Origin of the sequence: Caballeronia mineralivorans PML1(12) (assembly GCF_001028175.1) — a bacterium.
Classification (GTDB): Bacteria; Pseudomonadota; Gammaproteobacteria; order Burkholderiales; family Burkholderiaceae; genus Caballeronia; species Caballeronia mineralivorans.
In genome coordinates this window covers 1-56,707 of sequence record NZ_AEJF01000006.1, presented here as the reverse complement: position 1 = coordinate 56,707, position 56,707 = coordinate 1, and the positions used below count along the sequence as shown (strand labels likewise).

At 60.8% G+C, this 56,707-nt stretch carries 56 protein-coding genes and 1 tRNA gene (1 of these 57 cut by a window edge); 35 read left to right on the top strand and 22 right to left on the bottom strand.

What is annotated here, in order from left to right:
- A protein-coding gene (locus tag EOS_RS01340; protein WP_047844815.1) for an ATP-dependent helicase crosses the window boundary here: on the top strand, positions 1–1,649 show its 3' portion. 448 nt of this gene lie to the left of the window's left edge; only the last 1,649 of its 2,097 coding nucleotides appear in the window; its start codon lies beyond the left edge, outside the window; the stop codon is at positions 1,647–1,649.
- A gap of 32 nt (positions 1,650–1,681) precedes the next feature.
- On the opposite strand, the gene EOS_RS01335 is transcribed toward EOS_RS01340, so the two are convergent.
- The 4 genes from EOS_RS01335 to EOS_RS01320 form a co-directional block, all read right to left on the bottom strand.
- Positions 1,682–2,446, bottom strand: coding sequence for a DUF4088 family protein (locus EOS_RS01335; RefSeq protein WP_047844803.1), 765 nt, complete (start codon positions 2,444–2,446; stop codon positions 1,682–1,684).
- Positions 2,447–2,574: 128 nt separating this feature from the next.
- On the bottom strand, positions 2,575–3,051 hold the full coding sequence (locus tag EOS_RS01330) for a CreA family protein (RefSeq protein ID WP_047844802.1): 477 nt from the start codon (positions 3,049–3,051) through the stop codon (positions 2,575–2,577).
- 282 nt (positions 3,052–3,333) lie between these two features.
- Positions 3,334–4,392 carry an aldose epimerase family protein gene (locus EOS_RS01325; protein WP_047844801.1) on the bottom strand — a complete coding sequence of 353 codons (1,059 nt, stop codon included), beginning with the start codon at positions 4,390–4,392 and terminating at the stop codon, positions 3,334–3,336.
- Positions 4,389–5,168: a FadR/GntR family transcriptional regulator gene (locus EOS_RS01320; protein ID WP_082163178.1), complete on the bottom strand. Its 780-nt coding sequence runs from the start codon at positions 5,166–5,168 to the stop codon at positions 4,389–4,391. Before EOS_RS01320 ends, EOS_RS01325 begins: the two co-directional genes overlap by 4 nt.
- 134 nt (positions 5,169–5,302) lie before the next feature.
- On the opposite strand from EOS_RS01320, the gene EOS_RS01315 reads away from it, so the two are divergent.
- Genes EOS_RS01315 through EOS_RS01305 form a run of 3 tightly spaced genes read left to right on the top strand, consistent with a single transcriptional unit; the run spans position 5,303 to position 8,036 of the window.
- Positions 5,303–6,046 (top strand): (Fe-S)-binding protein, encoded by a 744-nt coding sequence (locus EOS_RS01315; protein ID WP_047844800.1) that lies wholly within the window; start codon positions 5,303–5,305, stop codon positions 6,044–6,046.
- Complete coding sequence (locus EOS_RS01310) at positions 6,043–7,452, top strand: lactate utilization protein B (RefSeq protein ID WP_047844799.1); 1,410 nt, start codon at positions 6,043–6,045, stop codon at positions 7,450–7,452. The genes EOS_RS01315 and EOS_RS01310 overlap by 4 nt, the downstream gene beginning before the upstream one ends.
- A complete protein-coding gene (locus EOS_RS01305; protein WP_047844798.1) occupies positions 7,449–8,036 on the top strand; it encodes a LutC/YkgG family protein in 588 nt (195 codons plus the stop codon). The genes EOS_RS01310 and EOS_RS01305 overlap by 4 nt, the downstream gene beginning before the upstream one ends.
- 105 nt (positions 8,037–8,141) lie before the next feature.
- On the opposite strand, the gene kdgD is transcribed toward EOS_RS01305, so the two are convergent.
- From kdgD to fdxA, 8 genes are all read right to left on the bottom strand, one after another.
- Positions 8,142–9,059: a 5-dehydro-4-deoxyglucarate dehydratase gene (gene kdgD, locus EOS_RS01300; RefSeq protein ID WP_047844797.1), complete on the bottom strand. Its 918-nt coding sequence runs from the start codon at positions 9,057–9,059 to the stop codon at positions 8,142–8,144.
- Positions 9,060–9,124: 65 nt separating this feature from the next.
- On the bottom strand, positions 9,125–10,474 hold the full coding sequence (gudD, locus tag EOS_RS01295) for a glucarate dehydratase (RefSeq protein WP_047844796.1): 1,350 nt from the start codon (positions 10,472–10,474) through the stop codon (positions 9,125–9,127).
- Between the two features lie 56 nt (positions 10,475–10,530).
- Entirely contained in the window at positions 10,531–11,778 is a 1,248-nt protein-coding gene (locus EOS_RS01290; protein WP_082163182.1) for an MFS transporter, read from the bottom strand.
- A gap of 530 nt (positions 11,779–12,308) precedes the next feature.
- Entirely contained in the window at positions 12,309–13,052 is a 744-nt protein-coding gene (locus EOS_RS01285) for a FadR/GntR family transcriptional regulator (protein WP_047844794.1), read from the bottom strand.
- Between the two features lie 195 nt (positions 13,053–13,247).
- Complete coding sequence (locus tag EOS_RS01280) at positions 13,248–13,640, bottom strand: type II toxin-antitoxin system VapC family toxin (RefSeq protein WP_047844793.1); 393 nt, start codon at positions 13,638–13,640, stop codon at positions 13,248–13,250.
- Entirely contained in the window at positions 13,637–13,879 is a 243-nt protein-coding gene (locus EOS_RS01275) for an antitoxin (RefSeq protein ID WP_047844792.1), read from the bottom strand. Before EOS_RS01275 ends, EOS_RS01280 begins: the two co-directional genes overlap by 4 nt.
- A gap of 390 nt (positions 13,880–14,269) precedes the next feature.
- Positions 14,270–14,345, bottom strand: a tRNA-Asn gene (locus tag EOS_RS01270).
- 130 nt (positions 14,346–14,475) lie between these two features.
- Positions 14,476–14,799, bottom strand: coding sequence for a ferredoxin FdxA (fdxA, locus tag EOS_RS01265; protein WP_047844791.1), 324 nt, complete (start codon positions 14,797–14,799; stop codon positions 14,476–14,478).
- Between the two features lie 415 nt (positions 14,800–15,214).
- On the opposite strand from fdxA, the gene pncB reads away from it, so the two are divergent.
- The 4 genes from pncB (at position 15,215) to EOS_RS01245 (ending at position 20,495) form a co-directional block, all read left to right on the top strand.
- Positions 15,215–16,405 (top strand): nicotinate phosphoribosyltransferase, encoded by a 1,191-nt coding sequence (pncB, locus tag EOS_RS01260; protein WP_047844790.1) that lies wholly within the window; start codon positions 15,215–15,217, stop codon positions 16,403–16,405.
- A gap of 218 nt (positions 16,406–16,623) precedes the next feature.
- The gene (locus EOS_RS01255) at positions 16,624–18,027 is read left to right on the top strand and encodes a sodium:proton antiporter (protein ID WP_235442664.1); all 1,404 of its coding nucleotides are present in this window, start codon (positions 16,624–16,626) and stop codon (positions 18,025–18,027) included.
- A gap of 9 nt (positions 18,028–18,036) precedes the next feature.
- On the top strand, positions 18,037–19,017 hold the full coding sequence (locus tag EOS_RS01250) for a 2-hydroxyacid dehydrogenase (protein ID WP_047844788.1): 981 nt from the start codon (positions 18,037–18,039) through the stop codon (positions 19,015–19,017).
- A gap of 2 nt (positions 19,018–19,019) precedes the next feature.
- Complete coding sequence (locus tag EOS_RS01245; RefSeq protein ID WP_047844813.1) at positions 19,020–20,495, top strand: DNA recombination protein RmuC; 1,476 nt, start codon at positions 19,020–19,022, stop codon at positions 20,493–20,495.
- On the opposite strand, the gene EOS_RS01240 is transcribed toward EOS_RS01245, so the two are convergent.
- From EOS_RS01240 to EOS_RS01215, 6 genes are all read right to left on the bottom strand, one after another.
- On the bottom strand, positions 20,492–20,983 hold the full coding sequence (locus EOS_RS01240; RefSeq protein ID WP_047844787.1) for a GNAT family N-acetyltransferase: 492 nt from the start codon (positions 20,981–20,983) through the stop codon (positions 20,492–20,494). The two genes, EOS_RS01245 and EOS_RS01240, sit on opposite strands and share 4 nt — an antisense overlap.
- Positions 20,983–21,258: a hypothetical protein gene (locus tag EOS_RS01235; RefSeq protein WP_031363462.1), complete on the bottom strand. Its 276-nt coding sequence runs from the start codon at positions 21,256–21,258 to the stop codon at positions 20,983–20,985. The genes EOS_RS01240 and EOS_RS01235 overlap by 1 nt, the downstream gene beginning before the upstream one ends.
- Before the next feature lie 119 nt (positions 21,259–21,377).
- Positions 21,378–22,688, bottom strand: a complete 1,311-nt coding sequence (gene moeA, locus EOS_RS01230; protein WP_047844786.1) for a molybdopterin molybdotransferase MoeA — start codon at positions 22,686–22,688, stop codon at positions 21,378–21,380.
- A gap of 166 nt (positions 22,689–22,854) precedes the next feature.
- Positions 22,855–23,409: a molybdenum cofactor guanylyltransferase MobA gene (mobA, locus tag EOS_RS01225; RefSeq protein WP_235442666.1), complete on the bottom strand. Its 555-nt coding sequence runs from the start codon at positions 23,407–23,409 to the stop codon at positions 22,855–22,857.
- Positions 23,410–23,488: 79 nt separating this feature from the next.
- On the bottom strand, positions 23,489–24,598 hold the full coding sequence (gene moaA / locus EOS_RS01220) for a GTP 3',8-cyclase MoaA (protein WP_047844785.1): 1,110 nt from the start codon (positions 24,596–24,598) through the stop codon (positions 23,489–23,491).
- A gap of 184 nt (positions 24,599–24,782) precedes the next feature.
- Positions 24,783–28,220, bottom strand: a complete 3,438-nt coding sequence (locus tag EOS_RS01215) for an Rne/Rng family ribonuclease (protein WP_047844784.1) — start codon at positions 28,218–28,220, stop codon at positions 24,783–24,785.
- Between the two features lie 920 nt (positions 28,221–29,140).
- Between EOS_RS01215 and EOS_RS01210 the strand changes: the two genes are divergently transcribed.
- From EOS_RS01210 to EOS_RS01195, 4 genes are read left to right on the top strand one after another with little or no spacing between them, the layout of a single operon-like run.
- Positions 29,141–30,145 (top strand): RluA family pseudouridine synthase, encoded by a 1,005-nt coding sequence (locus EOS_RS01210; protein WP_047844783.1) that lies wholly within the window; start codon positions 29,141–29,143, stop codon positions 30,143–30,145.
- Entirely contained in the window at positions 30,146–30,805 is a 660-nt protein-coding gene (locus EOS_RS01205; RefSeq protein WP_047844782.1) for an HAD-IIIA family hydrolase, read from the top strand.
- On the top strand, positions 30,802–31,188 hold the full coding sequence (locus EOS_RS01200) for a Rieske (2Fe-2S) protein (protein ID WP_047844781.1): 387 nt from the start codon (positions 30,802–30,804) through the stop codon (positions 31,186–31,188). Before EOS_RS01205 ends, EOS_RS01200 begins: the two co-directional genes overlap by 4 nt.
- A 60-nt stretch (positions 31,189–31,248) precedes the next feature.
- Complete coding sequence (locus EOS_RS01195; protein WP_047844780.1) at positions 31,249–32,238, top strand: S49 family peptidase; 990 nt, start codon at positions 31,249–31,251, stop codon at positions 32,236–32,238.
- Positions 32,239–32,326: 88 nt separating this feature from the next.
- Here EOS_RS01195 and EOS_RS01190 read toward each other — a convergent pair whose 3' ends face one another.
- Positions 32,327–33,046, bottom strand: a complete 720-nt coding sequence (locus EOS_RS01190) for an SAM-dependent methyltransferase (protein ID WP_047844779.1) — start codon at positions 33,044–33,046, stop codon at positions 32,327–32,329.
- Positions 33,043–33,657: a Maf-like protein gene (locus EOS_RS01185; protein ID WP_047844778.1), complete on the bottom strand. Its 615-nt coding sequence runs from the start codon at positions 33,655–33,657 to the stop codon at positions 33,043–33,045. The genes EOS_RS01190 and EOS_RS01185 overlap by 4 nt, the downstream gene beginning before the upstream one ends.
- Before the next feature lie 383 nt (positions 33,658–34,040).
- Here EOS_RS01185 and EOS_RS01180 point away from each other — a divergent pair, with 383 nt between their 5' ends.
- From EOS_RS01180 to nagZ, 23 genes are all read left to right on the top strand, one after another.
- Positions 34,041–34,694 carry a DUF177 domain-containing protein gene (locus EOS_RS01180; RefSeq protein ID WP_047844777.1) on the top strand — a complete coding sequence of 218 codons (654 nt, stop codon included), beginning with the start codon at positions 34,041–34,043 and terminating at the stop codon, positions 34,692–34,694.
- 166 nt (positions 34,695–34,860) lie between these two features.
- Positions 34,861–35,040: a 50S ribosomal protein L32 gene (rpmF, locus tag EOS_RS01175; protein WP_047844776.1), complete on the top strand. Its 180-nt coding sequence runs from the start codon at positions 34,861–34,863 to the stop codon at positions 35,038–35,040.
- A 165-nt stretch (positions 35,041–35,205) separates the two neighbouring features.
- Complete coding sequence (plsX, locus tag EOS_RS01170) at positions 35,206–36,378, top strand: phosphate acyltransferase PlsX (protein WP_047844775.1); 1,173 nt, start codon at positions 35,206–35,208, stop codon at positions 36,376–36,378.
- Positions 36,378–37,367 (top strand): beta-ketoacyl-ACP synthase III, encoded by a 990-nt coding sequence (locus EOS_RS01165; RefSeq protein WP_047844774.1) that lies wholly within the window; start codon positions 36,378–36,380, stop codon positions 37,365–37,367. Before plsX ends, EOS_RS01165 begins: the two co-directional genes overlap by 1 nt.
- A gap of 67 nt (positions 37,368–37,434) precedes the next feature.
- Positions 37,435–38,367 carry an ACP S-malonyltransferase gene (gene fabD, locus EOS_RS01160; RefSeq protein WP_047844773.1) on the top strand — a complete coding sequence of 311 codons (933 nt, stop codon included), beginning with the start codon at positions 37,435–37,437 and terminating at the stop codon, positions 38,365–38,367.
- 54 nt (positions 38,368–38,421) lie between these two features.
- The gene (gene fabG / locus EOS_RS01155) at positions 38,422–39,162 is read left to right on the top strand and encodes a 3-oxoacyl-ACP reductase FabG (protein ID WP_047844772.1); all 741 of its coding nucleotides are present in this window, start codon (positions 38,422–38,424) and stop codon (positions 39,160–39,162) included.
- 233 nt (positions 39,163–39,395) lie between these two features.
- Entirely contained in the window at positions 39,396–39,635 is a 240-nt protein-coding gene (gene acpP, locus EOS_RS01150) for an acyl carrier protein (protein ID WP_004197638.1), read from the top strand.
- A gap of 145 nt (positions 39,636–39,780) precedes the next feature.
- Positions 39,781–41,019 carry a beta-ketoacyl-ACP synthase II gene (fabF, locus tag EOS_RS01145; RefSeq protein WP_047844771.1) on the top strand — a complete coding sequence of 413 codons (1,239 nt, stop codon included), beginning with the start codon at positions 39,781–39,783 and terminating at the stop codon, positions 41,017–41,019.
- 35 nt (positions 41,020–41,054) lie between these two features.
- Positions 41,055–41,339 carry a hypothetical protein gene (locus EOS_RS45545; RefSeq protein ID WP_152693060.1) on the top strand — a complete coding sequence of 95 codons (285 nt, stop codon included), beginning with the start codon at positions 41,055–41,057 and terminating at the stop codon, positions 41,337–41,339.
- A 60-nt stretch (positions 41,340–41,399) separates the two neighbouring features.
- On the top strand, positions 41,400–41,534 hold the full coding sequence (locus tag EOS_RS48685; RefSeq protein ID WP_268760285.1) for a hypothetical protein: 135 nt from the start codon (positions 41,400–41,402) through the stop codon (positions 41,532–41,534).
- A gap of 95 nt (positions 41,535–41,629) precedes the next feature.
- Positions 41,630–42,229, top strand: a complete 600-nt coding sequence (gene rpoE, locus EOS_RS01135) for an RNA polymerase sigma factor RpoE (protein WP_047844769.1) — start codon at positions 41,630–41,632, stop codon at positions 42,227–42,229.
- 80 nt (positions 42,230–42,309) lie between these two features.
- Positions 42,310–42,948: a sigma-E factor negative regulatory protein gene (locus EOS_RS01130; RefSeq protein ID WP_047844768.1), complete on the top strand. Its 639-nt coding sequence runs from the start codon at positions 42,310–42,312 to the stop codon at positions 42,946–42,948.
- Between the two features lie 3 nt (positions 42,949–42,951).
- Positions 42,952–43,995, top strand: coding sequence for a MucB/RseB C-terminal domain-containing protein (locus tag EOS_RS01125; RefSeq protein WP_047844767.1), 1,044 nt, complete (start codon positions 42,952–42,954; stop codon positions 43,993–43,995).
- Between the two features lie 19 nt (positions 43,996–44,014).
- The gene (locus tag EOS_RS01120; protein WP_047844766.1) at positions 44,015–45,649 is read left to right on the top strand and encodes a DegQ family serine endoprotease; all 1,635 of its coding nucleotides are present in this window, start codon (positions 44,015–44,017) and stop codon (positions 45,647–45,649) included.
- 5 nt (positions 45,650–45,654) lie between these two features.
- The gene (locus tag EOS_RS01115) at positions 45,655–45,897 is read left to right on the top strand and encodes a glutaredoxin family protein (RefSeq protein WP_047844765.1); all 243 of its coding nucleotides are present in this window, start codon (positions 45,655–45,657) and stop codon (positions 45,895–45,897) included.
- A gap of 139 nt (positions 45,898–46,036) precedes the next feature.
- Positions 46,037–47,827, top strand: coding sequence for a translation elongation factor 4 (lepA, locus tag EOS_RS01110; protein WP_047844764.1), 1,791 nt, complete (start codon positions 46,037–46,039; stop codon positions 47,825–47,827).
- Between the two features lie 21 nt (positions 47,828–47,848).
- Positions 47,849–48,742 (top strand): signal peptidase I, encoded by an 894-nt coding sequence (lepB, locus tag EOS_RS01105; RefSeq protein ID WP_047844763.1) that lies wholly within the window; start codon positions 47,849–47,851, stop codon positions 48,740–48,742.
- Between the two features lie 213 nt (positions 48,743–48,955).
- Complete coding sequence (gene rnc / locus EOS_RS01100) at positions 48,956–50,269, top strand: ribonuclease III (protein WP_047844762.1); 1,314 nt, start codon at positions 48,956–48,958, stop codon at positions 50,267–50,269.
- A gap of 90 nt (positions 50,270–50,359) precedes the next feature.
- Positions 50,360–51,259, top strand: coding sequence for a GTPase Era (gene era / locus EOS_RS01095; RefSeq protein WP_047844761.1), 900 nt, complete (start codon positions 50,360–50,362; stop codon positions 51,257–51,259).
- Positions 51,246–52,151 (top strand): DNA repair protein RecO, encoded by a 906-nt coding sequence (recO, locus tag EOS_RS01090; protein ID WP_047844760.1) that lies wholly within the window; start codon positions 51,246–51,248, stop codon positions 52,149–52,151. The genes era and recO overlap by 14 nt, the downstream gene beginning before the upstream one ends.
- Positions 52,148–52,918, top strand: coding sequence for a pyridoxine 5'-phosphate synthase (gene pdxJ, locus EOS_RS01085; RefSeq protein WP_047844759.1), 771 nt, complete (start codon positions 52,148–52,150; stop codon positions 52,916–52,918). The genes recO and pdxJ overlap by 4 nt, the downstream gene beginning before the upstream one ends.
- Positions 52,919–52,930: 12 nt before the next feature.
- On the top strand, positions 52,931–53,374 hold the full coding sequence (gene acpS, locus EOS_RS01080) for a holo-ACP synthase (protein ID WP_047844758.1): 444 nt from the start codon (positions 52,931–52,933) through the stop codon (positions 53,372–53,374).
- A 49-nt stretch (positions 53,375–53,423) separates the two neighbouring features.
- Positions 53,424–54,428 (top strand): beta-N-acetylhexosaminidase, encoded by a 1,005-nt coding sequence (gene nagZ / locus EOS_RS01075; protein WP_047844757.1) that lies wholly within the window; start codon positions 53,424–53,426, stop codon positions 54,426–54,428.
- Positions 54,429–54,511: 83 nt separating this feature from the next.
- On the opposite strand, the gene EOS_RS01070 is transcribed toward nagZ, so the two are convergent.
- Both EOS_RS01070 and EOS_RS01065 read right to left on the bottom strand, forming a co-directional pair.
- Positions 54,512–55,894 (bottom strand): sigma-54-dependent transcriptional regulator, encoded by a 1,383-nt coding sequence (locus EOS_RS01070; protein WP_047844756.1) that lies wholly within the window; start codon positions 55,892–55,894, stop codon positions 54,512–54,514.
- A gap of 260 nt (positions 55,895–56,154) precedes the next feature.
- Positions 56,155–56,490, bottom strand: a complete 336-nt coding sequence (locus EOS_RS01065) for a BON domain-containing protein (RefSeq protein WP_082163175.1) — start codon at positions 56,488–56,490, stop codon at positions 56,155–56,157.
- Positions 56,491–56,707: the final 217 nt, after the last annotated feature.

Sequence of the window (56,707 nt, the reverse complement as noted above, 5' to 3'; positions counted from 1 at the left end):
TTGGGTTATCGGCGAAAGAGAAGCGCTTTCCGGCCAAGTCCACGTGCTTCGCCATCTACTCGCGCGTGGTCAACACCGGCGTGTCGTTAGCCACCGTGCTCGACCAGGCGTTTCCGTGGTGCCGCGAATGGGAGGGCGAGCTGCGCCGGCTGTTCGCCGCGTACGTTCACGCAAAGCAGCAACAAAGCGTGCTCGACTACGACGACTTGCTGCTCTACTGGTCGCATCTCGCTGCCGAGCCGTCGATCGCCGCGGATTTATCGAGCCGTTTCGACCACGTGCTCGTCGATGAATACCAGGACACGAACAAGTTGCAAGCGTCCATCCTGCTTTCGATGAAACCTGACGGCCGGGGCCTGACGGTAGTCGGCGACGACGCCCAGTCCATCTATTCGTTTCGCGGCGCGACGGTGCGCAATATCCTCGACTTCCCGAACCACTTCAATCCGCCCGCGAAATGCGTGACGCTCGAGCGCAATTATCGCTCGACGCAGCCGATTCTCGCGGCATCGAATGCGGTGATCGGCTTGGCGGCCGAGCGCTATACGAAGAACTTGTGGACCGACAAGGCATCGGCGCAACGGCCGCGCATTGTCTCGGTCGCCGACGAAGCCGATCAGGCGCGCTACATCGTCGAGCAGGTGCTGGAGGCGCGCGAAGGCGGCATGACGCTCAAGCAGCAAGCCGTGCTGTTTCGCGCCGCGCATCATAGCGCCGCGCTGGAAATCGAACTCACTCGGCGCAACATCCCGTTCGTGAAGTTCGGCGGGCTGAAATTTCTCGATTCCGTTCACGTGAAGGACGTGCTGGCGGTATTGCGTTGGGGCGAGAATCCGCGCGACCGGGTGGCCGGGTTTCGCGTCATGCAGTTGCTGCCGGGGGTGGGGCCGGCTATAGCCGGGCGTGTGCTCGATCAGGTGGCGCAGCGCAGCGATACGCCCGCCGCGTTAGCCGCCTTCGCCGCGCCGTTGCGCGCGAGCGAAGACTGGCCGGCGCTCGTCGCGATGATGTCAAAAGTGTGCTCGCGCGAAAGCGGCTGGCCCGCTGAATTCGAGATGATCCGGCGCTGGTACGAACCACATCTGGAGCGTAATCACGAAGACGCGTCGATCCGACATGGCGACGTGCTGCAGATGGAAAGCATTGCGTCCACGTATCCCACGCGCGAGCGTTTTCTCACTGAACTGACACTCGATCCGCCCGATGCCACCAGCGACGAATCGGGTGTGCCGTTGATCGATGAGGATTATCTGATTCTCTCCACCATCCATTCAGCCAAGGGTCAGGAGTGGAAGAACGTGTTCGTGCTGAATGGGGTGGATGGCTGCATTCCATCGGATATGGGCACGGGCAGCGACGAGGAAATCGATGAAGAACGGCGGCTCTTGTATGTCGCCATGACGCGTGCAAAAGAGGATTTGCACCTTGTCACGCCGCAGCGTTTCTACGTGCACAACCAGACGCACATGGGCGACCGGCATGTCTGGGCGGCGCGCACGCGTTTCATTCCGGCGCATCTGATGCCGCAGTTCGAAGCGTGCGCGTGGCCGCCGGTGCCTGAGCCCAGCGCGCCGACGGCAGCAGGGCTGGCCGCGGCGGCAAAGGCGAAAGTCGATATCGCCGCGCGGCTCAAGAAGATGTGGGAGTAAAGCGCGCTTAGGGTTGCTCGGTGACGATGCGCTCAACGCTCCGCACGCGACGGCTTCGGCATTTTGCGCTCTGGCGTAAAGATGGCGCGCAGCCAGTTGCCGAAGCGGGTAAAACCGTCATAGGGCTCTTCAATAAATATCTCCGGCTTGAGCATGCGCAATTGCTCGAGCACTTGCTGCGCTTCCTGCTTCGCAATCGAGCCATGAAACATGCCGAGGCGCAACAGGCAGCGCAGTTCACCGAGCTTCTCGCGCGAGGTCGACCCCACGCTGTGTTCGGTCGCAATCTTCGTTTCGTACACGCGTTGACGCAGTGAATCGGCGAGACGCCATGCGGGCGTCTGCATTTTCATCTCGAGTTCCTGGATGTCTGACGCTGCCGCCTTGATCTGGGACGCGAGCGTATCGATCTGCGCCGGATCGCCGTTGGCTTCGGTCACGATGACGGCTGCCCACGCGCGCGATGCCTTCACGAGATCGTCCGGTTTCCAGTCCGAGCGCACTGCAAAGCCGAAACCATGTTCCGCGGCCTGACGCATCATCATTTCGATGACGTCCGGAAACTCCTTGTCGAGCGCACGTTTTGCCCACGCGTACTGACCGTTTTGCAGCATTCGCTGGACGGCTTGTTCGGTGAGCGGCGTGGGGTTGTCGAGAAGTTTTGCGCGCAGGAAATCCTCGAACGAGGGCGTGACGAATTGCGGATCGAACTTGAGCGATAGACGAAGGAACGTATCGAAGTCGCGGCGCAGCGCCGCTATCGTTTCGTCTTTGAATGAAAGGGTGATCTGACCCATGATGTTTCCCGGTTCCCGATCCCGCGTGTCGGTTTGAGCTGGCGCGGGAAGACAGTCGGCATCGCCCCGAAGGCGACGGCCGTTCGTCTATATATCGGCGTGGGGAAAGGAAACTTTAGGCCAAGTTTCTACTTCACCGGAATCGTCGTACCCGAGGGCATCGGCACGGCCGTCACACTATTCTTCGCGCTGCCGGTGGTGATCCTGTCGCTATACGTCAGATAAACCAGTGTATTACGCTTGGCATCGACGATACGCACCACGTGCAAGGTCTTGAAGATAAACGACATCCGTTCCGAGAACACATCGGATTTCTGCTTGAGCGGCGCGTCGATCTTGATAGGCGCGACCTGGCGGCAAGCGATCGATGCCTCGGTCGGATCTTCGGCAATCCCGAGCGTGCCTTTAACACCGCCCGTGCGCGCACGCGAGACATAACACGTGATGCCCGTGACCCCCGGATCGTCGTACGCCTCGACCGATACACGATCCGAGCCAGTAAAGCGGAAATTCGTGTTGACGCTCGCGATTTCCTCGGCGTGGAGACCGGAAACCGCAAGCAGCAGCGTCGAGAGCGACGCGAAGATGAAGAGGGCGCGTTTCATCGGAATCCTTTGGGGTGTGAGGAATTAAAAAAGGCGTCGTATTGTAACGACGCCTTCGTTCAATTCACGTGAAACCGCGCTGCGAAAGCGTCCCGGTCCGGTGAACGATCAATGAAAGATCAGGTACAGAATCACCAGCACGATCACGGGCACACCGAGCAGCCAACCAAGTAGATAGGGCATTTGTCGTCTCCATTCGATATCTGATTCGATGAATCCAGTATCGATGAGAGCCCAATGCGCCGATAGCCGCGCCCGTCCTATTCGAATGTAGGCGCACTCCTATCGCACGCTCATGGTGTACTGCGTGACTTGCCGGTAGCGCTCGTTCGGCCGCAAGACGACCGCTTCGGCGCTATCCATGTTGATCTGGTTCGGGAACCCGCCTGCTTCAAGACACAGCGCGCCGTGTTTCGCGTAGGTCACGCCTTGCTTGCCCGGCTCGCCTTCCAGGTGGTTGCTGGTATAGAACACGAGCCCTCGTTCAGTCGTGGCGACGCTCAGTTCGCGGCCGCTAGGCGGGTGATAAACGCTCGCCGCGCGCCGTATTTCAGGCAGTTCGGTGACCGGACCCACCGTGCGCAACACATAACAATGATCGATGCCACCATTCGCCAGCGTGACCTGCTCGTTGCCGCGAGTCTCGATACGCGGTCCGATAGCCGCTGGCTTGCGGAAATCGAACGGGGTACTGGCGACGTCTTCGAGCGTGGTCGGGATCGTGTTTTTATCGATGGCAAAAAACTGGTCCGCCGCGATTTCGATCTCGTGATCGCCGATGCTCGATGGCACGCCCGACAAGTTGAAATACGCGTGATTCGTGAGATTGAGCGGCGTCGGCGCGTCGGTGAAGGCGTCGTACGCAATCGTCAATTCGCCCGCGGCGCTGAACGTGTAGGTGACCTGCACGGTGAGCGCGCCGGGGAAACCGCTATCGCCGGCGGGCGATTCGAGCCTGAGCACGAGCGCGTCTTCCGTGTGCCGCGCTTGCCAGAGCTTGAAACTGAAGCCATGCGAACCACCGTGCAGCGAGTTCGGCGGCTGATTGGCTTCGAGCGGGTACTCCACGCCATCGAGTGAAAAGCGCGCGCCTGCGATGCGGTTCGCCCAGCGCCCGACGATCGCGCCCATGTAGGCGGGCCCCGTGGCGTAGGCCGCGGCCGTGTCGTGGCCGAGGAGGATATCGGCGAGGCGGCCATCGCGATCCGGCGCGAACCACGAGACGAGCGCCGCGCCCAGATTCGTCACCGATACCCGCAAGCCGTTGTCATGGCTTAGCGTATGGAGTTCAACAGGCGTGCCGTCCGCAAGATCGCCCCAATGGGCACTGGAAATGTTCACTGTGTGGTCTCCGGGTTTTGGTTTTTCGTGGCATGGCGGTGGCCGGCTTCCGGCAACGGCCACCGCTCGCGATACAGCGTGCGCACATAGTCTAGATGAGCGCCTGCGGCCTCACGCGCACGTTGCGGATCGCGGGCGATGATGGCATCGAAGATGGCTTGGTGTTGTGCCAGCAGATTCGCCTCCACGTCGTCGTCGTAATCGACCAGCCGATGCGAGGTCAGCATGGATTCACGCACGAGTTCGTGCAGACCGTGCATCACGTGGGCGAGCGCAAGATTATGCGTGGCATCGGCGATAGCAAGATGAAACGCCGCATCGCGCTCCGCAATGCGCGTGCGTTTTGGCTCGACGGCCGCAGTTTTCAGCGTCTGAAATGCTTCAGCGATACGCGTCAGGTCAGCGTCGGTAGCGCGTTCGGCGGCATAGGCCGTTGCCAGCGATTCCAGCCCGTGGCGCAGTTCGAGCACATCGGCGCTGGCGGTCGGATGCTGGCTTAGCAACGCGGCGAGCGGCGCGGACACGAGCGGCGCGGTCACATCGGACACTTCGAAACCGCCGCGCGCCGCCGCCCGGATAAATCCATCCGATTCCAGCCGGATCAACGCTTCACGAAGTGACGGCCGCGACACGTTGAGCTGTTCGGCGAGGTCGCGCTCGGCGGGCAGGCGCTGCCCGGGCAGCAACGCGCCGCTCGTGATCAGCGCCCGGATCTGGTCGGACACGACATCGGCGATGCGTACGCGAGTGTAGGAATGAACGGGCTGAAAGGGCATAGGTGGGTAAGAACGGCCGGAGGTTTCTTCTAGTTTGACATGAAAGATCACAAACTTTAAAGTCTTGGTCAGACCAAGCTGACCAAGAGTGGCAGAATCCTTCGTTTTTCAGGCTCCCCACATTCTTCTATCCGATGAAAGTCGCCCTGTTCGTTCCCTGTTTTATCGATGCGTTTTATCCCGAAGTCGGCATCGCGACACTTGAACTGCTCGAACGCCTGGGCGTGGACGTCGATTACCCGCAGGAGCAGACCTGCTGCGGTCAACCGATGGCAAACAGCGGCGCGCAGAAGGAAGCGGCCGGCGCCGAGCGTGTGTTCGCGCGTAACTTCGCCGATTACGACTATGTGGTCGGGCCATCGGCGAGTTGCATCCATCATGTGCGCGAGCATTTAACCGCCATCGAGCAAACGGCGTCTGTGCGCAAGGTCAGGGCGAGCGCGTACGAACTCGTCGAATTTCTCCACGATGTACTGAAAGTGCGCGAATTCCCGTGGGCCGAATTTCCGCATCGTGTGGGTTTGCACAATAGCTGCAGCGCGATCCGGCACTTGCGTGAGGTGTCGGCATCGGAGATTGGCGGAACGCCGTTTTCCAAACCGCGTACGTTGCTCGAAGGCGTGAAGGGCATTGAATTCGTCACGCCCACGCGGCCCGACGAATGCTGCGGTTTCGGCGGCACGTTTTCGGTGACGGAAGAGGCCGTGTCGGTGAGGATGGGTCAGGACAAAGTCCGCGATCATCTGGGCGCGGGCGCGCAATACATCGTCTCCGGCGATATGTCGTGCCTCATGCATCAGCAAGGCTGCGCCGAACGCCTGAAACTCGATGCACGCTTCATCCATATCGCTCAGGTTTTGAACGGAGCGCGCGCATGAGCGACGTCGTGAAGGGGAAAAGCAAACGGCTCGATCACGCGAAGGCGGCGGGCGCGTTTATCGCGAAGGCGGATCACGTCGCTTTCCACGATAAACGCTTGTGGGATCTGCGCAGCAAGCGCGACGCTCAAGCGCATGGCATGCCGGAATGGGAAACGCTGCGTGAGCTGGCATCGGGTATCAAGGAGCACACGCTCTCGCATCTCGCCGATTACCTCGACCAGTTCATCACCCAAGCCGAGTCGCACGGCGTGGTGGTGCATTACGCGTCGACGGCTGAGGAACACAACGAGATCGTCTACAAGCTGATGTCCGAGCGCGGCCTGACCACGCTCGTCAAAAGCAAATCCATGCTCACCGATGAATGCAAGATGCGCGAGTACATCGAGCCGCGCGGCATTACGGTGATGGAAACCGATCTGGGCGAGCGCATCCAGCAGCTGGATAACCAGGACCCGAGTCACATGGTCGTGCCGGCCGTGCACAAACTTCGCGCCGATGTCGCCGAGTTATTCGGCCGTACGATCGGCACGGATCCGAAGAATAGCGACATTCACTATCTCGCCGAAAGCCAGCGCATGAATACGCGGCCGTATTTCGTGCGCGAGAAAACCGCCGGCATGACCGGCTGCAATTTCGCGGTGGCGCAGACCGGCACGGTCGTGGTGTGTACCAACGAGGGCAACGCGGATCTGTCGGCGAATGTGCCGCCGTTGCACATCGCGTCGATAGGGATTGAAAAGCTGATTCCGAAGATCTCCGATCTCGGCGTGTTCATCCGCATGCTCTCGCGTAGCGCGCTCGGCTCGCCGATCACGCAATACACATCGCATTTCCGCGCGCCTCGAGCGGGCTCAGAGATGCATTACATTCTCGTCGATCACGGCCGTTCCGAACGCCTCGCGATGGAGGATTTCTGGTATTCGCTCAAATGCATTCGCTGCGGCGCGTGCATGAATACGTGCCCGGTGTATCGGCGAAGCGGCGGCTTGTCGTATGGCTTCACGTATTCGGGGCCGATCGGCGCAATCATCAACCCTACTTACGATATGAAGCACTTCAGCAGTCTGCCGTTTGCATCGACGCTCAACGGCAGTTGCACGAACGTTTGTCCGACAAAGGTCAACATTCACGAGCAGATCTACAAGTGGCGCGAAGTCATCGCGGCGAATCACGAAGTGCCGTTTGTGAAGCAGGAAGTGTTGAAGATGGCGGGGCGTCTGCTTGCAAGTCCGACCTTGTATCGTGGCACGGTTGCATCGCTGGGCGGCGCGCTCAAGCGACTGCCGAACTTCGTGCTCTACAACCCGCTGAACATCTGGGGCCGCCAGCGCGATCTGCCTGAAACGCCTGCCGAGACTTTCCACGAGTGGTACAAGAAAAATCGCAAGGCGGCCAACAAATGACGACAACGCGTGACGCTTTTCTCGCGAAGATTCGCGCGGCGCAACCGGCTGGAAGGACGCGTCCCGACGTGCCGCTCTTCGATACTCCGCCCGGTGATCGCCTGGAACGCTTTCGCACGGCCTTGGCGGCGATGGGTGGAACGGTGGTTGAAGGTGAATCGCTCGAGTCGGTGCGTGCGCTGCTTCATGAACGCTTCGGCGCTGACGCGATAGTCGCCTCGGCCGTGCCGGGTATCGAGGGGAACCGTGCGCTTACCGCGGATACGTCGCCGGCGTCGCTCCAGGACGTCGATGCAGGTGTGGTCCGTGCGCGTTTTGGCGTGGCGGAAACCGGCTCGGTGTGGTTCAGCGAGGACGAATACATCGTCAACTCGATCGGCTATCTGGTGCAGCATCTCGTCGTGCTGCTCGATCCGGAGCAGATTGTGGATGGGCTGCAGGATGTGTATCGGCGCGATGACTTCAACGCCGCGCGATATGCGGTGCTGGTGACGGGGCCATCGGCGACAGCGGATATCGAAGGCGTACTGATTCGTGGCGCGCAGGGCGTGCGATCGCTGACGGTGGTATTGCTCGCGAGTTGAGTGCCGCCGCCGCGCGCGCGGCGAGATCGTCAGGCGCAAAAAAGCCGTTCCGACCTACGCCGGAACGGCTTTTAGCTGCGCGCGACTTTTTAGCTGCGTGCGACTTTACTGCGCTCCGAGCTTCTTGATCAGCACGTCGAGTTGCGCCATTTCATCTTCGGTCAGATCCGTCAGCGGCGCGCGCACCGGTCCCGCACTACGGCCGATCAGCTTCGCGCCCGCCTTCACGATACTCACCGCATAACCCGCACGGCGGTTGCGAATCGCCAGATACGGCATGAAGAACTCATCGAGCAGACGGCCGGTCGTGACGTGATCTTGCGATGCCACCGCGCGATAAAACTCCATCGCGGTCTTCGGGATGAAGTTGAACACCGCCGATGAATACACCGGTACGCCCAGCGCCTTATACGCTTCCGCATAAACCTCAGCCGTCGGCAAACCGCCAAGGTACGAGAACCGGTCGCCCAGCCGGCGACGGATCGTCACCATGTTTTCAATCTCGCCCACGCCGTCCTTGAAGCCGATCAGATTCGGGCAGGAGTCGGCGAGCCGTTCGAGCATGTCGGCGTTGAGCTTCGAATTGGCGCGGTTATACACGATCACGCCGATATTCTTCACCGCCTTGCACACCTGTTCGACGTGCGCTGCAATCCCTTCCTGACTGGCTTCGGTCAGGTAATGCGGCATCAGTAGAATGCCGTTCGCGCCAAGCCGTTCGGCTTCCTGCGCATAAGCAATCGCAACCCGCGTCGCGCCACCTGCACCGGCGAGAATCGGCACCTTGCCCTTGCAGGTTTCTGTCGCCGTGCGGATGACGTTGGAATATTCGCTATGCGTGAGCGAGAAGAACTCGCCCGTGCCGCCGGCCGCGAACAATGCCGTCGCGCCATAGGGCGCGAGCCACTCCAGACGTTCGGCGTAGGTATCGGCGCGGAAGTCGCCTTGCTCGTCGAAGTCGGTCAGCGGAAAGGACAGCAGCCCTTCGGAAACGATTTGCTTGAGTTCTTGAGGTGTCGTCATGTTCGGTCGTGAATTGGTTTTTGAATAAGCCGTTGATTAAGTCGTTGATTGAGCCGTTGAGAAAATCAGCGCACGAGGCACGGGCGCTTGTTGTCAAAGGTCCAGTTCGCAATCAGGTACTGCATCGCGATGGCGTCGTCGCGGGCACCGAGGCCGTGTTGCTGGTACAGCGCGTGGGCTTTCTCGAGTTCGTCCATATCGATATCCACGCCCAGTCCCGGCCGCGCCGGCACCTTCACCTTGCCGCCAACGATCTGCAGCGGCTCGCGCGTCAGACGCTGGCCGTCCTGCCAGATCCAGTGGGTGTCGATCGCGGTAATCTTGCCGGGCGCCGCCGCCGCGACGTGCGTGAACATGGCGAGCGAAATATCGAAGTGATTGTTCGAGTGCGAACCCCACGTCAGGCCCCACTCGTTGCACATCTGCGCCACGCGCACCGAGCCCTGCATGGTCCAGAAATGTGGATCAGCGAGGGGAATATCCACCGATTGCAACTGGATCGCGTGGCCCATCTGGCGCCAGTCGGTCGCGATCATATTGGTGGCGGTCGGCAGGCCCGTGGCGCGGCGAAATTCAGCCATGACCTCGCGGCCGGAATAGCCGTTTTCAGCGCCGCACGGGTCTTCGGCGTAGGCGAGCACATGGTGCTGGTCGCGACACAGGCGCACGGCTTCGGACAGCGACCACGCGCCGTTCGGGTCGAGTGTCACGCGGGCTTTGGGGAAGCGTTCGGCTAGTGCGGTGACCGCTTCGATTTCTGCGTCGCCCGAGAGCACGCCACCTTTGAGTTTGAAGTCGTTGAAGCCGTAGCGCGCGTGGGCTGCTTCCGCCAACCGGACGACGGCTTCGGGCGTCATCGCTTCTTCGTGGCGCAGGCGGGTCCAGTCATCGGTTGCATCCGTGCCGGAAGAATAGGGCAGGTCGGTTTTGTTTTTATCGCCGATATAAAACAGGTAGCCCAGCATTTCTACTTCGTCACGCTGCTGGCCTTCGCCGAGCAGCGCCGCGACCGGCACGCCCAGATGCTGGCCGAGCAGATCGAGCAACGCGGCTTCGAGCGCCGTCACGGCGTGGATGGTCGTGCGCAGGTCGAAAGTCTGCGTGCCGCGCCCGCCTGCATCGCGATCGGCGAATTGCTTGCGCGTGGCGTTGAGTACGGCGTGCAGATTGCCAATCGACTGGCCGACCACGAGCGCACGTGCATCGTCGATGGTCTTGCGGATGCTCTCGCCGCCCGGCACTTCGCCTACGCCGGTGTGGCCCGCGCTGTCACGCAGGATCACGATGTTGCGCGTGAAGAACGGTCCGTGCGCGCCACTCAGGTTCAGCAACATGCTGTCGCGGCCGGCAACCGGGATCACGCGCAGTTCAGTGACGGTGGGCGTGGCGTTTGAAACGCTTGAGTTCGTGGACATGGACGTGGTCAGTGTGAGTTGATTGGGTCGGTGCGCATGGCGTGAGGCGGCCTCGCTTACACGGCGCGTGTTGGGCTCGGCTCGACGGCGTGTTCGGGTCGGCCGATCAGCCGGTCTTTCGCGAAGAACGCGGCGACGGCCGCTATGATCGACGCGATCCCCAGCCCATAAAGACCGCCCGAGATCGAACCCGTGTGTTGCTGTAGATAACCGAACGCCGCAGGCGCGAAAAAGCCGCCCAGGTTGCCGACAGAGTTGATCAGCGCGATCACGCCGGCCGCGACGCGTACATCGAGGTATCCCTGCGGCAGCGGCCAGAATAGCGAGGCTGCTGCTTTAAAGCCGATCGCCGAAAAGCAGATAGCGACGAACGAAAAGACCGGATTAGCCGATGTCGATGCAAACAGTCCGCAGGCCGCAATGATCAGCGCGAGCGCGAGCCAGGCCTGCTGGAAGCGCCATTTCGCCGACAACACCGCGAAGCAGTACATCGCGAACATGGCGATCAGCCACGGCACGGCGTTATAGAGGCCGACCTGGAAATCGCTCAGGCCGCCCATCTTTCGAATGATCGTCGGCAGCCAGAACGTGGCGGCATATATAGTCAGCTGGATCGCGAAATACAGCAGGCAGAACAGCACGATCTGCGGATCTTTCAACAGTTTGGCGATGGGCAGATGCGCGTTGCCGGCGGCTTCGCGCTCGGCTTGTTCGGTGGCAATGGCGGCGCCAAGCGCGTGTTGTTCCTGTGCCGTGAGCCATTTGGCATCGCGGGGATGCGACTTGAGCATGAACCAGCTCACGCCGCACAGCGCGATCGAAAACAGGCCTTCGATCAAGAACATCCATTGCCAGCCATGCAGGCCGAAGCCGCGTATCGACAGCAGGGCGCCCGACACCGGACCCGACAGTACCGACGCCAGGGCCGATCCGCCCAGGAAGATCGCGACTGCCTTGCCGCGCTCCTTTTGCGGCAGCCATTGCGTGAAGTAATACACCACGCCCGGGAAAAACCCGGCTTCAGCTACGCCCAGCAGGAACCGCATGACGTAGAACGACGTATCGTTCCAGGTGAACGCCATCGCGCCCGCAACCAGGCCCCAGGTGAACATGATGCGCGTGAGCCACGCCCGCGCGCCGAAGCGTGCCATCAGCACATTTGACGGCACTTCGAAAAGCGCGTAGCCGACGAAGAACAAGCCGCTTCCCAGCCCATAAGCCGCCGCGCCGATACCCAGGTCCGTCTGCATATGCGTATTGACGAAGCCGATGTTCACCCGGTCGATGTAGTTCGCGATGAACATGATCAGGAACAGCGGCAGCACGTGGCGCTTCACTTTCGACGCGGCTGATTCCAGCGCGTCATACGTCGATGGAGCGAAATCGGGTGTCAAAAGTCCTCTCCGAATGGTGGCCTGATTGGTGGCCCGGTCCGTCCCCGAACTGTCGATGCGACTGCTGGCGATCACCGTCGCGCGGCTGGACGACGGCGAGCAAGTTTGCAATTTCCAGCGCGTGATACGTTGTCTGATGACATTCTACGATCTGTTCGAAGATCGCTAGAATGGGTGTTAACCCCGAATCAGGTCAGTGCTTGCAAGAAGAAAGGCGGTCATCGATAATGTTTTGCACGAAGAATAATACTTATGAAAGTACGATGTCAGACAATAAAAATCGTAATCGCGGAAAATTAGGGCGAACTCGGGCCTGCCAACGTGGCTGCGGGTGCCCGGCGCGCGATGCCCGTGCATTTGGTATCCCGTGGGGGCACGCCAACGCAGCCAGTGAACCCGTGAGCGGCGGCTATAGAGCAGCCGCGAAGGCGAGGGCGTTTTCAGCCGTTCGCTTCGCTCGACTGGTTCGCGCGGCGCAACCGTTCCCGGCTATTCGATAAATGCATGCGCATGGCGGCGCGTGCACTTTCGGCGTCGCGTCGCGTAATCGCTTCGAGAATGCTTTCGTGTTCCTGGTTGACGAGCGAGACGTACGCTTTCGGGTCGGCTTTTGCGATGCCCGCCGAATCGATGCGGTTGCGCGGAATCAGCGCTGTGCCCATCTGGGTCAGGATATCGACGAAATAGCGGTTTCCGGTCGCCCGTGCGAGCGCGATGTGGAACTGGAGATCGGCCGCGACGCTGTCGCTGCCGTTGCGGCTGGTCGCTTCTATCGCGTCGAGCGCTGCGCGCATGCGCACGAGATCTTCCGGCTGCGCGCGTTGCGCGGCGAGCCCGGCGCATTCCGTTTCGAGGCTGATGCGCAGTTCGAGCACCGACAACACGTCGCGCAGCGTGGTGGCGGGCACCATGTCGATACCCAGCTTTTCGCGGCGCGGCTCCAGCACGAAGCTGCCAATGCCATGACGGGTTTCGATAACCTCGTTGGCCTGCAGCCGCGAGATGCCTTCGCGTACGACGGTGCGGCTCACGCCGAGCGTCAACATGAGCTTCGCTTCGGTCGGCAACTTGTCGCCCGGCTTCAGCGCGGCGGATTCGATCTGCTCGATCACGTAGTCGAACACGCTCTCCGCCAGATTACGGGCGCGTCGGGGTGTCACGACGGATGTGAGGGATTCGCCCATCAGAAACGCTCCTTGGGTCAGCCGTTTGGCGATGTCATGGAGTGGAGATTATACCGTTGTCTGACGACTATCAATTTTAAAGATTTGCCGGATGTTGGCAAGTGGCGGATCTGGCTGGGCTCGGGGTGCGATCTCGCGGCTTTGCTCTGCGCCACGGTCTGGCGACGCTCGCTCATGCAGAAGCGTACGCAGCTATTAGCTTTCCCAGTCCTCGATGCTTAGGCCGACCACGCGTTGAAACTCGCGCATGTTGTGAGTCACGAGCGTGAGCGATCTCGCTAGTGCCTGCCCTGCAATCAAAGCGTCGTACGGGCCGATCGGCGTTCCCGCTAAAGCGAGCTGTGCGCGCACCTCGCCCGCGTGGCGAGCGTCTTCCGGATCGAAGTCGAGAATTTCAAATTGCAGCGCTTCCACACGCCTGAGATTGCCGGCTGCATGCCCGCTCTTGTAAGCGCCAAAATGGAGTTCGTGAGCGACGATCGACGGGATGGCGAAATCCCGCGGCTGGTGCTGGCGCAGCCGCGTCAAAAAACCGGTATGTCCCTTCATCAAGGCAATAACGGCATTCGTGTCGAGCAAATAATTCACTTAAAAACGTCCAGATTCGGACGATCCTGTTGCGCCAACTCCTCGCGTGTAGCTTGGACGAAGTCGTCATCGAGCGGGCCGACAACCGAATCCAGCCATGCCCAGTCGCTCGCGATCGGCTCAAGAATAATGGCGCGGCCATGACGGCGAACGCGCACTTCGTCCGCATCCAGCCGGAATGCCTTCGGCAGGCGCACCGCCTGGGATCGGCCGGACCAAAAAACCTTGGCAGTGTCCATCAGCACCTCACGAATTGATATGTAGCAAAAGTATATATCATCGGGGAATGGCCGGGTGGGACGATAGCTGCTTCGGAGTGGGGTGATTGCAGGCGCTTTTGGCCGCGCATTCGCGGAACGTTTGGGTTGTACAGTATCGTTAGTAGTCCATCAAAAAACGGGTCGAGAGGCGTGAGGGGTAGCTCGTCTCAAATGCCCTCGCTTGATTGGAGGACGATAAAAAGATGGATAGAGTTGCGCGACCCTTCGGCGCGTGTCATCGAAATCTCGCAGAAACACGGCGCCGAAGATCAGCAGGTGTTTGCATGTTTTTGTTTGGTAACCTGATTTGAAGACCCACAATGCAAAAAGCCCAATCTTTCGATTGGGCTTTTTGAGCTGAAATCTTTTTGGCTCCTCGACCTGGGCTCGAACCAGGGACCTACGGATTAACAGTCCGGCGCTCTACCAACTGAGCTATCGAGGAACATCTGCAGCAGAGAAATGAAATTATATGGAGGGTAATCTAGCCTGTCAACACCCTCAGATCATCCCGATTCAAAAAGTCACAAACGAATGATCGGTTTCGAAGGATGCGACGACGTGCGCCATCCAGATCAACGCTCCAGCAGTTCGAGCTTCTCTTTAACGTCCTTGAACTCGTCAGCTTCGGGCAACGGCGCCTTGGTCTTGGTGATGCTCGGCCAGCCGCGTGAAAGTTCGGCGTTCAATTCGATGAAGTGCTGTTGATCGCCGGGTACATCTTCTTCCGCATAGATTGCGTTGACCGGGCATTCAGCCACGCAAACGGCGCAATCGATGCACTCGTCGGGATCGATCGAGAGGAAATTGGGACCTTCGCGGAAGCAATCCACCGGGCACACGTCCACGCAATCGGTATAGCGGCACTTGATGCAGCTTTCGGTCACAACGTGAGTCATTCAGGCTCCTGCATACGGAATTCGTGGGGCGGCGGCGAGGGCGGCGACATGGACCTCAGGTTCAACCAGAGAACCAAGAGTCGCTATCCGGGGCTGGATAGCCCGGCTGTGCACAATCTGCGCGCCAAAAACGATATTGTAGCGTACCGGTATATTCGAGCGCGACCCTCATCCAGAAGGCCTTATATCGTTTAGTGATTTGGTTATGGGCTGCCGCACGACCCCTGTGCGGCTTGCAACGCCCGGGTGGGGCGGCGCTCCGGGCGAACACTTCGGGTAACATGCACTGGAGGCCGCCGGGGGCGAAGTGTTCAGTGCGTCGGGGCGTGCCGGGTCCGTTTGCGTTCCTACCCGTGGTTTTGCCCGCGGTTCTACCCGCGGCTCTGCCCGCTTTCCTAGCCGTTCGTCTGGAACCATGATTATCCATTCGCTGCTCGATACCGATCTCTACAAGTTCACGATGATGCAGGTCGTGCTGCATCACTTCCCGGCGGCACACGCAGAATACAAATTCCGGTGCCGTACGCCGGGGGTCGATCTCGTGCCGTATATAGATGAAATACGCGACGAAGTACGCCAGCTCTGCCACCTGCGCTTCAAAGAAGAAGAGCTTGAATATCTTCGCCGGATGCGCTTCATCAAGAGCGATTTCATTGACTTCCTCGCGCTCTTTCATCTCAACGAGAAGTCCATCACGATCAAGCCGTCGGCAAAGCAGAACGGTGAGATCGACATTGATATTGTCGGGCCCTGGCTGCATACCATCCTGTTCGAAATCCCGGTTCTCGCGATCGTCAACGAGGTCTATTTCCGTAACACGCAGCGCGACCCGACCTTCGATACCGGCCGCGACCGCTTGCGCGACAAGATCCAGTTGCTCGGCGGCCGTCCTGAAGTCTCGGACTGCAAGATCGCCGATTACGGCACCCGCCGGCGTTTCTCCAAGCAATGGCACGAGGAGGTCATCCTCAAGCTGAAGGAAGGCCTGGGCGATCAGTTCACGGGCACGAGCAACGTCTACTACGCAATGAAGCACGGGTTGCGTCCGCTCGGTACCATGGCGCACGAATACCTCCAGGCTTGCCAGGCGCTCGGTCCGCGCCTGCGCGATTCGCAGACCTACGGCTTCGAGATGTGGGCGAAGGAGTATCGCGGCGACCTGGGTATCGCGCTCTCTGACGTCTACGGCATGAAAGCGTTCCTGAACGACTTCGATATGTACTTCTGCAAGCTCTTCGACGGCGCCCGTCACGACTCGGGCGACCCATTCGACTGGGGCGAGCGCCTGATCCGTCATTACGAGCAGAACCGCTGTGATCCGCGCACCAAGGTGCTCGTGTTCTCCGACGCACTCGATATTCCGAAGGTCCTGCGTCTCTACGAACGTTTTCGCGGGCGCTGTCAGCTCGCTTTCGGCGTGGGCACCAACCTCACCAATGACCTTGGCTATCAGCCGCTGCAGATCGTGATCAAGATGGTTCGCTGCAACGGTCAGCCCGTGGCCAAACTCTCCGATTCCCCCGGCAAGAACATGTGCGAAGACCAGGCTTATCTTGCCTATCTTCGCCAGGTGTTCGACATCGCCAAGCCCGTGGAAGAACAATAACCCGCGCAGGGTTTTTTGAGGGCGATGCTGCCCCGCGTTAGCCGTTAGGTCTAGGGTATTGGAGCGGGAGCGCTCGTTATAATCGAGTCCTTGATCGACGCGCAGGCCAACGAGGACAGCATCATGCATACATCGGCCCCACGCCGAAACTCAATAGATCAACGCCTACGGCGGCTCGCTCCGGCTACGACTGCAACCGGCTGTGATCGCGCATGAACATGTCCGTGACGATCCGACGACTATGGCAAGCTCTGTTGCTTGCCGCGTTGCCTTTGAGCGCGTCTGCGGCAACGCTCGATGGCGCCACGCTGTCTCCTTTGTGGGCGCTTCCGTTCGCCGGCATTCTGTTGTCCATCGCGATTGTTCCGCTGATCGCGCCACATGCCTGGCACAGTCATTTCGGCAAGATATCGGCGGGCTGGGCGCTTGTGTTCCTCGTGCCCTTTGCGCTGGGCTTTGGCACGCAGGCCGCGTTCGCGACCTTTGTGCACGCCATGCTGGAAGAGTACGTGCCGTTCATCATCCTGCTCACGGCGTTGTTCACCGTCGCGGGCGGCATCTGCCTGCATGGCGACCTGCATGGATCTCCACGCCTGAATACGGGACTGCTCGCGCTCGGTACGGTGCTCGCCAGCATCATGGGAACGACGGGGGCGGCAATGCTGTTGATTCGCCCGCTGCTGCGCGCCAATGAACATTGCAAGCACGTCGTGCATCGGGTCGTGTTTTTTATTTTTCTTGTGGCCAATGCCGGCGGCGCGCTTTCGCCGCTGGGGGACCCGCCGCTGTTCCTCGGCTTTCTGAACGGCGTGAGTTTCTTCTGGACCACGGTGCATCTCGCCGTGCCCACGCTCTTCATCTGCGTTGTTCTACTGGCGCTTTTCTACGCGCTCGACCGCTATTACTACACGAAGGAAGAGGTGGTGCAACGCAGTGAGGTGAAAACGCCGTTGAGCGTCGACGGCAAGATCAATTTCGTTTTGCTCGCCGCGGTTGTCGCACTGGTGCTGATGAGCGGCTTGTGGAAACCGGGCATCGAGTTCGATGTATTCGGTACGCACGTCGCGTTGCAGAACGTCGTGCGCGATGTATTGCTCGTCGTGGTGACGCTTTTATCGCTGCTGCTGACGCCGAAAAGCGCGCGCGCCGGCAACGCATTCAACTGGGCGCCCATTGAGGAAGTCGCGAAGCTGTTCGCCGCCATCTTCATCACTATCGCGCCGGTGATCGTGATCCTGCGTGCCGGCGCGCACGGTGCGTTCGCCGGCATCGTGCACCTGGTGACCGATTCAAGCGGCAAGCCGATCGACATTGCGTACTTCTGGGCGACCGGCTTGTTGTCGTCGTTTCTCGACAATGCGCCGACCTATCTCGTGTTTTTCAACCTCGCCGGCGGTGATGCCCCGACGCTGATGACGGCTGGCGCCTCCACGCTCGCAGCCATCTCGGCGGGCGCCGTGTTCATGGGCGCGAACAGCTATATCGGCAATGCGCCCAACTTCATGGTCAAGGCGATCGCTGAATCGCGCGGCGTCGTGATGCCGGGATTCTTTGCGTATCTCGGCTGGTCGACGGTCGTCTTGTTGCCCTTGTTCCTGATTACCGGATGGTTGTTCTTTTAGGAGAAGTCGATGAAGAAAGTGCTGGTTGCCCGCCCCATTTTCCCGGACGTGATCGAACGCCTCCGGCAATATTTTGAAGTCGATGCCAACCCGGGCGCACCGCTCCCTGCCGACGAATTCGCGCGCCGCATGGCCGATCGCGATGGTGCGTTGCTAGCAGGCGACCCGGTCACGGCGAAGGTCCTGGAAGGTGCGCCGAATCTGAAGGTTGTGTCGAACATGGCCGTCGGCTACAACAACTTCGACATGCAGGCGTTGAACGCGCACGGCGTGCTTGGCACCAACACGCCGGACGTGTTGAATGAAAGCACGGCTGATTTTGGCTGGGCGCTGATGATGGCGGCGGCGCGGCGTATCGCGGAATCGGAGCACTTCCTGCGCGCGGGCAAGTGGGGCACGTGGTCCTACGACGCGTTTCTCGGTACCGACGTGTGCGGCTCCACCCTCGGCGTGCTCGGCATGGGCCGCATTGGCCAGGCGCTCGCCCGGCGTGCGCGCGGGTTCAACATGCGCGTGATCTATCACAATCGTTCGCGCGTCGCGCCGCAGATCGAGGCGGAACTGAACGCCGAGTATGTATCGAAGGCGGATTTGCTCAAGCGCGCCGATCATGTCGTGCTCGTGCTGCCGTACACCGCCGAGAATCACCACACCATCGGCGCGGCCGAACTGGCGAGCATGAAGCCTGCGGCTACGCTGACCAACATCGCGCGCGGCGGTATTGTTGACGACGCCGCGCTGATCCAGGCCTTACGCAACAAGACCATCGCGGCAGCCGGGCTGGATGTGTTCGAAGGCGAGCCGAATTTCAATCGCGATTTCCTCACGGTATCGAACGTGGTGTTGACGCCGCATATCGCGAGTGCGACCGAATCCACGCGCCGTGCCATGGCCAATCTCGCCGCCGACAACCTGATCGCCGCGCTGGGCGAAGGCCCGCGCGCCGGTAATCCGCCGAACCCGATCAATCCGGAAGTCCTGAAGAAATGACCATGTTGTTGCTGTTGAGCGCGGGCGTCGCCGTCCTCGCGATCGCGCTGGTGATCGCGTTGATCCTGCTGTTGCGGCCGAAGCGCGAGACAGATGTCGAGCAACAGTTCGAGGCGTTGAGCGATCGGATCATCGATATGGGCGAAGCTCACGCGCGTGCGCAGGAGCGGCTCGAACGCAATGTGCGGGGCGAAGTAACGGAGACGTCCCGCGCCTCGCGTACAGAAGCGGGTACCGCGTTCGCTGAATTCCAGCGCACGCTCGCGACGCAACTCGCGAGCATGGCGAGCCTCCAGAACACGCAGCTCGAAGGGTTCTCCCGGCAACTGGTGACGTTGACCGAAACCAACGTGCAGCAAGGCCAGCACGCACGCGACGAACAAAGTCAGGCGCTCAGGCGTTTCGGTGAAACACTCACGCTGCAGCTCGCGCAGATGTCGGAGTCGAATGACCGTCGTTTGAGCGAAGTGCGCGCAACGCTTGAAGCGCGGCTAAAGGACATCGAGGCGAATAACGCGGCGAAGCTCGAAGAAATGCGCCGTACCGTCGACGAAAAACTGCACGCGACGCTCGAGCAGCGGCTGGGCGAATCGTTCAAGCTGGTGTCGGACCGGCTGGAACAGGTGCATCGTGGATTGGGGGAAATGCAGACGCTGGCGGCGGGTGTCGGCGACTTGAAGAAGGTGCTGACCAACGTCAAGACTCGTGGGACCTGGGGCGAAGTGCAACTCGAATCATTGCTTGAACAGGTGTTGACGCCGGACCAGTACGCCAAGAACGTCGCAACCATTCCGAAGAGCAGCGAGCGTGTGGAGTTCGCGATCAAGCTCCCCGGCCGTCACGATGCGCCCGGCCAAAGCGGCGCGAATGCGGTTGCAACGCCGGTGTGGCTGCCTATCGATGCCAAGTTTCCGCGCGAGGACTACGAGCGTCTGATCGACGCACAAGAGCGCGCCGATCCGGTAGCAGTAGAGGAGGCGTCACGCGCGCTCGAAGGCCGGATCCGTGCGGAGGCAAAGACGATCGCGCAGAAGTACGTGGCGCCGCCGCACACCACGGACTTCGCGTTACTGTTCCTGCCGACCGAAGGTTTGTACGCGGAAATCCTGCGCCGTCCGGGGCTGACGGATTTTCTGCAGCGGGAATACCGCGTGAGTGTGACGGGTCCGACCACGCTGACGGCTTTGCTGAACAGCCTGCAAATGGGTTTCAGGACGCTTGCGATCGAGCAGCGTTCCAGCGAAGTCTGGCAAGTGCTGGGCGCGGTGAAAACGGAGTTCAGGAAGTTTGGAGAAGTACTGTCGAAGACGCGCTCGCAGCTTGAGGCGGTGACGCGCTCTATCGAGTCAGCGGAGACCCGTACGCGGCAGATGAGCAAGAAACTGCGCGACGTGGAAGCGTTGCCGGGCGAGCAGGCAGCCAACCTGCTCGGAGATGAACGCGAAGAACGAGATGAACGAGATGAACCTGAAGCCTAATCTGCCGCGGGCGAAGAAGCCAGCGTAGCGAGCGCGTCGCCGGTGATGCGCACGATGCGCCAGTCGGGCAAGACAGTCGCGCCCATCTTCTCGTAGAAGCCGATGGCGTTTTGATTCCAGTCGAGCACGGTCCATTCGAAGCGGCCGCACTGGCGTTTCACCGCAAGCGCCGCGAGCGCACGCAGCATCTTCGTGCCGAGCCCGCTGCCGCGAATGGCCGGTTTTACATACAGGTCTTCCAGAAACAATCCTCGCTTGCCGAGGAAGGTCGAATAGTTGTGGAAGAACAGCGCGTAGCCCACGACATGCCCGTTCTCTTCGGCCACCATTGCTTCGGCGGACGGCCGCGCGCCGAACAGCGCGTCATGCACGCCGGCTTCGGTCGCGATGAACATGTGCATGAGCTTTTCGAACTCAGCCAGTTCCAACATCAGTGCGAAGATCGCGCCAGTATCGGCGGGTGTGGCGGGCCGGATTTCAGCGCTCATCAGGCTTCTTCCGGCGCGTCGGACAAGACGATCTCGATGCCGCCGAACCGCGACGCCACCCAGTTGTACGCGTGGCACGCAATCCACAGCAAGATGAAACCGAGGATTGCATTGAGCAGCAGCGCGCTTGTCACAGTGCTCAGCTCGACCGAGCCGTATCGGAAGAACGCGACCAGCACGCCAAGTAGCACAATCGGTACGCTGAAGGTCAGGTACACGAGAATCAGCGCTTTGGCCGTCTGTCCCGGCGCGATGAACGAAATCTGTTTTTTCATGAAGGAAAAGCCCCGTCAGTCATAGTGCAATGCGTTCGAACCATCGGCTTTGGCCGCTTAAGTGATTACGGCGTTGCAGCTCAGATTCTTGAAGCAGGTTGTCGAAGAGCCTTTTGAAACTAGATCAGGCAGTCGAATGGCAGGATATCCACGCTGTCTCCCGCATCGATATTCCCTGCGTCGTGCTTCAGGACAATGAAGCAATTGGCTTCGCTCATTGAACTCAGCACGCCCGAGCCTTGCGGCCCGGTCGTCGCCACATGCCAATGCCCGGAGTCATCACGGCGTGCGATACCGCGCTGAAACTCCGTGCGCCCGGCGCGCTTGTTGATCGGCTGCGAACTCGTGGCCGATATCAACGGCAGCGAATGCGGCGTCGCGCCCGACATGGCGAGCAGCGCCTCGCGCACGATGAAATAAAAGGTTGCCATCACCGCAACCGGATTACCGGGCAAACCAAAGAACAATGCCGATTCGCCTTCACCTGGACGCCTGCCCGACCACAAGCGGCCGAACGCGAGCGGACGGCCGGGACGCATTGCGATCTTCCAGAACGCCACGTCGCCGAGCGCGTTCATCAGGTCTCGCGTGAAGTCGGCGTCGCCTACTGATACGCCGCCTGAACTGATCACCACGTCGGCGTCTTGCGTAGCTTGCCGCAATGCGCGTTCAAGCGATGCGCGATCGTCGCGGACAATGCCGAGATCCACGGGCTCCACGTTCATCCGACGCAGCATCGCGAAGAGGGTATAGCGGTTGCTATCGTAGATGCAACCCGGCGCGAGCGGTTCACCGACTGAGCGTAATTCGTCGCCGGTTGAAAAAAACGCGACGCGCAAGCGCCGTTGTACAGCGACTTCGCCAATACCGAGCGACGCCAGCAAGCCCAGATCCGACGCCCGCACAATACGACCCTCGCGCAACGCCGGCTGGCCTTGCGCGAGGTCTTCGCCAGCGAGCCGCCGATTCGCACCACGCTCGATACCCGATGCGGCGAACGTGACGGCGTCGCCTGCGCGCTGCACGAGTTCTTGCGGCACGACGGTGTCGCAGCCGGGTGGAATGAGCGCGCCGGTCATGATGCGTACACATTGCGTGGCGAGCGGACGGCCTTCGAATGGTTGTCCGGCGAGCGCGGTACCGGCGACTGTCAGCCGAAGCGATTCATCACCGCCAGATGCATCCAACAACGCTGCGCCGTCGAACGCATAACCGTCCATCGCGGAGTTGTCGTGGGAAGGGACGTTGATTGGCGAGACAACATCCTTGACCAGCACGCGATCGAGCGCGTCGAACAGACGTACGCGTTCCACCTCGACGCGACCGCGCGGCAACGCCCACTGACGCACGATTTCCTGCGCGGCGCTGACGGGCAGCGCGTTCGGATCGTACTCGGCGACGCAGCTCGAAAAGTGCTTGGTTGTGTTCATCGATGGGTGGAAACGGAGCGGAGTCGCGAAACAAAGCCCGCGGGCGCACGGGTGAAAAAGGCAGACATGTCGCGCATGCCGGGGCAGCCGCCGCAAGACGCCGCGCCCTGACCAAGCCGAAGGCTCGAAGCGAACCGAAGCACGAGACGAAGAAACGAACCGATGCTCAGCGGCGCTCGAGATCGGCTAGCTGACGCAAATCGTTGACATTGTAAAACGCACGCTCGTCGGCGAAGGTCACTTCTACCGCCTTGTGGCGCGCGTACCACGCGCGAACCTTACGCTCGCCGGCACGGATGAATGCGTCGAGATCGTCTGCCAGCGACGCGCGCAGCAGCGCGAAAACCGGATGCAGATGACGTTCGCCGGCGGCATCGATTACGGCTGCCGTAGCGATATCCGCTTGCCCGGCGCTCAAGCCGTCAGATAGCCGCTCGGCCAGATGAGGATCGACGAAAGGCGCATCGCAGGGCGCAAACAGCACGAATTCGGTTTGCGCTGCATGCAACGCAGCGGATATCCCGGCAAGCGGGCCGGGAAAGTCGGGAAACGTATCGACAATGACCTTTGCCCGGAAGGGCAAGCCAAGCTGCGCGTAGATTTCGAGGCTGCGATTTGCGCTGATCAACATCGCGCCGCATTGGGGCTTGAGACGCCGCAGCGCATGGAGCGCGAGTGGTTCGAGGTTCAGCGGCTGCAGGCCTTTATCGATGCCACCCATTCTCGATCCGCGGCCGCCTGCCAACACCACACCCGTGATGTCGTGTTTCGAGATAGACCTGTCAGGCGCATCGGCCACGTCAGCCGCCGATATATGACATTTCAACGCGCGGCGCATCCGGGTTGGCAGCAGGCAACGCGTTGCTGCCGCGAAGTTGCGAGTAGCGGTCGGTGCGCGCTTCCCAGATCCTGGCAATCGCCGTGGCGACGGTGGCATCGCTCGCACCGCTGCGGATCAGCGCGCGCAAGTCGTGGCCCGAGGTGGCGAACAGGCACAAATACAGTTTGCCTTCGGTCGAGAGGCGCGCGCGCGTGCAGGAACTACAGAACGCGCGCGTAACGCTTGAAATGACGCCGATCTCGCCGCCGCCGTCCTCATAACCCCAGCGTTGCGCGGTTTCGGCGTCGTTGTGAGCTTCGAGCGAGCGCAGCGGAAAATGCTCGGCGATGCGCGCGACCACCTGCGCGGACGGCAACACCTCGCTCATGTTCCAGCCGTTCGACGCCCCGACGTCCATATATTCGATGAAGCGCAGGACCGCACCGCTGCCTTTGAAGTGACGCGCCATCGGCACGATTTCGGCGTCGTTCGTGCCGCGCTTGACGACCATGTTGACCTTCAATGGCGCAAGACCGGCGGCATGCGCGGCCTCGATCCCTTCGAGCACATCGGCGACGGCGAAATCGGCGTCATTCATGCGGCGAAATAACGCATCGTCGAGTGCGTCGAGACTCACTGTCACCCGCGACAACCCCGCGTCTTTCAGCGAGCGCGCCTTGCGCGCGAGGATAGAGCCGTTAGTCGTGAGCGTGATATCGAGCGGCCGGCCTTCCGGCGTGCGCAGCAGCGCCAGGCGTTCAATCAGGAATTCGATGTTCTTGCGCAGCAGGGGTTCGCCGCCCGTAAGCCGGATTTTTTCCACGCCGTGTGCGACGAACAGCCTTGCCAGCCGCTCGATTTCCTCGAACGACAGTAGGGCGCTATGCGGCAGGAATGCGTAGTTTTTATCGAAAACTTCGCGCGGCATGCAGTACACGCAGCGGAAATTGCAACGATCGGTCACCGATATGCGCAGATCGCGCAAGTCGCGTGACAGCCTGTCAGTGAGCAATCCGGTCGGCGTCGCGGTGGCGCCGGAGAAATCCGGAATCGCGCTGACGTTGGTGACGGGAATGATGCGTCGGGACATGATCGTTTTATTTCTCGCGGGCGGCGGCGGTAAAGCGGCCGCTATGAACTTCGAACACCTCATTTTAGCGGAAGGGCGGTTTTAGGGCGGTTTGCCATCCCTTTTTCACGGGCATTTTGTGTCGCCCCAATGAAAAAAACGCCACGGACCGAAGTCACGTGGCGCTTTTCAAACGTCAGACGTGTTAGTGCGCGTCTTTACCCGTTTCTACTTGCTGCATCGGGGCGGCGTCGAGCGGCGGCAGACGCTTGCGTTCGCGCACGACGCGCTTCGGCGCTTCCACCTGGGCTGCGGCTTCGCGTGCTGCGCGAAGCTTGTCGGCGTCGGTGTTCACCCAGACGAGGCCTGCCGTATCCAGCATCGGCTTAAGCACTTCTTCCTTCAGGGTAACCGGCGCCGGGGTGGCTTGAGCAACCGGAGCGGGCGCTACGGCCGCGACGGGAGCCACGGTTTCCACCGGCTCGAACGTCTTTACCGGCTCGGATTCGACCGGCGCGATCGTTTCTGCGACAACCGGCGCAGGCGATGCGAGGGACGAAACCGTCTCTGATACCGGCGTCGCAGCGACAGGCGCTGTTTCCACCGGTTCAGCGACCTGAGCTTCCTGCGCTGCTGGAACAACGACGGGGGCGATGACAGGCGCGACAACGGGCGCGGGTTCCGCTGCCTTCGGGGCATCGGCGAAAGGACTTTCGGCCTTTTCCTCCGCTACCTTCGGCGTCGGTTCGAACGGGTTTTCGATCGGCCGTGGTGACACCGGCTTTTCGAAGACGATCGACGCCGGCGCTTCGGCAACCGCTGCGCTGGTTTCGTGGACTGCATGAACTTCATGCGGTCCGTGCTGCACGACAAAACCTTCCGCTTCGGCGAGTTTCGCTTCCACCGGTGCAGCTTCAACAGGTGCAGCCGTCTCAACCGGCGCAACTTGCGCAACATGAACCGGCTCAGGCAACTCGGTCACGCTGATTGCTGCGGCCGAAACCGGCTCGACTGTGGCTACGTGCGCCGGTGCTTGCGCGGGGGCGTGAGCAGCCGGCTCCGTCTCGACAGGTTTGGCAGCAGGTGCGAAATCGCGGCCTTCATCGGCATCCGTATCGAACACGCCGGGTTGAGCGCGTTCGGCTTCGGCGTTGCCTTCGCTCTCTGCAACATCGGCGGCTTGATTGGCCGTCACGCCTTCTTCATCGCGATCACGACGTCCACCACGACGACCACGACGGCGACGACGACGCTCTTCACCTTCACGCGCTGCGCTGGCCTGATCGGCTTGCAGCGTTTCGGCAGTGCCGTTCTGCTGCGATTCCTGACCCGATTGAGCGTTTTCCGCCAACTCCGACACGACCGTTTCGCCTTGCGTCAACGCCTCGACGGCGGCTTCCGGCTGTGGCTTGCGGCGCTCGCCTCGTTCGGCGCGATCCCCGCGTTCCCGACGCTCACCGCGCTCGGTGGCTTCAGCACGTTCCGGTGCGCGTTCACGGTTCTCGCGAGGTTCACGCGGTTCCCGTGGCTCGCGCACTTCACGCGGCTCGCGGGGTTCACGACCTTCACGAGCCTCACGCGGCTCGCGGCCTTCACGTGCTTCACGCGGCTCACGGCCTTCACGCCCACCACGCGGTTCGCGCGGCTCGCGGGTTTCACGTGTTTCACGCGGCTCGCGAGCTTCCTTCGGTTCCCGTTCTTCACGACGCGGGCTCTGACGGCCACCCGCCGTACCCGGCGCGCTCGCTGTGGTAGATGCCGCAGCCGCTGCGCTATCGCGCGAAGCAGCACCACCGCGACGATTGCGGTTCCGGTCACCACCCTGGCCCGAGCGCTCCGGACGTTCACCACGCGCCGGGCGTGCCGGCGTGGGTGCTGCGACCGGCGCGGGCGCCGGCTTAACTTCCGGCTGGACGCCGAACAGATTCTTCAACCAGCCAATAAATCCGCCCGTCGACGCAGCCACCACCGGCGCAGGCGCCGCGACCGGAGCCGCGACCTTCACGGGTGCGCTAGGCGCAGGCGATGCTGGCGTGATGCCCTTGACCATCGCTTCCTGCTTCGGCTTGATTTCTTCGGTGCGCTTGCTGTAACCCGTTTCGGATTCCAGCTCGTGCGCCGCTTCTTCGGCCATCTTCCACGAAGCGCGCGGTTCGTCCAGACGGGTATCGTCGTGACGCAGGCGCTCCAGCTTGTAATGCGGCGTTTCGAGATGCTTGTTCGGGATCAACACGACGTTGACCTTGAAGCGCGACTCGATCTTGTTGATTTCCGAGCGCTTTTCGTTCAGCAGGAAGGCGGTGACTTCCACCGGCACCTGGCAATGAATTGCCGCGGTGTTTTCCTTCATCGCTTCTTCCTGAATGATCCGCAGCACTTGCAGCGCGGACGATTCGGTATCGCGAATGTGACCCGTGCCGTTACAACGCGGGCATGTCACATGGCTGCCTTCGGAGAGCGCCGGACGCAGCCGCTGACGCGACAGTTCCATCAAACCGAAGCGCGAAATCTTGCCCATTTGTACGCGAGCACGGTCGTGCTTGAGCGCGTCTTTGAGACGCTGCTCGACTTCGCGCTGGCTCTTGGCCGACTCCATATCGATAAAGTCGATCACGATCAAGCCGCCCAGATCGCGCAGGCGCAATTGGCGCGCGACTTCATCGGCGGCTTCGAGGTTCGTGCGGGTCGCCGTTTCTTCGATATCCGCGCCTTTGGTCGAGCGCGCCGAGTTCACGTCGATTGCTACCAGTGCTTCCGTGTGGTCGATCACGATCGCACCGCCCGAGGGCAGCGGTACCGTGCGCGAGTACGCGGTTTCAATCTGGTGTTCGATCTGGAAACGGGAGAAGAGGGGAACGTCGTCGTGATAGCGCTTAACCTTGCTCAGGTTATCCGGCATCACGATGTCCATGAAGGCGCTGGCCTGGTCATGGATCTCGGTGGTATCGATGAGAATTTCGCCGATATCCGGCTGGAAATAATCGCGGATCGCGCGAATCACCAAGCTGGATTCGAGATAAATCAGCATCGGCTTGCCAGCCACACCGCTTTGCGACGCCGCTTCCACCGCGCGCCACAGTTGCATCAGGTAGTTCAAATCCCACTGCAGTTCTTCAGCCGAGCGGCCGATCCCTGCCGTGCGCGCGATGATGCTCATGCCTTCCGGCAAATCGAGCTGGGCCATCGTTTCGCGCAATTCCTGACGCTCGTCGCCTTCAATCCGGCGCGATACACCGCCACCGCGCGGGTTGTTCGGCATCAGCACGAGGTAACGCCCGGCCAGCGAAATAAACGTGGTGAGGGCTGCGCCCTTGTTGCCGCGCTCTTCCTTTTCGACCTGAACGATCAGTTCCTGGCCTTCGCGCAGCGCATCTTGAATGCGTGCGGAGCGCATGTCGACGCCGTCCTTGAAATACTGGCGGGCGACTTCCTTGAATGGCAGAAAACCGTGGCGGTCTTCGCCGTAGTTCACAAAACAGGCTTCGAGCGAGGGCTCGATGCGGGTCACAACTCCCTTGTAGATATTGCCTTTGCGCTGTTCGCGCCCGGCGGTTTCGATGTCGATGTCGATGAGTTTTTGCCCATCGACGATGGCGACGCGCAATTCTTCTTGCTGCGTCGCGTTAAACAGCATGCGTTTCATTGGACGGCTCCAGAGCGGCTCTACCGGCCCCCATCGAGCGAATTCCCGCGATTGTCAGTCGCGTGAAGCAGGAGGGCGGGCGCGCCGCGCTTTGTTGTTTGTTGTCACAAAGCACGCTGGGCGCAGGAGATCTGGCTCGGAGAATTGCCTGAATCGGGTTTTGCTACCGGCGTGCGACGAAGTACGTCGCGACGGGTAGAAAGCCCTGGGCACATGCGAACAGGTTTGACACGCCGTGAATCGACGGCTGGCGGCTTAAGCGGCACAGCGCTGCGGCTCGACGTCCTTCAAAAGAACCGAGGAGCCGGCAGCGCAGCCAGCAGCAGCCGGATGCCTCCTGAAGCAGCCTCGGACAGACGGACGATTTCCGCGCGGGTAGCGCACAAGCAAAACCGCCCTGTCTCTCTCAAAGCTGCAGCAGACTGCCGTTGTGGTTTCTCAGGTGCTCAAAGCGCCTGATAACCGCGTTGGGTGTCTCGCCTTATTACAATGTCCACCACGCTTCGCCCGTTTCAGCGCAGCTTGCAGCAGACCCTTGTTTTCTTCGCAACGGCCAAGCGACGATGCTCCGTTCACCCTAACCTGATACCCGCCCAATATCTTCTCGATATCTGCCTGATACCCGGGGTCGAATCCGGAGAAGCCGAATAAAAATCCGGCCCTCATCGCCTCTCGCCGATAAAATTCTTGATCGCCAAAAATCCGTTACCGTGTCGACGATCGACTCGACCGAACGCGCCTGTGGGCACCGTCCCTGCCGTGCGATATCGTCGTGCGTGCAACTCGTTACTCCGTTTTCCGGGTGAGCAACTGGCCCTGGGCGCAAGTAAAATAACGGTTTACTGCTTGCACCTGTACAGTCTGACAACATCCGGCCAGCTTAGTGGCTTTTTCCAGACTGTCCGCAAATTATATTCAGAATGAATGAGTTAGGCAAAACATCCCATAAAAAGGTCGCAAGCGAACAGGTCTCAATGATCGAGATCGACGAGAATGCGGCGGGTCAGCGCATCGACAATTTTTTACTTCGCGTCTGTAAAGGCGTACCGAAAAGTCATATTTACCGGATTTTGCGCAGCGGGGAAGTGCGCGTGAACAAGGGCCGTATCGACGCGGCGTATCGGCTGGAAATGGGCGATCTCGTCCGTGTTCCGCCTATTCGTACTGCGCAACTGGACGAAACGCCGGTTTCATCGAATGCGCCCGCGGCTGAATTCCCCATACTATTTGAAGACGATCATCTGATCGTTATCGATAAACCCGCCGGCGTCGCCGTTCATGGCGGCAGTGGCGTCGCGTTCGGCGTGATCGAGCAGTTGCGCAACGCGCGTCCGCAGGCGAAATTCCTCGAATTGGTGCATCGGCTGGATCGCGAGACGTCCGGCGTCCTGATGCTCGCGAAAAAACGCTCGGCGCTGATCAACGTGCACGAACAGATGCGCGATAACCGTATCGATAAACGCTATCAGGCGGTCGGTCACGGCGACTGGCTGGCGGGTTGGGGGCGTCGGCGGATCGTGAAGGAGCCGCTGCACAAGTACCTGACGCCGGAGGGCGAGCGCCGCGTGCGCGTACAGGACGACGGCCTCGCGTCGCATACCGTGTTCAATCTGATCGAGCGCTTTAGCGACTACGCCTGGGTCGAGGCGGAGCTGAAAACTGGCCGTACGCATCAGATTCGCGTGCATATGGCACATATCGGCCTGCCGATCGCCGGCGATACAAAATACGGCGACTTCGCGCTCAACAAGAATCTGGCGCGCACCGACGCCAATCCGTCGCTCAAACGGATGTTTCTGCACGCTTTCCGACTAAAACTCGTGCATCCGGCCACCGGCGAGACGCTTCAGGTCGAAGCGCCGCTGCCCGCCGAATGCCGGCGCTTTGTCGAACAACTCAAACAAAATTCTAGTGAGACCCAATAAATGGCCCGTCAGCAATTCGATCTGATTGTCTTCGACTGGGACGGCACCTTGATGGATTCCACGGCGCACATTACGCGCAGCATTCAGGCGGCGTGCCGCGACCTGAGCCTGCCCGTTCCCGCCGATGAAGCGGCAAGTTATGTGATCGGCCTAGGGCTGCGCGATGCATTGCAGATTGCCGCGCCCACGCTCGATCCCGTCGATTACCCGAAGCTTGCCGAGCGGTATCGGTTCCATTATTTAATCAAGGGCGAGCAAACCGAGCTGTTCGATGGCGTGCGCCCCATGCTGCAAAGTCTGCGTGACGAGGGTTATCTGCTTGCGGTCGCAACGGGAAAAAGCCGCGTGGGCCTGAATCGCGCGCTGGACCAGTCGCGCCTGACGAGTCTCTTCGACGGCACCCGCTGCGCCGACGAAACCTTCTCGAAGCCGCATCCGGCCATGCTGCACGAACTGACGCGCGAACTTGGGCAGGACGTGAGCCGCACGGTGATGGTCGGCGATACGACGCACGATCTGCAAATGGCGAAGAATGCGGGCGCGGCGTCGATTGGCGTGACCTATGGCGCGCATCCGGCGAAGTCGCTGCATGCGCTGGAGCCGCTGTTCGTGGCCGAAAACGTGACCTCGCTCGGCGATTGGCTGCGGGAGCATGCATGACAGGAACGCCGCTTGAGCCGGTGCGGATTTGCGCGTCGGAGGAACTGGTCGATGGCGGCGATGGCGTTCGCCATCAAGCCGTCGACCAAGGCGGCGAAGCCACTGTGTTTTTCGTCCGCTACGACGGCAAGCCGTTCGGCTACCTGAACCGCTGCGCGCACGTGCCCATGGAGCTGGACTGGTCCGAAGGCAAGTTCTTCGAGAGCTCCGGCTTATACTTGATGTGCGCAACCCACGGCGCGATTTACGAGCCGGATACAGGAAAATGCGTCGGCGGGCCGTGTCGCGGCGCGCGTTTGCGGCGGGTGGCGGCGGAAGATCGCGATACGCCCGAAGGCCGCGCCGTCTTCTGGCTTCCCGACGACGATCTACGTCCGGCTTGACGGGCTTTAGCGGTTCAAAACAAACCCGCTCTTCATTTTAATCAGTCAACCAGGCGACGCATGTCCGATCAAATTCCCACCGATTCCGCGGATAAGGCGCGCCCCGCGCCGACCGGCGATAACTGGGAGCGCGCCGCGCTCGAACGCATCGCGCTAGCGGCAATCACAGAACAACGTTCCGCGCGCCGCTGGCGTATCTTTTTCCGCTTCGTGTTCCTCGCCATCCTCGCGATAGCGGTCTGGAGCGCGTTCGATTTCACCAGCGACAAAGTCGCGAAAACCGCGCGCCATACGGCGCTCGTGGAACTGGAAGGCGAGATTGCCGTTAATAGCGACGCGAGCGCGGACAACGTGAACGCGGCGCTCGACAGCGCTTTTGAAGACGACGGCACGGCAGCAGTGATCCTTCGCTGCAATAGCCCGGGCGGCAGTCCGGTGCAGGCCGGCATCATCAATCGCGAGATCACGCGCTTGCGGGCGAAATATCCGTCGAAACCGCTGTACGTGGTCGTCAACGACATGTGCGCGTCAGGCGGTTATTACGCGGCCGCAGCCGCAGACAAGATCTACGTCGATAAAGCGAGCATCGTCGGATCGATTGGCGTGCTGATGGACGGTTTCGGCTTCACAGGCTTGATGGAGAAGCTGGGCGTTGAGCGCCGGCTGCATACGTCGGGCGCAAACAAAGGCGCGTTTGACCCGTTCTCGCCCGAAACGCCGATCATGGACGCCCACGCGCAGGAAATGCTCGACCAGATTCACCAGCAATTCATCGATGCCGTCAAACAAGGCCGCGGCAAGCGGCTGAAAGAGACGCCCGATGTGTTCTCCGGGATGTTCTGGACAGGGCAGAAGAGCGTGGAACTCGGTCTCGCCGACGGTTTCGGCGACGCCGATTATGTGGCGCGTGAAGTGGTGAAGCAGCCGGATATTGTCGATTACACGCAGAAGGAGAGCATTGGTGAGCGTGTGGCGCGCAAGTTTGGCGCGGCGGTCGGCAATGCCTCGATGCACGCGCTGATGATGGGCGGCAAGATGCAGTTGAAGTGAGTTTTGCCGCATTCTTCTGGTGAAAAACCGCTCGCCTTGAGGTTTCAGGCGAGCGGTTTTTTTCGCGTGTACGGGCTGGCTGAGAGCCTCACGCCCCTAACAACAGAAAAATCGCCGGCCGCTTATGCAACTCAGGCGCGGCCTTCTTTTTCCAGTCAGCCACCGTTCGCGTGACAATCGTCTCGGCCGGCAACGTCAGATCAACCGCGACGCACACCAGCGTCGACGGCGCGCAGGTCGCAAGCAGCGTATCGAGCAACGCGCGATTCCTGTACGGCGTCTCGATAAAAATCTGCGTCTGATTCGCCTTGCGCGACAAGACTTCCAGTTCGCGCAGGCGTTTGCCCCTTTCGGCGGCATCGACGGGAAGATAGCCGTTGAACGCAAAGCTCTGGCCGTTCATGCCCGATGCCATCAACGCCAGCAGAATCGAACTGGGGCCGACGAACGGCACGACTTTCACGCCGCGCTCGTGCGCGCGCCGAACGAGCAGGGCGCCCGGATCTGCGACCGCCGGGCAGCCGGCTTCGGATACGAGGCCAGCGTCGGTGCCGGCCAGTATCGGTGCGAGCAGTTTTTCGACTTCGCCCGGCGGCGTGTTGACGTTGAGTTCGCGGATCTCGATTTCCTGGATCGGCCGTTCGGTTCCGACCTTCTTCAGGAAGGCACGCGTGGTTTTCGCGTTTTCGCCAATGTAGTACTGCAGCGCCGCGGCGCGGGCGCGCACGGGTTCGGGCAGGACGTCGGCGAGCGCGGCGCTATCGCCGTCGCCAAGCGTATTCGGGATCAGATACAGGACGCCGCTCATACTGCCTCCACCAACGGAAATCCGGCCGTGCGCAACATCCGCGACAACGCGATCAGCGGCAAGCCGACCAGCGCGGTGGGGTCGTCGGAGTGGATTGCATCAACAAGCGCAATACCCAAGCCCTCCGATTTCGCGCTGCCCGCCACGTCGTAAGGCGTTTCAGCGAGCAAATAGGCTTCGATTTCCGCATCCGTCAGGTCGCGAAACTGCACGCGCGTGACGATATCGGCGGTCTGGATGTGGTTCGAGCGGCTATCGAAGAGGCAGAGCGCGCTGTGGAATTCGACGCTTTTACCGCGCATCGACCGAAGCTGGGCGCGGGCGTTGTCATGCGTGCCGGGCTTGCCGATCTGGCGGCCGTCGCAGGTCGCGACCTGGTCCGACCCGATTACCAGTGCGCCAGACGCATCGGTGACGCGGGCGGCAGCCGCGCGCGCCTTGGTAATCGACAGCCGGACGGCCGTGGCTTCCGGGGCTTCCCCGTCGAGCGGCGTTTCGTCGATATCGGGCGAAATCACATCGAAGGGAAAACGCAAGCGCTCGAGTAATTCCCGCCGGTAACGCGAACTCGATGCAAGGATGAGGCGCGGCTTGTTTGAGACGTCGGGCATGAAAAGGATGGGCTATGAACAAAAGGATTAAAGACTGAAACCGGACTGAAACAGCGGTGCCGCAAACCGGAGCATAAGTGTTTGACTCGAAAAGACAAAGCCGCTATGATTTTGGGCTTTTCATCGGTATGCGAAGGTCTTTTTACGCATAGTCCGATGGCGACGATGGCTGGGAGTGTACCGAGATGTACCGCTGGATAGAGGGCCAGATGCGGGCCAGATGGGGGCCAGATGGGATTTGATCCAGGCGGCTCCACCGGAAAATCGGGATAAACCACACCAGCCGGACGGGTCCGGTGCGGTGCATACTGCAGCTTCACCCCGGTCGTCCTCCGTGGACTTGCTATCCAGCCGTCACGGCAACGACCACTGCAGGAGCGCACATGACACAGAATCCTGGCAAACCTGCATGTCCGGCCGACTTGCGCGCGCTCGACCTGTTCGAATTCGCCCAAAGCCGTCGGCAGGCAGCAGGTGGTGTACGCGTCTCGCAATTGCCGCGCATGTTGAACGAAGTGCCGGCAGATGCCCCTGACCGCGATACGGTATTTTCATGGCAGGCCGAAGGTTCCATGCAGCCCGAGCTGCAGGACGACGGCACCGAAGCGCCGCAGCCTTATTTGCGGCTTGCGGTTCACGGATCGGTCTGGATCGAGTGCCAACGCTGTCTTTCGCCGTATTCGCAGCACCTGGATGTCGATGCAACGTACCGCATTGTCACAACGGAAGACGAAGCGGACGAGTTTCCGCTAGACAACGATGAAGTCGAGGTGATCGTTGGCTCACGCCAGTTCGATCTCGTCGACTTGATCGAAGAGGAGTTGTTGTTGTCCTTGCCGCTCGTGCCGAAGCACGATGTGTGTCCTGAAGTGCACGAGAGCCTGGTGACGGGTCTCGACGGCGCCGAGGGCGAGCTGGACGATGGTGGTCTGAATGGCGATGCAGGCACGCAGCAGGATGGCGGCACAGGCAGACCCAATCCGTTCGCCGCGCTCGGTAAGCTCAAGCAGGGCGGTTCCGACGACAACAAGCATTAAGTGCGTGCATTAACAACGCACATTAAAGAGTATTGATGCCTGGCGTCACGCCGGGTGTCTGATCATCAGGCGGCGCGCTGCGCCCGGAGAGACTCGCTGGCCATCAGGTCAGGGTCGCCGGTGCATCGAGCTGTGTTAGAATTCGCAAAATTTTTCTGGAGTCATCATGGCAGTTCAGCAAAACAAGAAATCGCCGTCCAAGCGCGGCATGCATCGTTCGCACGATTTCCTCACCGCAGCGCCGCTGGCCGTTGAGCCGAGCACGGGTGAAGTGCATCTGCGTCACCACGTGAGCCCGAACGGGTACTATCGTGGCAAGAAAGTCATCAAGACGAAGAACGACTAAGCGTACGACGCTTGTTGCGTCTAGCGTCACCGTCTTGACCCATGGTCTGACTCATCGTCGGAATCACGGTCTGAGCCACGGTTGTTCGCGCTTGACATGTTCCCGGTACGACAAGAAGGCGGCATTTCACTGCCGCTTTTTTGTGCCTGAAATTCGTCGCACTCCATGACTGTAAAGATCACTATCGACTGCATGGGAGGCGACCACGGCCCCGCCGTGACCGTTCCCGCCGCGGTCAGTTTCGTGCGTTCGCATCCCGATGCGCATTTGCTGCTCGTCGGCATCGAACCGGCCATCCGTGCGCAGCTCAAGAAGTGCAAAGCCACCGGCGAAACCCGGCTGACGGTCGTCCCTGCCACTGAAGTGGTCGAAATGGACGATCCGGTAGAGGTTGCGCTGCGCCGGAAAAAAGATTCGTCGATGCGGGTGGCGCTCAATCTTGTCAAAGACGGGCAGGCCCAGACCTGCATCTCGGCGGGCAACACCGGTGCATTGATGGCCGTGTCCCGCTACGTACTCAAGACACTGCCGGGAATCGAACGGCCGGCTATCGCGTTTGCGATGCCAAGCCAGAAGGGCTTCACCACCGTGCTCGACCTGGGCGCAAACGTGGACTGCGAGCCGCAACACTTGCTGCAATTCGCCGAAATGGGCCACGCGCTCGTCGCCGCTATCGGGGACAAGGAGCGGCCGACCATCGGTCTGCTCAACATCGGCGAAGAAGTCATCAAGGGCAACGACATCATCAAACGCGCCGGCGAACTGCTGCGCGCGAGCACGCTTAATTTCTACGGCAACGTGGAAGGCAACGACATCTATAAAGGCACGACCGACGTGGTCGTGTGCGACGGTTTTGTCGGCAACGTGGCGCTGAAAACCTCGGAAGGCTTGGCGCAGATGCTGACCGACATGATCCGCGAGGAATTCAGCCGGTCGCTGGCGACCAAGCTGATGGCGCTCGTCGCGATGCCCGTTCTCAAGCGCTTCAAACGGCGGGTCGATCCTGCCCAATACAACGGCGCCGCGCTGCTCGGCTTGCGCGGACTGGTCATCAAGAGCCACGGATCGGCCGAAGCCTACGGGTTTGAGTGGGCTATCAAACGCGGGTATGATGCGGTCAAAAATGGCGTGCTTGAACGCCTCGTGCGCGCCATGGAAGAAAACGCTGCTCCCGTGCAACAAGCGGCGCTCGGCGCTTCCGCTGACACTGCTGGCACCGTGGTCCCGAATCAGGCCGACCCCGTGGCCGACCCTGTCGCCCCGGGCGATAATACGGTCGTTGCCCGCCCGCTCGTGCAGCCGGGCGAACCGGGTGCCGCGCTATCCTCGAAGGCATAATGGCTCAATCGAATCTCTACTCCCGCGTGATCGGAACGGGCAGTTACCTGCCGCCGGATCGTGTCACGAACCAGGATCTGGCCGAGCGTCTGGCGAAACAGGGCGTCGAAACGAGCGATGAGTGGATCGTCGCCCGCACCGGTATCCATGCACGTCATTTCGCCGCTCCCGATCAGACGACCAGCGAACTCGCGCTGCAGGCGTCGCGTCATGCAATCGAGGCAGCGGGTATCGACCCGCAGTCGATCGATCTGATCATTGTCGCCACGTCCACGCCCGATTTCGTTTTCCCCAGCACGGCATGCCTGCTGCAGAACAAGCTTGGCATCAAGAATGGCGGCGCGGCATTCGATATCCAGGCTGTCTGCTCGGGCTTCGCTTATGCCGTTGCAATGGCCGACAGCCTTATCCGCGGCGGCGCAAATCGCACGGCGCTGGTGGTCGGCGCCGAGACTTTCTCGCGCATCCTCGATTTCAACGACCGCACCACTTGTGTGCTGTTCGGCGACGGTGCGGGTGCGGTGATCCTGCAAGCCTCCGACGAACCCGGCGTACTCTCAAGCGCGCTTCACGCCGACGGCAGCCACGCGAACATCCTGTGCACACCGGGCAATGTGAACAAGGGCGTGATTGAAGGCAGTGCTTTCCTGCACATGGACGGCCAGGCCGTGTTCAAGCTTGCGGTGAAGGTGCTCGAGAAAGTGGCCGTCGAGGCGCTTGAAAAGGCGCAACTGACCGCGAGCGACATCGACTGGCTCATTCCCCATCAAGCCAATATCCGCATCATGGAAAGCACCGCGCGCAAGCTGCATCTGCCGCTGGAGCGCATGGTCGTGACCGTTGGCGAGCACGGCAATACCTCGGCGGCTTCGATTCCGCTCGCATTCGACGTCGCCGTGCGCGACGGGCGCATCAAGCGCGGCCAGCATGTGCTGATCGAAGGGGTTGGCGGCGGCTTCACGTGGGGCGCATCGGTTATCCGCTACTAAGCCGATACGACCTGCACGTCATCACGCCACCTCAGTCATTCGACCATCCAATTCGAGCAAGGACGTCATGAAATTTGCGTTCGTTTTTCCGGGACAGGGTTCCCAGTCGGTCGGCATGCTCAACGCGTTCGCCGATCACGCCGTGGTGCGCGAAACCGTGCAGCAGGCCTCCGATGCACTTCGCCAGGATCTGGGCAAGCTGATTGCCGAAGGTCCGGTTGAAGAGCTGGGTCTTACCACCAACACGCAACCCGTCATGCTGACGGCCGCGTACGCGATTTATCGTGTGTGGGAAAAGGAAACCGGGCTGAAGCCGGCGATCGTCGCGGGTCATAGCCTGGGTGAATACACCGCGTTGGTCGCTGCCGGCGCGTTGTCGTTTTCCGCAGCCGTGCCGCTCGTGCGTTTTCGTGCGCAGGCCATGCAGAGCGCCGTGCCCGTGGGCGAGGGCGGGATGGCAGCAATTCTTGGTCTCGACGATGACGCCGTGCGCGCTGTCTGCGCCGAAGCATCGGTGGCAGGGATTGTGGAAGCAGTGAATTTCAATGCGCCGTCCCAAGTGGTGATTGCTGGTTCCAAAGCAGGCGTCGAAAAAGCCTGCGAAATCGCCAAGGCCAAGGGCGCGAAACGCGCGTTGCCGCTGCCGGTGTCCGCTCCGTTCCATTCGTCGCTGCTCAAGCCGGCGTCGGACCAGTTGCGCGAGTATCTGGCGAGCGTCGATATCGGCGTGCCGAAGATTCCCCTGATCAATAACATCGATGTAGCAAGCGTCGCCGAACCGGCCGCCATCAAGGACGCGCTCGTGCGTCAGGCTGCAGGTCCCGTGCGCTGGGTGGAAACTGTGCAGAAGATGGCACGCGAACACGTCACGCACGTGATCGAATGCGGTCCGGGCAAGGTGCTGAACGGGCTGACGAAGCGCATCGACGGCACGCTGATCGGCGCGTCGATCTTCGATCCGGCTTCGCTCGAAGAAACCCGCAAACTGCTCGCGGGCTGAATTCGTTAGCCGGATACGCCAAAGAATTAAGCCAAGGACAAGGAACGGACGAAGATGATTCTGGACAAGCACATTGTGGTCGTGACGGGCGCATCGCGCGGTATCGGCCGGTCGATTGCGGTCGAACTCGCCCGTCAGGGCGCGACCGTGATCGGCACGGCAACCAGCGAAAGCGGTGCCGAGGGCATTACCGCGGCGCTAAAAGAGGCCGGTGGATTGGGGCGTGGCGCTGTGCTCAACGTGACCGACGCGGCTGCGAGCGAAGCGTTTATCGACGGCGTGGTCAAGGAATTCGGCGGCCTCCACGTGCTGGTGAACAACGCCGGGATCACGAAAGATCAGCTGGCCATGCGCATGAAGGACGACGAATTCGACGCCGTCATCGATACAAACTTGCGCGCCGTTTTCCGTCTCTCGCGCGCGGTCCTGCGCCCGATGATGAAGGCACGCGCTGGGCGGATCATCAATATCACCTCGGTGGTGGCGTCCTCGGGCAATCCCGGCCAAGCCAACTACGCGGCTGCGAAGGCCGGTGTGGCGGGCATGACGCGGGCGCTGGCCCGTGAAATCGGCAGCCGCGGGATCACGGTGAACTGCATTGCGCCGGGTTTTATCGATACCGACATGACCAAGGTTTTACCCGAGGCGCAGCGCGCGGCGCTCACAGCACAGATACCACTCGGCCGACTGGGCAGCCCTGAGGATATCGCTCATGCTGTGGCTTTCCTTGCTTCCCCGCACGCTGGCTACATCACGGGCACGACGCTTCATGTGAACGGCGGCATGTACATGTGACAGGCATTTGGTTAATATCCGCGCCTTGGCGGGTGCGCAAAATGCTAATTTAAGCAGGGTGCGCGAGACGCGAAATGCGCTGTCAGAAGTGGTAATCAGGAAAGGGCGTGACAGGCATCAAAGGCATGTCACGCGCGAAACAAAGCTGAATCCGTGCGTGGGTATTTACAGGTACAAACCTGATAAAATGCGCGCACTTGTGTTTTTGAACTACATTTCCCTCGGAGGGCTGCATGGACAATATCGAACAGCGCGTGAAGAAGATCGTCGCCGAACAACTGGGCGTCGCCGAAGCCGAAATCAAGAACGAAGCTTCGTTCGTCAACGATCTGGGCGCTGACTCGCTCGACACCGTCGAACTCGTGATGGCTCTCGAAGACGAATTCGGCATGGAAATTCCTGACGAAGAAGCCGAGAAGATCACGACGGTTCAGCAGGCGATCGACTACGCCCGCGCCAACGTCAAGGCTTAAAGCCCGCGCGCCAAGCTGCATCTACAGTATTCGGGGTTGACGCTCTGTCGCGATTCGAACCGATTAACAGCCACAGGGCTCACAGGGCAATTTCCTGTGGATCTTGTGGCTTTTGCTTTTTGTCATTTATGGATAAGGGGTTACCGTGAGCCGTCGTCGTGTTGTTGTTACAGGCCTTGGGCTGATTTCGCCTGTCGGCAATACCGTTGCCGACGGCTGGGCCAATCTGGTCGCCGGCAAGTCGGGCATTGCCGAGATCACGAAGTTCGATGCCACGAACTTCTCCACGCGCTTTGCCGGTGAAGTCAAAGGCTTCAATGTCGAAGACTATATGCCGGCCAAGGAAGCGCGCCACATGGATACCTTTATCCATTACGGCATCGCAGCGGGCGTGCAGGCCATGCAGGACAGCGGGCTGGAAATCACCGAGGAAAACTCGGAGCGCGTTGGTGTGGTGGTTGGCTCGGGAATCGGCGGCTTGCCGATGATTGAAGTCACGCAAACCGAATTGCTGAATCGCGGCCCGCGCCGGATCTCGCCGTTCTTCGTGCCGGCGTCGATCATCAACATGATCTCTGGCCATCTCTCCATCCGCTTTGGTTTGAAAGGACCGAATCTCGCCATCGTGACCGCGTGTACGACGGGGCTGCATTGCATCGGCGAAGGCTCGCGGCTGATCGAATACGGCGACGCTGACGTGATGATCTGCGGCGGCTCTGAAGCGACCGTGTCGCCATTGGGCGTGGGCGGCTTCGCGGCTGCGCGCGCTTTGTCGCAACGCAACGACGACCCGGCGACCGCCAGCCGTCCGTGGGACAGGGATCGCGACGGTTTCGTGCTGGGCGAAGGGGCCGGCGTGATGGTGCTCGAAGAGTACGAACACGCGAAGGCGCGCGGCGCGAAGATCTACGCCGAAGTCAGCGGCTACGGCATGAGCGGCGACGCGTATCACATGACCGCACCGCCGGAAGATGGCGACGGCGCGCGTCGCAGCATGCGCAATGCGTTGAAAAACGCCTCGGTCAATCCGGACGAAGTGCACTATCTGAACGCGCACGGGACGTCCACGCCGCTCGGTGACCTGGCTGAAACCATAGGCATCAAGAACACTTTCGGCGATCACTCGAAGAAGATCGTGGTGAATTCGACCAAGTCGATGACGGGCCATTTGCTCGGCGGCGCCGGCGGACTGGAGTCGGTCTTCACGGTGCTGGCGTTGCATCACCAGATCTCCCCGCCCACCATCAACATCTTCAACCAGGACCCGCAATGCGACCTGGACTACTGCGCGAATGAAGCGCGGGAGATGAAGATCGACGTGGCGCTGAAGAATTCGTTCGGTTTCGGCGGCACGAACGGCACGCTCGTTTTCAAGCGACATTGAGCGGCGCGCGCTTTGAGTTCGCGGAGGATTGGCGAGTGAGGAGTGCGCATAACCAACTGCGGGAAGCCTTGGCGGAAGTATTCGCCGACTTCCCACGCCGGCAAAAAATCCGTCCCTCGCGATTGTTGTGGGGTGCCACCGCCGCGTTCGTGGCCGTGGCAGCCGGATCGGTATTTCAGTGCGTATCGGCGTATAGCGGATTTTTTGACGCCGGCGCAGCCGCTTTGACGGTAACGGTCGCACTGGCCGCTGAGGCCTGGAATGGCGAGGGGCGCCGGCCCGTCGCGTTCGAGATCGGGCAGGACGGTTTGACCACGTAGGATCGCGCGGGTCACGCGCAATACCGGCGTATTTCGGCTTGCGCCCAGTGGAGCGACCGCTTGCTTGTCCTCATCCTGGTACCGGCGCAAGGCCGTTCGGCATCGTTTCTCGTGGCGGCCGACGCTCTCGCCGACACCACCGCGTTCCGCGAACTGGCCATGCGCGCCCGGCGTTGCGCCCAGCAACATCTGTAACGCTTGTAACCGCCAATCAGCATCCGGCGCGTCCCAGCGGCGTAACGCTACAATAGCCCTCCGCGTAGCACCCCCAAAGTTAACGGATTTCCCAGGTGAGCGAAAAAGAAATCGATCAGGTACTGGTCGAACGCGTGCAAAAGGGCGATAAAGCAGCGTTCGAGCTACTGGTCGCCAAATATCAGCGCAAAATCATCCGGCTTATCTCGCGTCTCGTGCGGGATCCCGCCGAGGTCGAGGACGTCGCGCAAGACGCCTTTATCAAGGCTTATCGCGCGTTGCCGCAATTTCGCGGAGAATCGGCGTTTTATACTTGGCTTTACCGGATTGCGGTGAACACCGCGAAGAATTACCTTGCCACTCAGAGCCGGCGTGCTCCAACTTCTACCGAAGCTGATGCAGAAGAAGCGGAAACTTTCTCCGATGCAGACCAACTAAGGGATATCAACACGCCTGAGTCGATGTTGATGAGCAAGCAGATCGCACAGACGGTCAATGCTGCAATGGCGGTTTTACCGGAAGAGCTGCGCACCGCCATTACTCTTCGTGAGATTGAAGGTCTGAGCTACGAGGAAATTGCCGAAATGATGGGTTGCCCGATCGGAACTGTCAGATCAAGAATTTTTCGTGCTCGCGAAGCCATTGCGGCAAAATTGCGTCCGTTGCTGGACACTCCCGAAGGCAAGCGCTGGTAACAGCGAAGGTGCGCGGGGCAGGGACGCGGTATCTGGGTCAGGTAGTGTCACTACGGGGTGCAGTCAAGATGGGGAGCATCATGGGGTCGGTTTCGGTGCAATCGCAAGCTAGCTCGCGAGGCGAGCGTCTGTCCGCTTTTGTCGACGGTGAATCCTTCGACGGTTCGGGCGATATCAGTCAGTTTCTTTCCGGGTTTACGCAGAATGATCGCGCGGCGTGGTCGGATTACCACTTGATCGGCGACGCCATGCGTTCCGACGATCTCGCGGCAAGTCCTGCAGCCAGCAGCGCGTTCATGAACGCGTTCTCGGCGCGCTTCGAGGCAGAAGCTCACGTGTTCGCCCCTGCAGCCATTCCAGCGGTCTCCGCCGAGCGGGTCCGTTCGCGGATGTTCCGCCGCCGCGTGGTGCCGGCCTTCGCGGTCGCGGCTGCCGCAGCCACGCTGACGTGGATCGTCGTGCCGCAGTTGCAGGGTGTGGACGGCCATAACGGCGTGCAAGTGGCTAGCTTGTCGTCGCAGTCGTCTGATCACGTGCAGCGCGTAGCCATGGCTTCAATGCCTGCGGCCAGCACGCGCTCGCCGGTTGTCGAAGCGAACATCATTCGCGACGCGAGCCTGGACCAGTATCTCGAAGCGCATCAGCAATTCTCCCAACAGCCCGTCATGCCGGGCTCGATGCCTTTGATCCGCACGGCGGCTACCAGCCAAGGCCAATAACTGATGCAACGTGTGCGGTTGAAGAAAACGACTCATTGGGGGCGGTTGCCGGCGTTGATGTTCTGTGCAGCCGTGTTGTTATCCGCAGCATCCAGTTCTTTTGCGCAAGGCGACGATCCCGCCGCCATGCGCAAGTCCGCTGCGGACCTGCTTAACCGGATTCACGACGCCGCACAGCAGCAGAATTACGAAGGCACCTTTGTCTACCAGCGTGGGACGACGGTGCAGTCGTCGCGGATCACCCATTCGGCGGCGCGCAGCGACGGTGAGTTCGAGTCGCTGGAAAGCCTGGATGGCAAGCCTCGCAAGATGCTTCGCCACGACGACGACATGTACACGTTCGTGCCCGAACGTCATCTGCTGGTCGTCGAAAAACGTCAGAACAAGGATGCGTTCCCGTCGCTGCTGACCACCAGCAGCGACCAGGTTCTGACAGTCTATGAACCGAAAATGCTGGGCGCGGACCGCGTAGCCGGGATCGACAGCCAGGTGATCGAGCTCGATCCAAAAGACGCCTGGCGCTTTGCCTACAAGCTCTGGGCCGACTCGAAAACGGGTCTCCTGCTGCGCGCTCAGACGCTTGGGCCCGACGGTCAGGTGCTCGAGCAGCTTTCATTTTCGCAAGTCCGCATTGGCGGGTCCGTCGACCGGGCTGCTATTGCGAACGGGATCAAGAACATAGCCGGATGGACGGTCGTGCGTCCGCCGGTTCAGCCGGTGAATATGGAAGCGCAAGGCTGGAAAATTGCGCCTGCCGTTCCGGGTTTTCGCGAGATTCGGGAGTTGCGCCGGCCGATGGCATCGAGTGAAGAAGGGCAGCCCCCCATTCCCGTCGACCAGGCCGTTTTCTCCGATGGTCTTGCCGCAATCTCCATTTTTGTCGAGCCCGTGGAAAAAAATTCGCGCAAGGAAGGCGCTGGTGACAGTGGCGCGACACACGTGCTGGTCAAGCGCCGCGGGGATTTCTGGATCACCTTGCTGGGTGAAGTGCCCCAAGCCACGTTGCAGCAATTTGCTTCTGCCATAGAATACAAGCCTTCCAAGTAATTCCTCGGCCCACCACGATATGAGCAACCTCTCGCTGCGCACCTTTTTCGCGGCCGCGGCGCTTGCCGCATGCCTGCCGCTCGCGACCTCCGCAGCCACAGCAACAGCAGCGGCGCCCGCACCGGCGCCGGCCGTTACGCCGGTCGCGGCGCCGGGAGTGAATTTGCCCGACTTCACGACGCTCGTCGATAAAGTGGGTCCGTCGGTCGTCAATATTCGTACGACAACGCGCGTGAGCAGCAGCAACGATCTGCGCGGCTTGCCGCCCGGCATGGACGACGGCGATATGTCGGAGTTTTTCCGCCGTTTCTTCGGTATTCCCATGCCCGGCACGCCCGGTTCGCCGCGCGGCGGCGGTGGAGGCGGCGGGAGTGGTGGTAACGGCGGCAACGGCGGTAGCGGCGGTAGCGGCGGCGACCAGGGCGGCGACAGCGGCAGCGGCCGGGGTAATCGCAGCGCGCCGCAGGACAGCCCGGACAATCAGGATAATTCGGAGCAGAGCAGCGGCGTGGGCTCGGGTTTCATCATGTCGGCGGATGGTTACGTGATGACAAACGCGCACGTGGTCGACGACGCCGACACCATCTACGTCACGCTCACCGACAAACGCGAATTCAAGGCGAAGCTGGTTGGCGTCGACGAGCGCACGGACGTCGCGGTCGTGAAGATCCAGGCGAACAGCCTGCCGGCCATTACCATCGGCGATTCGAACAAGGTGCGGGTTGGCGAATGGGTGCTGGCGATCGGTTCGCCGTTCGGACTCGACAACACGGTGACGGCCGGTATCGTCAGTGCGAAGGGTCGCGACACGGGCGACTATCTGCCGTTCATCCAGACCGACGTCGCAGTGAATCCGGGTAATTCGGGTGGTCCGCTGATCAACATGGCCGGCGAAGTGATCGGCATCAACTCGCAGATCTACAGCCGCACGGGCGGCTTCATGGGCATTTCGTTCGCGATTCCTATCGACGAAGCCATGCGCGTGGCCGATCAACTGAAGACGACGGGCAAGGTAACGCGTGGCCGGATCGCGGTGGCGATCGGCGAGGTCACGAAGGAAGTGGCGGATTCGCTTGGGCTTCCGAAGGCGCAGGGTGCGCTGGTGAGCAGCGTTGAAGCGGGCGGCCCGGCGGACAAGGCCGGTATCCAGCCGGGCGACATCATTCTGAAGTACAACGGCCATGATGTGTCCACAGCGACCGATCTGCCGCGCATGGTCGGCGACACGAAGCCGGGCACGAAGGCGACCATCACCGTGTGGCGCAAGGGCGAGTCGCGCGATCTGCCGATCACCATCGCGGAAATGCAGCCGGACAAGGTCGCGAAGGCCGAGGCCAAGAAGACGACGCCGCCGAAGGAGCGCGCGAGCAATACGCTCGGGATCGCGGTGAGCGACATCCCGGCTGACCAGAAGAAAGCGCTGAAGCTCACCAACGGCGTGATGGTGGACGCGGTGGAGGGTCCAGCGGCGCGCGCCGGCTTCCAGAAGGGCGACATCATCCTGCGAATCGGCGATACGGACATCACGAGCGCGAAGCAATTCGACGCGGTCGCGCAAAACGTCGATCCGAGCAAGATGGTCGCGGTGCTGGTGCGTCGTGGCGACAACACGCAGTTCGTACCGTTGCGCCCGCGTGCGCCCGTGCAGAAATAATCGCAATGAGCACGCTCAAGCTGTACGGGCGCGCGTGGTGCCACTTGTGTGACGACTTGCGCGCCGGGCTTGAGCCGATTGCGGCTGAGTTCGGCGTGGCGATCGAGTGGATCGATATCGATACGGATCCAGCACTCGAAGCGTTATACGACGAACTCGTGCCTGTTCTGGTGTTGGATGGCGTGGAGTTATGCCACTACCGGCTGGACGAAGCGCGTGTGCGCGGTGCGCTCCTGGCACGCGCTTAAGTCCCTGAACAATCGGACCTTTCCCGTAAAATCCGCCGTCGGCGCGCCTTTTCGGCTAAAATAGAAAGGTTTTTCACCCCCATTTTCAAGGCGTGCTCCGCGTTTGTCTGGGCGCGCCTTTTTGCTTGATCGGCACTGAATGAATCATATTCGTAACTTCTCGATCATTGCGCACATCGACCACGGCAAGTCGACGCTCGCCGATCGCATCATCCAACTGTGTGGCGGCCTGTCCGATCGCGAGATGGACGCGCAGGTGCTCGACTCCATGGATCTCGAGCGTGAACGCGGCATCACCATCAAGGCACAAACCGCGGCGCTCAGCTATAAAGCGCGCGACGGCCAGGTCTACAACCTGAATCTCATCGACACCCCGGGCCACGTCGACTTTTCGTACGAAGTCAGCCGCTCGCTGTCCGCCTGCGAAGGCGCGTTGCTCGTGGTCGACGCGAGCCAGGGCGTGGAAGCGCAGACGGTCGCCAACTGCTACATGGCGATCGAACTGGGTGTGGAAGTCTTGCCGGTGCTGAACAAGATCGATTTGCCCGCGGCCGACCCCGAGAACGCGATTTCGGAAATCGAGGACGTGATCGGTATCGATGCAACCGATGCCACGCGTTGCAGCGCCAAGACGGGTCTCGGCGTCACCGACGTGCTCGAGGCGCTGATCGCAAAAGTGCCGCCGCCAAAGGGCGATCCGGACGCACCGCTGCAGGCACTGATCATCGACTCGTGGTTCGATAACTACGTCGGCGTGGTCATGCTCGTGCGCATCAAGAACGGCACGCTGCGCCCGAAAGACAAGATCAAGATGATGGCGTCCGGCGCAATTTATCCGGTCGAACATCTCGGCGTGTTCGCGCCGAAAGCTACGAACCTGGCGTCGCTATCGGCGGGGCAGGTGGGCTTTATCATCGCGGGCATCAAGGAATTGCAGGCGGCGAAAGTCGGCGATACGGTCACCACCGTCGCGCGTCCGGCCGAAGCGCCGCTGCCAGGTTTCAAGGAAGTGAAGCCACAGGTGTTCGCGGGCTTGTATCCGGTCGAAGCGAATCAGTACGACGCGCTGCGTGAATCTTTGGAAAAACTGAAGCTGAACGACTCCTCGCTGCAGTACGAGCCAGAAGTGTCGCAAGCGCTCGGTTTCGGTTTCCGCTGCGGTTTTCTCGGTCTCCTGCACATGGAGATCGTGCAGGAACGGCTCGAGCGCGAGTTCGACATGGACCTGATCACCACGGCGCCGACCGTGGTGTACGAAGTCGTGAAGCGCGATGGCGAGCTGATCCAGGTCGAGAATCCGGCCAAGATGCCGGAGCCTTCGTACATTGAAGAAGTGCGCGAGCCGATCGTGACCGTGAACCTGTATATGCCCCAGGAGTATGTGGGCGCGGTGATCACGCTCTGTACGAACAAGCGCGGCCAGCAGATCAACATGCTGTATCACGGCCGTCAGGTCCAGCTGACGTACGAAATCCCGATGGCGGAAATCGTGCTGGATTTCTTCGACCGGCTGAAGTCGACCTCACGCGGTTATGCCTCCATGGACTACGAGTTCAAGGAGTATCGCGCGTCGGATGTGGTGAAGGTCGACATGCTGATCAATGGCGACAAAGTCGACGCGTTGTCAGTGATCGTGCACCGGTCGCAGAGCCAGCATCGCGGGCGCGAAGTGGCGTCGAAGATGCGCGAACTGATTCCGCGGCAGATGTACGACGTGGCAATCCAGGCGACTATCGGCGCGAACATTATCGCGCGCGAGAACATTAAAGCATTGCGTAAGAACGTTCTGGCAAAGTGCTACGGCGGCGATATCTCGCGAAAGAAAAAGCTTCTGGAAAAGCAGAAGGCCGGCAAGAAGCGCATGAAGCAAGTCGGTTCGGTCGAGATTCCGCAAGAAGCTTTCCTCGCGATTCTTCGCGTCGAAGATTAATAAAACAACCGGAAACGATTGATGAATTTTGCGTTGATTCTTTTGGTGCTCGTCATCGTGACGGGGATTGCGTGGGTATTCGATAAACTGGTGTTCGAGCCGCAACGGCGGCGCGCAGCAGATGCAGCGGTAGCAGAATTCGATCAGCAGCAGGCCCGCCTCGAGCCCCGTTTCGCCGATGAAAACGCGCCGCAAACGCGTGCTCGTCTACGCGATGAAAAGCTCCGCCAGCCGTGGTATCTGGAATATTCGGCGAGCTTTTTCCCGGTGATTCTCGTGGTCTTCGTGGTGCGCTCGTTCGTAGTTGAACCGTTCAAGATTCCGTCTGGATCGATGGTGCCGACGCTGCTGGTGGGCGACTTTATTCTGGTTAATAAATTCGAATACGGTTTGCGTCTGCCGATCAGCAATACCAAGCTGACCAGCGGCACGCCGCTCAAGCGCGGTGACGTAGTGGTGTTCCGTTATCCGAAAGACGAATCGGTGGATTACATCAAGCGCGTGATCGGCCTTCCTGGTGACACGGTCGCGTATCAGGACAAGAAGCTCACCATCAATGGCAAGCCGGTTCCTGAAACCGCGCTGCCCGATTTCTTCGACGACGAACGCATTGGTTATGCGAAGCAATTCGAAGAAGATCTCGATGGCCGCAAGAACGCGATCCTGAATAATGCGCAAGTGCCGCCGTTCGTGATTGGCGCCGACGACTTCCCTTATCGCAACAACTGCAACTACAACGCTCAAGGCGTCATTTGCAAAGTACCGCCGGGCAACTATTTCATGATGGGCGACAATCGCGACAACAGCGCGGACAGTCGTTATTGGGGTTTCGTGCCTGACGCGAATATCGTCGGCCGTGCGTTCTTCATCTGGATGAACTTCAGCAGTTTGAAACGCATTGGGTCGTTCCATTGAAGCGTGTTTTCGAGCACTACCCTGAGCAGTAATTTCGTTCGACCACTACGCCGCGTCATCGCGGCGTAGTTGTTATTGCAAGTCACCTTAGAGCCGCCTAGAAACAGCACGAAGAATCGCGGCTAACCGTGTGCTTGCCGTGCCATTTTCCTTGCGGTTTTCCGGCCTTTCAGCCGGATTCGCCCCTCCCGGCGCCCGCGTTATACTCTGCCCATGCCCTCAACCCCGTTGGAAAGCCGGCTCCAGTACGAATTTCGCAATGCGGAATTGCTGCGCCAGGCGATGACCCACCGCAGTCACAGTGCCACGCACAATGAACGACTCGAATTTCTCGGAGATTCCGTTCTAAATTGCGTGGTGGCTGCGCTTTTGTTCCAACGATTCGCAAAACTCGACGAAGGCGATCTTTCTCGCGTACGGGCAAATCTCGTCAAGCAGCAATCGCTTTATGAGATTGCACAGGCGCTGAACGTGTCCGAGGCGTTGCGGCTGGGCGAGGGCGAATTGCGCAGTGGCGGCTTCCGGCGCCCGTCCATCTTGGCCGACACGCTCGAAGCCATCTTCGGCGCAGTGTTCCTCGACGGTGGTTTCGACGCCGCGCATCAGGTCATTAAACGGCTCTATACGCCGATCCTCGACCACATCGATCCACGCACCATCGGCAAAGACGCAAAGACGCTGCTGCAGGAATATCTGCAGGGCCACAAGATCGCGTTACCGACTTATACGGTCGTCGCCACGCACGGCGCAGCGCACAACCAGCAGTTCGAAGTGGAATGCACGGTGCCGAAGCTCGAGGTGAAAGTGTCGGGTTCCGGTGCGAGCCGGCGCGCGGCTGAACAGGCCGCGGCGAAGAAGGCGCTTGATGAACTTGCATCCGCCGCGCCCGCGATGACGGCGAAGCCGAAGCGCAAGGGCGCGCGTGCAGCCAAGCAGGCGGAACAGGAAGTCGTGCCGGGTGTGACGGGCGTGCAGGCGGCGCTTGATCTGCGCACCCCGGACCGGCGCGAGCGTTCACGTGCCAGTAATAGCGGCAACAGCAATACGCATAACGATCCCGAGCGTCCGGCCACCGCGCCATTCGCCGTGATTCGTGCGTCGCACGTGGAACCGTCGGCGAGTACGTTCGCCGCAGCGGAGAAAACGGAGCGGGCGACGATTCATCGGACGGAGAAGTTGGACAAGACAGTGCCTGAAGTTCAGGCGGGGAAAGGCGAAACGGCCGACAAACAACCTGCCGTGCACGCCGAGCAAGCAGTGGATAACGCTGTGCATAACCCGGTGGAAAAAAGCGCTGCGAAGGCGGATAGCGCAGGCGAGAAGGTCGCCCCGAAACATGCCGACAAGCCGGCCGGGAAGAGCGCCGAGGCGTCCGTCCTTGACAAGACCGCATCGCCGGCGCGACAGCGTGAAGACGTCCCCGCCGCGCATTCCGCTTCGATCCCGAAGAGCGAAGCAAACGCAGAAGCAAACGTAGAAGCGCACGCAGAAGAAAGCGCCGTACGCGCCGCCGATGCCGGCCACTGATTGCGGCCACCGAAGCCCGCACGCGACTGAACAAACACACTCCCGACGCCACGCGTCGCAACGAATTCAACGAAGCCGCAGCACACATTTATGAACGCACCCACTCCCACTGGTTTCCGCTGCGGCATGGTCGCGATCGTCGGTCGGCCGAACGTCGGCAAATCGACCTTGATGAACGCGCTGGTCGGCCAGAAAGTCAGCATCACGTCGCGCAAGGCGCAAACCACGCGTCACCGCATCACCGGCATTCATACGCTGGACGACGCGCAGTACATCTTCGTCGATACCCCAGGCTTCCAGACCAAGCACAGCGGCGCGCTAAACCGTTCGTTGAATCGCGCGGTGACGTCGACGCTGACGGCGGTCGACGCCATTCTGTTCGTGATTGAAGCGGGCCGTTTCGGTCCCGACGACCAGAAGGTGCTGGACCTGATTCCGAACGACACGCCTTGTCTGTTGATCGCGAACAAGCTCGATCACGTCAGCGATAAAGACTCGCTGTTCCCGTTCATGCAGAAGATGAGCGCGCTGCACGATTTCAAGGAAATCGTGCCGATGACGGCGAAGCATCCCGACGACATCGCGCGCCTGATGACGGTCGTGAAGCCGTATTTGCCGGAAGGCTCGCCCATCTACGGCGAAGACGATCTGACCGATCGCAGCGAGCGTTTTCTCGCCGCCGAAATCCTGCGCGAGAAAGTGTTCCGCTGGACCGGCGACGAGCTGCCGTACACGAGCACGGTGCTCATCGATAAATGGGAAACGGAAGGGCGCCTGCGCCGCATTTTCGCGACGATCCTGGTAGAACGCGATACCCACAAGGCGATGATCATCGGCCAGAAGGGGGCGAAACTGAAGCAGATCAGCACCGAAGCGCGGCTCGACATGGAAAAGCTCTTCGACGGCCCCGTGTATCTCGAGACCTTTATCAAGGTGAAGAGCGGTTGGGCGGATAACGAAGCGGGACTGCGCGCCTATGGGTACGAATGACGCGTGGATGACCCAGTCTTCCGACGCAGACTCCGAACCGCTCGCCGACGATAATTTCAGCGCCGACGAGCCTTCAGCGCCTGCGCCTAAAAGGCGCCGGACGGCGTCTGCGTCTGCAAAATCCGCCGCGCCTAAAGAACCCAAAGCTCCTAAACCACCGCGCGCCGCGCCGCGCTCGGATTTTCGTATCGCGGAGCAGCCTTCGTTCGTGCTGCACAGCTATCCGTATCGCGAGACGAGTCTCGTGCTCGATGTGTTTTCACGCGATCACGGCCGCGTCGCGCTGGTCGCCAAGGGCGCCAAGCGTCCGCATTCCGCGCTGCGCGGCGTACTGCAAACCTTCCAGCCGCTGGGGTTATCGTGGACGGGCAAAGGCGAAGTCCGCACCTTGACGCAGGCCGAATGGGTCGGTGGCATGCTGCCCCTCGCCGGCGACGCGCTGCTCTGCGGCTTCTACGTCAACGAATTACTCGTCAAGTTTTGCGCCCGTGAAGACGCGCATCCCGCTCTGTTCAATCATTACGTGCTGACCTTGTCACGTCTTGCGCACGGCGAACCGGCGTTGCATGTGCTGCGTTCATTCGAACGTGTGCTGCTGCGTGAAACCGGCTACGCGATGGCACTAAATAAAACCATCACGCGCCAGCCGGTTCTCGCCGATAGAAAATACGTCTTCGATCCCGAACGCGGCGTGCGCGAAGCATCGGATGAACTGCCGTCGCAATGGCCGGTGATTTCCGGCCAAACGCTGCTGGACATGGAACTCGACGACTACAGCCGCCCGCAGACGGCCGCGCAGAGCAAGACGCTCATGCGCTTTTTGCTGAACGTGTATCTTGGCGGCACACCGCTCGCCACCCGTCAAATCCTGATCGACCTGCAAAATCTATGAGCTTCTTTCTCTCGTCGCCCGCGAATGTGATCGATCTGGGCGTGAATATCGATCATGTGGCCACGCTGCGTAACGTGCGCGGCACGAAGTACCCCGACCCGATCCGCGCTGCGCTGCAAGCCGAAGAAGCGGGCGCCGACGCCATCACGCTGCATTTGCGCGAAGATCGCCGGCATATTGTCGATGCCGACGTGCACGCGCTGCGCCCGTTGTTGAAAACGCGGATGAACCTCGAATGCGCGGTCACGCAGGAAATGCTCGACATCGCGTGCGGTGTTCGTCCGCACGATGTATGCCTCGTGCCGGAAAAGCGTCAGGAGTTGACGACCGAAGGCGGACTCGATGTCGCCGGCCAGTTCCAGGCCGTCAAAGCCGCGTGCGAGCAATTGCGCCAGGCGGGCGCGCGGGTGTCGCTGTTCATCGACGCCGATGAAACGCAGATCCGCGCGGCGCACGAAGCCGGCGCGCCGGTGATCGAATTGCATACGGGTTGTTATGCCGAAGCCCACGATGAAGCCACCCAGCAGAAGGAATTCGAACGCGTCGCGCGCAGCGTCGATTTCGGCAATTCGCTGGGCTTGAAAGTGAACGCCGGGCACGGTCTGCATTACACCAACGTCCAGCCGATCGCGGCGCTTGAAGGCATCGTGGAATTGAATATCGGCCATGCGATCGTCGCGCACGCGATCTTCGCCGGCTGGGACAACGCCGTGCGCGAGATGAAGGCGATCATGGTGGCGTCGCGCCTTGCCGCTACGTCTCGATAATCAGGGCCAACCATGGCGATCTATGGAATCGGTACGGATATCGTTCAGGTAAGCCGCGTTGCGGCGGTCATGGAGCGCACGAAAGGGCGCTTCGCCGAGAAAGTGCTCGGGGCCGACGAACTGCGCATTTATCACGCACGCAACGCTCGCTCGCAAGTCCGCGGCCTCGCATTCCTCGCGACGCGTTTCTCGGCGAAAGAAGCGTTTTCGAAAGCGATCGGACTCGGCATGCACTGGCCGATGACATGGCGTGCGCTGCAAACGCTCAACGAGCCGAGCGGCAAGCCGAAGATTGTGGCATCGGGCGAGCTCGCCGACTGGATGGCGGTGCGCGGCATTACCGCTCAGGTCACGATCACCGATGAACGCGATTACGCGGTGTCGTTTGTGATCGCGGAAACTGGCTCAAACCCAGGCGCGAACCCAGAAGCTAATACAGCAACAAAAACCCCCTGACTTTTTCTCTGCCAATTTGAACTCTTTAAAACGCACTCCCGGACCGGTCATGCTCGACGTGGCCGGCACAACGCTCTCCGACGCCGACATTCGCCGTATCGATCATCCGAATACCGGCGGCATCATCCTCTTCGCAAGGCATTTCCAGGATCGCGCGCAACTGGTTGCGCTGACCGATGCGATTCGCGAGGTTCGCGAAGACATCCTGATTGCCGTCGATCACGAAGGCGGTCGCGTGCAGCGTTTTCGCACCGATGGTTTCACTATCCTGCCCGCGCCGGGCAAGCTTGGCGCGCTGTGGGACCGTGATGTGTTGCTGGCGACGAAAACCGCGACCGCGTTTGGTTATGTGCTCGCGGCCGAACTCAGGGCATGCGGTATCGACATGAGTTTTACGCCCGTGCTCGATCTCGACTACGGGCATTCGAAAGTCATTGGCGATCGTGCGTTGCACAGCGACCCGCGCGTAGTGACGATGCTCGCCAAAAGCCTGAACCACGGTCTCGCGCTCGCCGGCATGGCGAATTGCGGCAAGCATTTTCCGGGGCATGGGTTTGCATCGGCGGATTCGCATGTGGCCATGCCCGTGGACGATCGCTCGCTGGATGAAATCCTCGCCGCCGATGTGAAACCGTACGACTGGCTGGGGATGTCGTTGGCATCGGTGATTCCAGCGCATGTGATCTACCCGCAAGTCGATGAAAAACCGGCTGGCTTTTCGCGCGTCTGGCTGCAGGAGATCCTGCGCGGCAAGCTCGGTTTCAACGGCGCGATTTTCAGCGATGACCTGTCAATGGAAGCCGCCCGCGCGGGCGGCACGCTGACCGAAGCGGCCACGGCCGCGCTCACAGTGGGCTGCGACATGGTGCTGATCTGCAACCAGCCGGACGAAGCGGAGAAAGTGCTGGATCGGCTCACGTTCGCGCAGACGAAGGCATCGCAGACACGCTTGCGGCGCATGCGACCACGGGGCCGCGCGTGGCATTGGAGCAAGCTGATGACGCAGGTGGAATATCAGCAGGCGCTGGCGCTGGTGAAAAGCGTGCTCGGCTGAAGTTGTTTCGTTTAAGTCTGCACAGGTCGTAAAAAAAGCCGCTGGTTCGCGAGAACGAGCGGCTCGTTTCAATCAACGTTGAATTACTCCAGCTTCATGCGCTGAAGCTTGTTATACAACGTCTTCGGGCTGATCCCGAGCAGCGTCGCTGCGCGATGCCGCGTGCCGCCCACGGCCTCAAGCGTCGCGCGAATCAGCATGTCTTCAACATCGGCGAGCGCCGTGCCCACCGTCACCTGCACGCTGCTGCCGTTCAGCCCGCGTCCGCCTGCGCCACTTTGTTCATCGGCGCGCAGTGTTTCGATTACGTCGCCCGACGCGTGATACGCGCGGCGCACCCGCTCGCGCAGTTCGCGCACATTGCCGGGCCATTCGGTCGCGAGGCATTCGCGAATGAAATCCGGGCTCACGCGCTTAGGCGCGCCACTCGTGATGCCGCTTACGTGATTCTCGCGATTCAGTTCGTCGACGAAATGCTCGGCGAGCAAGGCGATGTCGTCGCCACGATCGCGCAAGGGCGGCAACGCTATCGACGACGCATTCAGGCGCAGAAACAGGTCTTCGCGCAATTTGCCATCGGCGACAGCCTCTTTCACCGGCAGCCGCGTAGCCGCGAGCAGGCGGAAGTCCGTCACGATCTTGTTGCTGCCGCCTACGCGCATAAAGGTCTGCGAATCGAGCGCGCGCAGCAGCGCTTCTTGCTGCGTGAGCGGCAATGCATCGATCTGGTCGAGGAACAGCGTCCCGCCGCCAGCCTGTTCGAGCAAGCCGGGTTCGCGGTTTTCCGCGCCGGCAAATGCACCGCGCTCGTGGCCGAACATCAGGCTTTCCATCGAGCGATTGCTGGTTTCGTTGGCCGCGGCGCAATCGAAGGAAACGAACGGGCCTTTGCGGCGCCGGCTCATCTCATGCAGCGTTCGGGCCGCGACTTTCTTGCCCGTGCCGCTTTCGCCGTAGATCAGCACGGCGGCTTCTGTAGGCGCGGTATGTTCGATCAGATCGTAGACATGCTGGATCGCGCTGCTGCGACCGAGCAAACCGCCGAAATGCCCGAGGTCGCGCAGCGTGCTGCGTAACGCCCGCACTTCTTCCGTCAACTCGTAGGGGCGTGGAATACGGGCGAGCAAGCTGCGCAGGCGCGGGATGTTGACCGGCTTCAGCAGGTAATCCCAGATCCCTTGCCGCAAGCCTTCGATAGCGCTCTCCACCGTCGCATTACCCGTCATCACAATCACGGGCAGCGCGCCGCCGGGCGGTTGCGCCGGCAGGTTGTGGAGCAGATCGAGACCGCTGCCGTCGGGCAGGTTCAGGTCGACCAGCACGACGTCCGGAATGAAGCGCGTGAGCGCCGCGCGCGCTTCGGCGAGCGTGGTCGCGGTATCGACGGAAAAACCGTCGGCCGCGAGGATGGCGGACAAGCCGGAAAGGCTGTTGGGATCGTCTTCGACAATCAAAGCGTGTGGCATGGCGGACACAGCGTATTAAATGGTCTGAAATGCGTTCCGTGCCGCTCGCCTGTAACGGCGAGGTTCGGCGGCGGGCGCCTCGATGCCGGGCCGCGTCGGCACGGGCTGCTGGCGCGCTGACGTCATGGTGTCAGTTCATCCTCCAGTTTCCAGCCCTCGCTCGACGCTGCGGGGTCTTCGTCCTGCACTTCCTGATGTATTTCCTGACGTGTTGTTTTCTGCCTGGGCACGCAGTGCGCCCGACGCAGACACTCAGCAGGTCACTGCGGCTTCACCTGCAGGTCATTCTTGACCGACTGCACGCCCTCTACGCCACGCGTGACCGACACCGCCTTTTGAATCTGTTCCGACGAATTCACGAAGCCCGACAACAGCACTTCACTGCGATACGTCGTCACGCTCACCGCGAGCGACTTCAGACCCGGATCTGCCAGCAACGCTGCCTTCACCTTGGCGGTCAGCGCAGAGTCGCTGGTGTATTCACCGGCCGATTCATGCGTAGGCGTCGATGAACATCCGGCAGTGATCGCGATCGCCGGTACAGCACAGGCAACAGCAAGGACGAGGCGGGAGAGAGCGGTTTTCGTAATGGGCATGGTGGTCTGTTGTTGGAAAATTCCACGCCGTCACAGCGCAGTCACAACTAGCACAGCAGGTTTCATGCCATTGGCCTGTTCAAGTCAGATCAAGGTCTTAGGACCGAACATTCCATCCTGCGCAAACGATTACCCGGAAATTTCGAGATACGAACCGGTAAAGTTTGCCTGAAATGGCAAGAATGTTCAGCGAAAAGAAAAAGCGCCCCGAAGGGCT

What these genes read in the sequence shown, in the direction of transcription:
- EOS_RS01335 (WP_047844803.1), bottom strand. Translation starts at nt 2,446, where the DNA reads ATGGGTCAGATCACCCTTTCATTCAAAGACGAAACGATAGCGGCGCTG.
- EOS_RS01330 (WP_047844802.1), bottom strand. Translation starts at nt 3,051, where the DNA reads ATGAAACGCGCCCTCTTCATCTTCGCGTCGCTCTCGACGCTGCTGCTT.
- EOS_RS01320 (WP_082163178.1), bottom strand. Translation starts at nt 5,168, where the DNA reads ATGCCCTTTCAGCCCGTTCATTCCTACACTCGCGTACGCATCGCCGAT.
- EOS_RS01315 (WP_047844800.1), top strand. Translation starts at nt 5,303, where the DNA reads ATGAAAGTCGCCCTGTTCGTTCCCTGTTTTATCGATGCGTTTTATCCC.
- EOS_RS01310 (WP_047844799.1), top strand. Translation starts at nt 6,043, where the DNA reads ATGAGCGACGTCGTGAAGGGGAAAAGCAAACGGCTCGATCACGCGAAG.
- EOS_RS01305 (WP_047844798.1), top strand. Translation starts at nt 7,449, where the DNA reads ATGACGACAACGCGTGACGCTTTTCTCGCGAAGATTCGCGCGGCGCAA.
- kdgD (WP_047844797.1), bottom strand. Translation starts at nt 9,059, where the DNA reads ATGACGACACCTCAAGAACTCAAGCAAATCGTTTCCGAAGGGCTGCTG.
- gudD (WP_047844796.1), bottom strand. Translation starts at nt 10,474, where the DNA reads ATGTCCACGAACTCAAGCGTTTCAAACGCCACGCCCACCGTCACTGAA.
- EOS_RS01290 (WP_082163182.1), bottom strand. Translation starts at nt 11,778, where the DNA reads ATGTTCATCGCGAACTACATCGACCGGGTGAACATCGGCTTCGTCAAT.
- EOS_RS01285 (WP_047844794.1), bottom strand. Translation starts at nt 13,052, where the DNA reads ATGGGCGAATCCCTCACATCCGTCGTGACACCCCGACGCGCCCGTAAT.
- EOS_RS01275 (WP_047844792.1), bottom strand. Translation starts at nt 13,879, where the DNA reads ATGGACACTGCCAAGGTTTTTTGGTCCGGCCGATCCCAGGCGGTGCGC.
- fdxA (WP_047844791.1), bottom strand. Translation starts at nt 14,799, where the DNA reads ATGACTCACGTTGTGACCGAAAGCTGCATCAAGTGCCGCTATACCGAT.
- pncB (WP_047844790.1), top strand. Translation starts at nt 15,215, where the DNA reads ATGATTATCCATTCGCTGCTCGATACCGATCTCTACAAGTTCACGATG.
- EOS_RS01255 (WP_235442664.1), top strand. Translation starts at nt 16,624, where the DNA reads ATGTCCGTGACGATCCGACGACTATGGCAAGCTCTGTTGCTTGCCGCG.
- EOS_RS01250 (WP_047844788.1), top strand. Translation starts at nt 18,037, where the DNA reads ATGAAGAAAGTGCTGGTTGCCCGCCCCATTTTCCCGGACGTGATCGAA.
- EOS_RS01245 (WP_047844813.1), top strand. Translation starts at nt 19,020, where the DNA reads ATGTTGTTGCTGTTGAGCGCGGGCGTCGCCGTCCTCGCGATCGCGCTG.
- EOS_RS01240 (WP_047844787.1), bottom strand. Translation starts at nt 20,983, where the DNA reads ATGAGCGCTGAAATCCGGCCCGCCACACCCGCCGATACTGGCGCGATC.
- EOS_RS01235 (WP_031363462.1), bottom strand. Translation starts at nt 21,258, where the DNA reads ATGAAAAAACAGATTTCGTTCATCGCGCCGGGACAGACGGCCAAAGCG.
- moeA (WP_047844786.1), bottom strand. Translation starts at nt 22,688, where the DNA reads ATGAACACAACCAAGCACTTTTCGAGCTGCGTCGCCGAGTACGATCCG.
- mobA (WP_235442666.1), bottom strand. Translation starts at nt 23,409, where the DNA reads ATGGGTGGCATCGATAAAGGCCTGCAGCCGCTGAACCTCGAACCACTC.
- moaA (WP_047844785.1), bottom strand. Translation starts at nt 24,598, where the DNA reads ATGTCCCGACGCATCATTCCCGTCACCAACGTCAGCGCGATTCCGGAT.
- EOS_RS01215 (WP_047844784.1), bottom strand. Translation starts at nt 28,220, where the DNA reads ATGAAACGCATGCTGTTTAACGCGACGCAGCAAGAAGAATTGCGCGTC.
- EOS_RS01210 (WP_047844783.1), top strand. Translation starts at nt 29,141, where the DNA reads ATGAATGAGTTAGGCAAAACATCCCATAAAAAGGTCGCAAGCGAACAG.
- EOS_RS01205 (WP_047844782.1), top strand. Translation starts at nt 30,146, where the DNA reads ATGGCCCGTCAGCAATTCGATCTGATTGTCTTCGACTGGGACGGCACC.
- EOS_RS01200 (WP_047844781.1), top strand. Translation starts at nt 30,802, where the DNA reads ATGACAGGAACGCCGCTTGAGCCGGTGCGGATTTGCGCGTCGGAGGAA.
- EOS_RS01195 (WP_047844780.1), top strand. Translation starts at nt 31,249, where the DNA reads ATGTCCGATCAAATTCCCACCGATTCCGCGGATAAGGCGCGCCCCGCG.
- EOS_RS01190 (WP_047844779.1), bottom strand. Translation starts at nt 33,046, where the DNA reads ATGAGCGGCGTCCTGTATCTGATCCCGAATACGCTTGGCGACGGCGAT.
- EOS_RS01185 (WP_047844778.1), bottom strand. Translation starts at nt 33,657, where the DNA reads ATGCCCGACGTCTCAAACAAGCCGCGCCTCATCCTTGCATCGAGTTCG.
- EOS_RS01180 (WP_047844777.1), top strand. Translation starts at nt 34,041, where the DNA reads ATGACACAGAATCCTGGCAAACCTGCATGTCCGGCCGACTTGCGCGCG.
- rpmF (WP_047844776.1), top strand. Translation starts at nt 34,861, where the DNA reads ATGGCAGTTCAGCAAAACAAGAAATCGCCGTCCAAGCGCGGCATGCAT.
- plsX (WP_047844775.1), top strand. Translation starts at nt 35,206, where the DNA reads ATGACTGTAAAGATCACTATCGACTGCATGGGAGGCGACCACGGCCCC.
- EOS_RS01165 (WP_047844774.1), top strand. Translation starts at nt 36,378, where the DNA reads ATGGCTCAATCGAATCTCTACTCCCGCGTGATCGGAACGGGCAGTTAC.
- fabD (WP_047844773.1), top strand. Translation starts at nt 37,435, where the DNA reads ATGAAATTTGCGTTCGTTTTTCCGGGACAGGGTTCCCAGTCGGTCGGC.
- fabG (WP_047844772.1), top strand. Translation starts at nt 38,422, where the DNA reads ATGATTCTGGACAAGCACATTGTGGTCGTGACGGGCGCATCGCGCGGT.
- acpP (WP_004197638.1), top strand. Translation starts at nt 39,396, where the DNA reads ATGGACAATATCGAACAGCGCGTGAAGAAGATCGTCGCCGAACAACTG.
- EOS_RS01130 (WP_047844768.1), top strand. Translation starts at nt 42,310, where the DNA reads ATGGGGTCGGTTTCGGTGCAATCGCAAGCTAGCTCGCGAGGCGAGCGT.
- EOS_RS01125 (WP_047844767.1), top strand. Translation starts at nt 42,952, where the DNA reads ATGCAACGTGTGCGGTTGAAGAAAACGACTCATTGGGGGCGGTTGCCG.
- EOS_RS01120 (WP_047844766.1), top strand. Translation starts at nt 44,015, where the DNA reads ATGAGCAACCTCTCGCTGCGCACCTTTTTCGCGGCCGCGGCGCTTGCC.
- EOS_RS01115 (WP_047844765.1), top strand. Translation starts at nt 45,655, where the DNA reads ATGAGCACGCTCAAGCTGTACGGGCGCGCGTGGTGCCACTTGTGTGAC.
- lepA (WP_047844764.1), top strand. Translation starts at nt 46,037, where the DNA reads ATGAATCATATTCGTAACTTCTCGATCATTGCGCACATCGACCACGGC.
- lepB (WP_047844763.1), top strand. Translation starts at nt 47,849, where the DNA reads ATGAATTTTGCGTTGATTCTTTTGGTGCTCGTCATCGTGACGGGGATT.
- rnc (WP_047844762.1), top strand. Translation starts at nt 48,956, where the DNA reads ATGCCCTCAACCCCGTTGGAAAGCCGGCTCCAGTACGAATTTCGCAAT.
- era (WP_047844761.1), top strand. Translation starts at nt 50,360, where the DNA reads ATGAACGCACCCACTCCCACTGGTTTCCGCTGCGGCATGGTCGCGATC.
- recO (WP_047844760.1), top strand. Translation starts at nt 51,246, where the DNA reads ATGGGTACGAATGACGCGTGGATGACCCAGTCTTCCGACGCAGACTCC.
- pdxJ (WP_047844759.1), top strand. Translation starts at nt 52,148, where the DNA reads ATGAGCTTCTTTCTCTCGTCGCCCGCGAATGTGATCGATCTGGGCGTG.
- acpS (WP_047844758.1), top strand. Translation starts at nt 52,931, where the DNA reads ATGGCGATCTATGGAATCGGTACGGATATCGTTCAGGTAAGCCGCGTT.
- nagZ (WP_047844757.1), top strand. Translation starts at nt 53,424, where the DNA reads ATGCTCGACGTGGCCGGCACAACGCTCTCCGACGCCGACATTCGCCGT.
- EOS_RS01070 (WP_047844756.1), bottom strand. Translation starts at nt 55,894, where the DNA reads ATGCCACACGCTTTGATTGTCGAAGACGATCCCAACAGCCTTTCCGGC.
- EOS_RS01065 (WP_082163175.1), bottom strand. Translation starts at nt 56,490, where the DNA reads ATGCCCATTACGAAAACCGCTCTCTCCCGCCTCGTCCTTGCTGTTGCC.